At 43.2% G+C, this 57,289-nt stretch carries 62 protein-coding genes and 1 tRNA gene (1 of these 63 cut by a window edge); 54 read left to right on the top strand and 9 right to left on the bottom strand.

What is annotated here, in order from left to right; translation table 11 throughout:
• Positions 1-456: 456 nt before the first annotated feature.
• The 3 genes from V7L12_RS17260 to V7L12_RS17270 form a co-directional block, all read right to left on the bottom strand.
• Positions 457-927, bottom strand: coding sequence for a DUF29 domain-containing protein (locus V7L12_RS17260; RefSeq protein ID WP_335086001.1), 471 nt, complete (start codon positions 925-927; stop codon positions 457-459).
• Between the two features lie 175 nt (positions 928-1,102).
• Positions 1,103-2,386 carry a DHH family phosphoesterase gene (locus V7L12_RS17265; RefSeq protein ID WP_335086003.1) on the bottom strand — a complete coding sequence of 428 codons (1,284 nt, stop codon included), beginning with the start codon at positions 2,384-2,386 and terminating at the stop codon, positions 1,103-1,105.
• Positions 2,387-3,053: 667 nt separating this feature from the next.
• Positions 3,054-3,551 (bottom strand): HNH endonuclease, encoded by a 498-nt coding sequence (locus tag V7L12_RS17270; protein WP_094349059.1) that lies wholly within the window; start codon positions 3,549-3,551, stop codon positions 3,054-3,056.
• A gap of 410 nt (positions 3,552-3,961) precedes the next feature.
• Here V7L12_RS17270 and alr point away from each other — a divergent pair, with 410 nt between their 5' ends.
• The 7 genes from alr to V7L12_RS17305 all read left to right on the top strand — a co-directional run bounded on the left by alr (position 3,962) and on the right by V7L12_RS17305 (position 14,203).
• A complete protein-coding gene (gene alr / locus V7L12_RS17275; RefSeq protein ID WP_335086005.1) occupies positions 3,962-5,149 on the top strand; it encodes an alanine racemase in 1,188 nt (395 codons plus the stop codon).
• A gap of 143 nt (positions 5,150-5,292) precedes the next feature.
• Positions 5,293-5,374: transfer RNA gene (locus V7L12_RS17280), tRNA-Leu, on the top strand.
• A gap of 649 nt (positions 5,375-6,023) precedes the next feature.
• Positions 6,024-7,091, top strand: coding sequence for a response regulator (locus V7L12_RS17285; RefSeq protein WP_335086007.1), 1,068 nt, complete (start codon positions 6,024-6,026; stop codon positions 7,089-7,091).
• A 62-nt stretch (positions 7,092-7,153) separates the two neighbouring features.
• Positions 7,154-7,531, top strand: a complete 378-nt coding sequence (locus V7L12_RS17290; protein ID WP_069071198.1) for a response regulator transcription factor — start codon at positions 7,154-7,156, stop codon at positions 7,529-7,531.
• A gap of 4 nt (positions 7,532-7,535) precedes the next feature.
• Positions 7,536-8,033 carry a chemotaxis protein CheW gene (locus V7L12_RS17295; protein WP_335086009.1) on the top strand — a complete coding sequence of 166 codons (498 nt, stop codon included), beginning with the start codon at positions 7,536-7,538 and terminating at the stop codon, positions 8,031-8,033.
• Between the two features lie 62 nt (positions 8,034-8,095).
• A complete protein-coding gene (locus tag V7L12_RS17300; protein WP_335086011.1) occupies positions 8,096-10,906 on the top strand; it encodes a methyl-accepting chemotaxis protein in 2,811 nt (936 codons plus the stop codon).
• 252 nt (positions 10,907-11,158) lie between these two features.
• Entirely contained in the window at positions 11,159-14,203 is a 3,045-nt protein-coding gene (locus tag V7L12_RS17305; protein ID WP_335086013.1) for a hybrid sensor histidine kinase/response regulator, read from the top strand.
• Positions 14,204-14,575: 372 nt separating this feature from the next.
• Here the strand turns inward: V7L12_RS17305 and V7L12_RS17310 are convergent, their stop codons facing one another.
• The gene (locus tag V7L12_RS17310) at positions 14,576-15,952 is read right to left on the bottom strand and encodes a dihydrolipoyl dehydrogenase family protein (protein WP_335086015.1); all 1,377 of its coding nucleotides are present in this window, start codon (positions 15,950-15,952) and stop codon (positions 14,576-14,578) included.
• Positions 15,953-16,223: 271 nt separating this feature from the next.
• On the opposite strand from V7L12_RS17310, the gene V7L12_RS17315 reads away from it, so the two are divergent.
• From V7L12_RS17315 to V7L12_RS17325, 3 genes are all read left to right on the top strand, one after another.
• Positions 16,224-16,682, top strand: a complete 459-nt coding sequence (locus V7L12_RS17315) for a hypothetical protein (protein WP_335086017.1) — start codon at positions 16,224-16,226, stop codon at positions 16,680-16,682.
• Between the two features lie 126 nt (positions 16,683-16,808).
• Positions 16,809-19,460 carry an NACHT domain-containing protein gene (locus tag V7L12_RS17320; RefSeq protein ID WP_335086018.1) on the top strand — a complete coding sequence of 884 codons (2,652 nt, stop codon included), beginning with the start codon at positions 16,809-16,811 and terminating at the stop codon, positions 19,458-19,460.
• Entirely contained in the window at positions 19,423-19,731 is a 309-nt protein-coding gene (locus tag V7L12_RS17325) for a hypothetical protein (RefSeq protein ID WP_335086020.1), read from the top strand. The genes V7L12_RS17320 and V7L12_RS17325 overlap by 38 nt, the downstream gene beginning before the upstream one ends.
• Positions 19,732-19,915: 184 nt before the next feature.
• Here the strand turns inward: V7L12_RS17325 and V7L12_RS17330 are convergent, their stop codons facing one another.
• Positions 19,916-21,037 carry a carboxylate-amine ligase gene (locus V7L12_RS17330; protein WP_335086022.1) on the bottom strand — a complete coding sequence of 374 codons (1,122 nt, stop codon included), beginning with the start codon at positions 21,035-21,037 and terminating at the stop codon, positions 19,916-19,918.
• A 137-nt stretch (positions 21,038-21,174) separates the two neighbouring features.
• On the opposite strand from V7L12_RS17330, the gene V7L12_RS17335 reads away from it, so the two are divergent.
• Positions 21,175-22,380: a PEP-CTERM sorting domain-containing protein gene (locus tag V7L12_RS17335; protein ID WP_335086024.1), complete on the top strand. Its 1,206-nt coding sequence runs from the start codon at positions 21,175-21,177 to the stop codon at positions 22,378-22,380.
• A gap of 133 nt (positions 22,381-22,513) precedes the next feature.
• On the opposite strand, the gene V7L12_RS17340 is transcribed toward V7L12_RS17335, so the two are convergent.
• Positions 22,514-22,798, bottom strand: coding sequence for a DUF427 domain-containing protein (locus V7L12_RS17340; protein ID WP_335086026.1), 285 nt, complete (start codon positions 22,796-22,798; stop codon positions 22,514-22,516).
• A 571-nt stretch (positions 22,799-23,369) separates the two neighbouring features.
• Between V7L12_RS17340 and V7L12_RS17345 the strand changes: the two genes are divergently transcribed.
• From V7L12_RS17345 to V7L12_RS17385, 9 genes are all read left to right on the top strand, one after another.
• Positions 23,370-23,594 (top strand): hypothetical protein, encoded by a 225-nt coding sequence (locus V7L12_RS17345; protein ID WP_335086027.1) that lies wholly within the window; start codon positions 23,370-23,372, stop codon positions 23,592-23,594.
• 283 nt (positions 23,595-23,877) lie between these two features.
• Positions 23,878-24,279, top strand: a complete 402-nt coding sequence (locus V7L12_RS17350; protein ID WP_335086029.1) for a hypothetical protein — start codon at positions 23,878-23,880, stop codon at positions 24,277-24,279.
• A 322-nt stretch (positions 24,280-24,601) separates the two neighbouring features.
• A complete protein-coding gene (locus V7L12_RS17355; protein ID WP_335086031.1) occupies positions 24,602-25,831 on the top strand; it encodes a damage-control phosphatase ARMT1 family protein in 1,230 nt (409 codons plus the stop codon).
• Positions 25,832-25,957: 126 nt separating this feature from the next.
• Positions 25,958-26,173 (top strand): hypothetical protein, encoded by a 216-nt coding sequence (locus V7L12_RS17360; RefSeq protein WP_334818677.1) that lies wholly within the window; start codon positions 25,958-25,960, stop codon positions 26,171-26,173.
• Between the two features lie 7 nt (positions 26,174-26,180).
• Positions 26,181-26,606, top strand: coding sequence for a type II toxin-antitoxin system VapC family toxin (locus V7L12_RS17365; protein ID WP_335086033.1), 426 nt, complete (start codon positions 26,181-26,183; stop codon positions 26,604-26,606).
• Positions 26,607-26,867: 261 nt separating this feature from the next.
• Positions 26,868-28,454, top strand: a complete 1,587-nt coding sequence (locus tag V7L12_RS17370; RefSeq protein WP_335086035.1) for a metallophosphoesterase family protein — start codon at positions 26,868-26,870, stop codon at positions 28,452-28,454.
• 370 nt (positions 28,455-28,824) lie between these two features.
• Positions 28,825-29,583 (top strand): YebC/PmpR family DNA-binding transcriptional regulator, encoded by a 759-nt coding sequence (locus V7L12_RS17375; protein ID WP_335086037.1) that lies wholly within the window; start codon positions 28,825-28,827, stop codon positions 29,581-29,583.
• A 495-nt stretch (positions 29,584-30,078) separates the two neighbouring features.
• Entirely contained in the window at positions 30,079-30,255 is a 177-nt protein-coding gene (locus tag V7L12_RS17380; protein WP_335086039.1) for a hypothetical protein, read from the top strand.
• Between the two features lie 247 nt (positions 30,256-30,502).
• Positions 30,503-30,904 carry a nuclear transport factor 2 family protein gene (locus tag V7L12_RS17385; RefSeq protein ID WP_335086041.1) on the top strand — a complete coding sequence of 134 codons (402 nt, stop codon included), beginning with the start codon at positions 30,503-30,505 and terminating at the stop codon, positions 30,902-30,904.
• 84 nt (positions 30,905-30,988) lie between these two features.
• Here V7L12_RS17385 and V7L12_RS17390 read toward each other — a convergent pair whose 3' ends face one another.
• Positions 30,989-31,303, bottom strand: a complete 315-nt coding sequence (locus tag V7L12_RS17390; RefSeq protein WP_194041514.1) for an RNA recognition motif domain-containing protein — start codon at positions 31,301-31,303, stop codon at positions 30,989-30,991.
• A gap of 263 nt (positions 31,304-31,566) precedes the next feature.
• A complete protein-coding gene (locus tag V7L12_RS17395) occupies positions 31,567-32,106 on the bottom strand; it encodes a phycobiliprotein lyase (RefSeq protein WP_335086043.1) in 540 nt (179 codons plus the stop codon).
• Positions 32,107-32,631: 525 nt separating this feature from the next.
• Between V7L12_RS17395 and V7L12_RS17400 the strand changes: the two genes are divergently transcribed.
• The 3 genes from V7L12_RS17400 to V7L12_RS17410 all read left to right on the top strand — a co-directional run bounded on the left by V7L12_RS17400 (position 32,632) and on the right by V7L12_RS17410 (position 38,407).
• The gene (locus V7L12_RS17400; RefSeq protein WP_335086045.1) at positions 32,632-34,080 is read left to right on the top strand and encodes an efflux RND transporter periplasmic adaptor subunit; all 1,449 of its coding nucleotides are present in this window, start codon (positions 32,632-32,634) and stop codon (positions 34,078-34,080) included.
• A 75-nt stretch (positions 34,081-34,155) separates the two neighbouring features.
• Entirely contained in the window at positions 34,156-37,470 is a 3,315-nt protein-coding gene (locus tag V7L12_RS17405) for an efflux RND transporter permease subunit (protein WP_335086047.1), read from the top strand.
• 463 nt (positions 37,471-37,933) lie between these two features.
• On the top strand, positions 37,934-38,407 hold the full coding sequence (locus V7L12_RS17410) for a GNAT family N-acetyltransferase (protein ID WP_335086049.1): 474 nt from the start codon (positions 37,934-37,936) through the stop codon (positions 38,405-38,407).
• A gap of 35 nt (positions 38,408-38,442) precedes the next feature.
• On the opposite strand, the gene V7L12_RS17415 is transcribed toward V7L12_RS17410, so the two are convergent.
• On the bottom strand, positions 38,443-38,919 hold the full coding sequence (locus V7L12_RS17415) for an NAD(P)H-quinone oxidoreductase subunit N (RefSeq protein ID WP_292774912.1): 477 nt from the start codon (positions 38,917-38,919) through the stop codon (positions 38,443-38,445).
• A gap of 937 nt (positions 38,920-39,856) precedes the next feature.
• On the opposite strand from V7L12_RS17415, the gene rplC reads away from it, so the two are divergent.
• The 31 genes from rplC to prfA all read left to right on the top strand — a co-directional run.
• Positions 39,857-40,489 (top strand): 50S ribosomal protein L3, encoded by a 633-nt coding sequence (gene rplC, locus V7L12_RS17420; protein WP_335086053.1) that lies wholly within the window; start codon positions 39,857-39,859, stop codon positions 40,487-40,489.
• Between the two features lie 134 nt (positions 40,490-40,623).
• Complete coding sequence (gene rplD / locus V7L12_RS17425; RefSeq protein ID WP_335086072.1) at positions 40,624-41,262, top strand: 50S ribosomal protein L4; 639 nt, start codon at positions 40,624-40,626, stop codon at positions 41,260-41,262.
• The gene (locus V7L12_RS17430; protein ID WP_094349089.1) at positions 41,255-41,569 is read left to right on the top strand and encodes a 50S ribosomal protein L23; all 315 of its coding nucleotides are present in this window, start codon (positions 41,255-41,257) and stop codon (positions 41,567-41,569) included. The genes rplD and V7L12_RS17430 overlap by 8 nt, the downstream gene beginning before the upstream one ends.
• A gap of 98 nt (positions 41,570-41,667) precedes the next feature.
• The gene (gene rplB, locus V7L12_RS17435; protein ID WP_094349090.1) at positions 41,668-42,531 is read left to right on the top strand and encodes a 50S ribosomal protein L2; all 864 of its coding nucleotides are present in this window, start codon (positions 41,668-41,670) and stop codon (positions 42,529-42,531) included.
• A 100-nt stretch (positions 42,532-42,631) separates the two neighbouring features.
• Complete coding sequence (gene rpsS, locus V7L12_RS17440) at positions 42,632-42,910, top strand: 30S ribosomal protein S19 (RefSeq protein WP_012410721.1); 279 nt, start codon at positions 42,632-42,634, stop codon at positions 42,908-42,910.
• Between the two features lie 81 nt (positions 42,911-42,991).
• Complete coding sequence (rplV, locus tag V7L12_RS17445; protein WP_335086055.1) at positions 42,992-43,348, top strand: 50S ribosomal protein L22; 357 nt, start codon at positions 42,992-42,994, stop codon at positions 43,346-43,348.
• Between the two features lie 53 nt (positions 43,349-43,401).
• Positions 43,402-44,184: a 30S ribosomal protein S3 gene (gene rpsC / locus V7L12_RS17450; protein ID WP_335086057.1), complete on the top strand. Its 783-nt coding sequence runs from the start codon at positions 43,402-43,404 to the stop codon at positions 44,182-44,184.
• 131 nt (positions 44,185-44,315) lie between these two features.
• On the top strand, positions 44,316-44,741 hold the full coding sequence (gene rplP / locus V7L12_RS17455; protein WP_012410718.1) for a 50S ribosomal protein L16: 426 nt from the start codon (positions 44,316-44,318) through the stop codon (positions 44,739-44,741).
• A 3-nt stretch (positions 44,742-44,744) separates the two neighbouring features.
• On the top strand, positions 44,745-44,972 hold the full coding sequence (rpmC, locus tag V7L12_RS17460) for a 50S ribosomal protein L29 (RefSeq protein WP_179068334.1): 228 nt from the start codon (positions 44,745-44,747) through the stop codon (positions 44,970-44,972).
• Positions 44,973-44,978: 6 nt separating this feature from the next.
• Positions 44,979-45,227: a 30S ribosomal protein S17 gene (gene rpsQ / locus V7L12_RS17465; RefSeq protein WP_094349093.1), complete on the top strand. Its 249-nt coding sequence runs from the start codon at positions 44,979-44,981 to the stop codon at positions 45,225-45,227.
• Between the two features lie 46 nt (positions 45,228-45,273).
• Positions 45,274-45,642, top strand: coding sequence for a 50S ribosomal protein L14 (gene rplN, locus V7L12_RS17470; RefSeq protein WP_069070772.1), 369 nt, complete (start codon positions 45,274-45,276; stop codon positions 45,640-45,642).
• Positions 45,642-45,995, top strand: a complete 354-nt coding sequence (rplX, locus tag V7L12_RS17475) for a 50S ribosomal protein L24 (protein ID WP_069070771.1) — start codon at positions 45,642-45,644, stop codon at positions 45,993-45,995. The genes rplN and rplX overlap by 1 nt, the downstream gene beginning before the upstream one ends.
• A gap of 96 nt (positions 45,996-46,091) precedes the next feature.
• Positions 46,092-46,640 (top strand): 50S ribosomal protein L5, encoded by a 549-nt coding sequence (gene rplE / locus V7L12_RS17480; protein ID WP_292774910.1) that lies wholly within the window; start codon positions 46,092-46,094, stop codon positions 46,638-46,640.
• 20 nt (positions 46,641-46,660) lie between these two features.
• On the top strand, positions 46,661-47,062 hold the full coding sequence (gene rpsH, locus V7L12_RS17485; protein WP_094349096.1) for a 30S ribosomal protein S8: 402 nt from the start codon (positions 46,661-46,663) through the stop codon (positions 47,060-47,062).
• 86 nt (positions 47,063-47,148) lie between these two features.
• Positions 47,149-47,697, top strand: a complete 549-nt coding sequence (gene rplF, locus V7L12_RS17490; protein ID WP_012410711.1) for a 50S ribosomal protein L6 — start codon at positions 47,149-47,151, stop codon at positions 47,695-47,697.
• A gap of 2 nt (positions 47,698-47,699) precedes the next feature.
• Positions 47,700-48,062: a 50S ribosomal protein L18 gene (gene rplR / locus V7L12_RS17495; protein ID WP_334922542.1), complete on the top strand. Its 363-nt coding sequence runs from the start codon at positions 47,700-47,702 to the stop codon at positions 48,060-48,062.
• A gap of 93 nt (positions 48,063-48,155) precedes the next feature.
• Positions 48,156-48,683 (top strand): 30S ribosomal protein S5, encoded by a 528-nt coding sequence (gene rpsE / locus V7L12_RS17500; protein ID WP_334730166.1) that lies wholly within the window; start codon positions 48,156-48,158, stop codon positions 48,681-48,683.
• Between the two features lie 103 nt (positions 48,684-48,786).
• Entirely contained in the window at positions 48,787-49,230 is a 444-nt protein-coding gene (gene rplO / locus V7L12_RS17505; RefSeq protein WP_334818714.1) for a 50S ribosomal protein L15, read from the top strand.
• Between the two features lie 74 nt (positions 49,231-49,304).
• A complete protein-coding gene (secY, locus tag V7L12_RS17510; protein ID WP_099101133.1) occupies positions 49,305-50,615 on the top strand; it encodes a preprotein translocase subunit SecY in 1,311 nt (436 codons plus the stop codon).
• Between the two features lie 2 nt (positions 50,616-50,617).
• Positions 50,618-51,172, top strand: coding sequence for an adenylate kinase (locus tag V7L12_RS17515; RefSeq protein ID WP_335086060.1), 555 nt, complete (start codon positions 50,618-50,620; stop codon positions 51,170-51,172).
• Positions 51,173-51,334: 162 nt separating this feature from the next.
• Complete coding sequence (infA, locus tag V7L12_RS17520) at positions 51,335-51,559, top strand: translation initiation factor IF-1 (protein ID WP_006276978.1); 225 nt, start codon at positions 51,335-51,337, stop codon at positions 51,557-51,559.
• 117 nt (positions 51,560-51,676) lie between these two features.
• Entirely contained in the window at positions 51,677-51,790 is a 114-nt protein-coding gene (gene rpmJ / locus V7L12_RS17525; protein ID WP_015129703.1) for a 50S ribosomal protein L36, read from the top strand.
• Between the two features lie 119 nt (positions 51,791-51,909).
• On the top strand, positions 51,910-52,290 hold the full coding sequence (gene rpsM, locus V7L12_RS17530; protein WP_104906411.1) for a 30S ribosomal protein S13: 381 nt from the start codon (positions 51,910-51,912) through the stop codon (positions 52,288-52,290).
• 51 nt (positions 52,291-52,341) lie between these two features.
• Positions 52,342-52,737, top strand: a complete 396-nt coding sequence (gene rpsK, locus V7L12_RS17535; protein ID WP_069070761.1) for a 30S ribosomal protein S11 — start codon at positions 52,342-52,344, stop codon at positions 52,735-52,737.
• A 310-nt stretch (positions 52,738-53,047) separates the two neighbouring features.
• Complete coding sequence (locus V7L12_RS17540; protein ID WP_335086062.1) at positions 53,048-53,995, top strand: DNA-directed RNA polymerase subunit alpha; 948 nt, start codon at positions 53,048-53,050, stop codon at positions 53,993-53,995.
• 31 nt (positions 53,996-54,026) lie between these two features.
• Complete coding sequence (gene rplQ / locus V7L12_RS17545) at positions 54,027-54,377, top strand: 50S ribosomal protein L17 (protein WP_094349105.1); 351 nt, start codon at positions 54,027-54,029, stop codon at positions 54,375-54,377.
• A 118-nt stretch (positions 54,378-54,495) separates the two neighbouring features.
• Positions 54,496-55,344 (top strand): tRNA pseudouridine(38-40) synthase TruA, encoded by an 849-nt coding sequence (gene truA / locus V7L12_RS17550; RefSeq protein ID WP_335086064.1) that lies wholly within the window; start codon positions 54,496-54,498, stop codon positions 55,342-55,344.
• A gap of 211 nt (positions 55,345-55,555) precedes the next feature.
• Complete coding sequence (gene rplM / locus V7L12_RS17555) at positions 55,556-56,017, top strand: 50S ribosomal protein L13 (RefSeq protein WP_114081992.1); 462 nt, start codon at positions 55,556-55,558, stop codon at positions 56,015-56,017.
• Positions 56,017-56,433 (top strand): 30S ribosomal protein S9, encoded by a 417-nt coding sequence (rpsI, locus tag V7L12_RS17560; protein WP_190935522.1) that lies wholly within the window; start codon positions 56,017-56,019, stop codon positions 56,431-56,433. The genes rplM and rpsI overlap by 1 nt, the downstream gene beginning before the upstream one ends.
• Before the next feature lie 147 nt (positions 56,434-56,580).
• Positions 56,581-56,823, top strand: a complete 243-nt coding sequence (gene rpmE / locus V7L12_RS17565; protein ID WP_069070756.1) for a 50S ribosomal protein L31 — start codon at positions 56,581-56,583, stop codon at positions 56,821-56,823.
• A 103-nt stretch (positions 56,824-56,926) separates the two neighbouring features.
• Positions 56,927-57,289: the beginning of a peptide chain release factor 1 gene (gene prfA, locus V7L12_RS17570; protein WP_335086067.1), read on the top strand. The gene runs 735 nt beyond the window's last position; only the first 363 of its 1,098 coding nucleotides appear in the window; its start codon is at positions 56,927-56,929; its stop codon lies beyond the right edge, outside the window.

Here is a 57,289-nt window from a genome sequence, read left to right on the forward strand (position 1 = left end):
TAAGTTACAATGATGTTTAAGCTTGTAAGAATAAAATTGTATTATGAAAATTTTCCACCAAACCACTCTTATATTTATTGCCCTTTATTAAGAATGTATCTCACGAATTTTTCTATCCCAAATCTGTTTTTTGAAGATGAATGTAATTTTTTACTCCTTTTTCATTAATCAACTTCCGTAATAACCGATTGTGACAGTTAAGGGTGCGGAATGTGGGTTAAAATATTGAGTAAATTTTTTAAAAATCTCAATAATTTCGGTATCATTCATTTTTTTAAATTTAAAGTTTAGTTCTTGATAAGTCTTCATTTATTTAGTCGAAAAACACCTAAATTACTTAACAAAAATTTATATATAATATCTACGTCAAACTATTAAATATCTAACTTAACCTAAAACAATGAGCGTTTTGCACAATGCGATTTTTCAGCGATCGCTCACAAGATAAGATTACGATTATTCCTCAGCGTTAGGATAAAAGTCTAAGTCTAAAATCTCATCGACAGAAAAAAGACAGACGATCGCAAAGTTATCCTCTGATAAACTTGTTTCCACCATTGCCTCTCGCCGCGCTCTTTGATAGGTAGTATTTATCCACTCGGCATCATTTAAAAAACGCCTCAAGCTAGGACTTTCTTGCAGCAATTCATCTATATTCAGTCGCTCACGGGTAATGGTCACTTGCCAACTGTGACTACGACGTTCTGGTTGATACTTCCACTTCAACAAATGCGATAAGACTAACCGCAACGCACTTTGCAACGCCCGTTGTTGACTCTTACCCAAGTCCACCACTTCCTCAATTAAGTGTTCTAAATCCAGTGTGTCCCAGTGGTGCAATCGCAAAAGCTCTGCTGTCTGCTCTACCCAAGCATAAAAATCTTGCTCATACAGAGTTTGTAAGATTTGGAGTTTTATAGACTTCATGGCGCTCCTTCTTCACAAATAAATAGGTAGGCGCAAGTTAACTTTGATTTAGTTCAGCATTCGTCATAAAACCCAAATTCCCGACTTTTATCAAAAATCGGGAAGGGATGCTATCTGAACAAACACTTTGACTGCTGCATTGGTTAGGAGTTTTCCGCATCTCCTTGAGTTCCATTTACTCCGATTGAATCGGGTTATCTCTAGGATTAACTAACCTCAGCAGTTTTTGCTTAATTTGAGCATCGAATACTTCCCATTTCATTTTCGCATAAGCGGAATTTTCGTTGCTGCCAGACAAGAAGCCCATTGGAATTTCAAAGCCGCCTGCGCTTGTCCTTCCACCGCCGAAAAAGCGCCCTGCACTATCTTGTCCAAAGGCTTCTTTGATGAATTCATCGGGGTCAAGGGTGAGTTTGCTGGTTCTCAGGGAGCCAATGACTATTTCTAATTCTTCGTCTTCATCGTGAACAATGCCGTAAACTACGGCGGTGTGGACGTTTTCTTCGGTGACGAGAAAATCAGCCGCTTGGGGGATGGCGTCACGGTCTTCGTAGCGTAAGTAACCAACACCAGCAATGGAAAAGTTATTTTGGACGATGCGATTTTTGAGCGATCGCTCGATCACATCCATTACCCGTTTGGAACGATTCGCCTGTAAAATGGCATTCAGCAGTTGGGCATCATAAAATCGGCTTAAATACGCCGCTGCCATAAAGTCTTCTTCTTGCGCTTGCATGAGCCGATTTGTATCCGATCGCAAGCCATGCATCAAGGCAGTAGCGCATTTAACGTGTTGATTTATGCTGCTATCTAATGCTAATAATCCTGTTTGGAGGTATTGAGTAAAAATTGTTGCCGTCGCTCTTACATAAGGACGGATATCCTCAAACTCTGATTGCAGATCGCCTTGGATACTGTGATGGTCGACGAGTACCACTAGGGGAATTCCAGCCTGCTGCACCGCTGACAGTAGTTGTGAAGTGGTTCCCTGATTATCAATTAATACAAAACCTTGATAAGATGACAAATCTTTTGTTTTCAAGGTTTGTGTTGTCCAGCGTTGGATAGGTAAATTAGTCAACCTTACCAAGGCAATATTTTCTTGATGGCTCAATGCGCCAGCATAAATGATTTCACACTTGATATCATATTGCTGGGCAATTAACTGGTAAGCCCAGGCGCAGGAAAGGGCATCAGGGTCAGGAAAATCTTGCAGAATTACCAGTTGGCGATCGTGTCGGTGTGCCAAAAGGGTTTTTTGCAGTTCTTCTGACTTTTGTTGTGCCAGAGAATTACTACGCTGACTAAGATATATAGCCCCATCACCTACCGATGGCGGTAATGACGGACTTTTAAATGCAACTTCCACTGGCGCTTTCTCGATTTCAGGTTCCTCTGGGTTTGGCTCTGTGGTCAATGACAAACTCTCAAACTGAGTAACGGGAGAATTAAAGTACATAACGAACTTTTTTAAAGTGTGAGGCTCCTTTAATTCAGAAATACTACGAGCAGCAATTCACTGAATTTAGCCACATTAATTACGATCTTCGCAAAAATCTCAAGACATTGCACTATACATCTAAGTATATTTCTTGTCAGTAACAGCGCTTAACAATCAACTAACTTCCACTAAAGGGCATACAGCAAGGAAGTTTAGGATATCGGGCTGTATCTGGCAGCATAAATATGTTTTAGGAGTTTTTTTCTCTTTCGTAAATTGAATCGGGGTGATTTTTATCTAACTTAGGGTCTACCCTCTATCTTATACTTTAGGATTAGTCCTTGCTCTTTGAAATATTCTTATACTTAATATTCTCATTATTGTGACTATTGAGCAATTAACAATTATTTTTGATGAAAAACCCGTGTTTCGTATCCTCTTTGAAAATTCTGAGAATCTAGAGTAAAGTCCAATGGAAAAGGCAAAAGACAGTGGGGATAAAGAGCAAAGGGGAAACTCTATATACATACAACAAATTTGAAAGCTTGATAGCTGATGCAATTGCCTTCATTGCCAGCTATATAGCCACAAATTTTTTAACACTCCATAACTACTAAAAGTTATTGGCTATGTCTTAAAGAAAGAGGATATTTCTTCTTTTGCCTTTGCTCCTCTAATTTTTTGCTCAAAGACCTATAACATACTTTTGCCACTCTGTATGTAGTCCACTCTTAAGATGTTTGCTGACCTCGAAATAAAGACTACTATAAGGTTGGCGCGGAGGATGACGTAAAGGCATGTGAGCTTCGTGAGGAGTCCGACTGCCTTTTTTGACATTGCAACGGACACAAGCGGTAACAATATTCTCCCAAGTATCGCCCCCACCGCGCGATCGCGGTATTACATGGTCTAGCGTCAACTCATCTCCTGTGTAACCACAGTATTGACAGGCATGACCATCACGGTGCAATATATTTCGGCGAGTTAGAGGGATTTCTTTATAAGGAACGCGTACATAATGACGCAACCGGATCACGGTCGGCAACGGGAAATCCGTGTACAGAAATTTACCGTTGTGTTCCACGCGTTCTGCTTTGCCCTTGATTAAAAGAACTACAGCACGACGCCAACTCGTTATATTGAGAGGTTCGTAAGAGGCGTTTAAGACTAAAACCTTCCCCATTATTTGCGCTCAGGGTATGAGTTTTACAATATATTAACACAAATACACCCTGCTAGGGAGGTGAGAAAAAATTATACTTTCGGGAGAATTTGGAAATTGAGTTAGGAGTTAGGAGTTATGAGTTAAGAGTTAAGAAGTAAAATTTGTAGCTTTATGAGAAGGCTTACGTAGATTGACACAATCGCGCAGCGTCTCGTAGAGAAGAATGGAGTGAAAAGTTGAGCCGTAAGATTTACTTCTAACTCCTAACTTCTCACTTATAACTCTTAACTTTTACTTTAGCGCCGCAACATCTTGTATCAGTTCCAATCTGAAGGTTAAACTTCCTATTTAATCTGATCTCGCTTTTAGGAGCGTGTATAGATAGATAACTTGAAAGTTTAGCCGTGGCGGGATAGGAGTCAGTACAAATGTTAAGTCGCAAACAAATCCCTGGTGTAGTTCCTAATCAACAGTGCGACACCTACGCTTGGTTTTCGCAACGAGCCTGGGTCGAAATTGATTTAGAGGCGTTGTCGTACAATGTAAAGCAGTTGGTGCAGTTTTTATCGCCGCGTACCCAGTTGATGGCAGTAGTAAAAGCTGATGCCTATGGACATGGAGCGGTAACAGTCGCTCAAATTGCCATCCAATCGGGAGCTAGTTGCCTGGGAGTGGCTACAGTTCCAGAAGCTATTCAATTGAGAGAAGGCGGGATTCAAGCGCCCATTTTGATTTTAGGGGCAACTCATACACTAGAGCAGATTCACGCGATCGCCCAATGGAAACTTCAGCCGACACTCTGTAGCCCTAAACAAGCTTTAGTATTTTCTGATACCCTAGAATCGATGAATCATGGTTCTCCAGTGCCCGTACACATTAAATTAGACACGGGAATGTCTAGGTTGGGAACTAATTGGCAGCAAGCTGGCGAATTTGTGCAATTAGTGCAGCGCTTACCACATCTTGACATTGCCAGTATTTACTCTCATTTGGCAACAGCAGACAATCCCGATACCACGGCAATGGAAGAACAGCATAAACGATTTGAGGATGCGATCGCTCAAATCAAAGCAATGGGAATTCAAGTACCCTGTTTGCACTTGGCAAACTCAGCTGCTGCACTCACAAATCCAGCACTGCACTACGACATGGTACGTGTAGGTTTAGCTGTTTACGGACTATATCCAGCACCGCATTTACAAAATGCGATCAATCTCAAGCCCGTTTTGCAACTTAAAGCACGAGTCACCCAAGTTAAAACAATTGCCGCAGGAACTGCTGTTAGCTACGGGCATCAATTTATTGCCCCACACGAACTTCGCCTCGCAGTTGTGGGAATTGGCTATGCTGACGGTGTTCCTCGCAGTCTTTCCAACAAAATGCAGGCGTTAATTCGCGGTCAGCGGGTGTCGCAAATCGGGACAATTACAATGGATCAATTGATGCTGGATGTGAGTACCATACCCAATATCCAAGAAGGAGAAGTAGTCACCTTATTAGGAGAACAGGGAAAAGAACAAATTTCAGCGGACGACTGGGCAAAACAATTAAACACTATTTCTTGGGAAATTCTCTGTGGATTCAAGCATCGTCTGCCTCGTGTTGCAGTCATGTAATTGGGCATGGGGCATGGAGAAGAGACAAGGGAGGCAGGGAAGGGGGGGAAGACAAGGGAGAGATTGATCGATAACTTCCCCTTGTCCTCCTTATTCCCTATTCCCAAAAATAATTTATTATGCTATGATAGTAAACTGATGATGCGGATGTGGCGAAATTGGCAGACGCGCTAGATTTAGGTTCTAGTTCCGAAAGGAGTGAAGGTTCAAGTCCTTTCATCCGCACTTTTGATAAATTAAATTGCCTTGTCTAGGCTGGTACTTAGTACTTGAGTGAAAACTTCAAGGATAGTTACCAGCCTATTTAAATATCGCTTATATAAAAATCGGCGGTAAAACACTCTGCAAAAGGGAAGTTTTGCAGAATGTTTAATCTACGTTTTTAAATTTAAATAACAAAAAATACATTTATTAAAAGTAGTAAATAAGTATTATTACTGAGACTAATTTGAAGTTACCCGATGCAAAGTGGCTTCATTCAGTTCTTATTTGTTTAAAAAATAGATTTTACTTAAGTGTAAATACAGAAGTTCAAAGATATTACCATCAACAAAATCAGTATTATTTCTCTGGTCAGATTGGGGTTACTCAATGGAAAGTGGCTTCATCTAGTCTTGACATTTTTATGTCTTATTTCTCGAAAGATGTTTATAAATCTCAGTAACACTAAGTAGATTAATCACAATTTACGAATTTACTAAGATTTGCTCATCTTAAAATACGCTACTTTCGTTGAGTTTCAGCACAAACCTAGATGTAAACTGATGTACTTTAAAATACAAAAGTTTAATGCTTTTTACTTGATTTTAATTGTGGAATAACTCTACACGAATTTAGCTTACACGTATCGAATTTTAGCTGAAGTAAAAGCAAAATGAGCACAACTCCTATAGGTAGCTACAGGTTGTTCCAGAAACTACATCCGCTATCTCTGTTGGCACAATTAACTAGTCGGCGTGCTACGGGTTGCTTAAGTGTATTTACCGGGATAGTTTCTTGGTCAATTTATCTAGAGGACGGTAAACTTACTTATGCCTCCTATTCAGATAAACTATTTGAGCGCCTTGACAGTCACTTACGGCGCTTGAGTCAGCAAATTCCTGCTCTCAATAGCGCCACTCGTGTACAGATGCGGCTGATGTTTGAGACGAAGAATGAACATCAATCAATACCAAATGCGGATTACCAAGCTATTTGTTGGTTAGTAAATCAGGACTATATTACCTCTGTACAAGCAGGAAACCTGATAGACGAATTGGCAAAAGAAGTAATGGAATCATTTCTGTGTTTAAAAGAAGGTAGCTATGAATTCAGTTCAGAAAGCTCTTTGGATGAATTACCAAAGTTCTGTCGCCTGGATTTACGGTTACTTGTTGAACACTGTCAAAAGCAGTTACGAAATCGGCAAAATATTCAGTCATCAATTCCGGCTGGTGGGAGTTCCCAAGTTTTTTCTACAACACAATCGTCTCAAGTTCAGCCACAGCTGCAAATAAAGATTGGACAAAAATTGCCAATACCAATCAATTTTGATATTCCTGAAAATAATAAAACTACTCAGCCACCTGTTGGCAAAAAACTATATACAATTGCCTGCATTGATGATAGCCAAACTGTTTTGAATTCCATCAAGCACTTTTTGGATGAAAACACATTTTCAGTTTTGATGATCAACGATCCGGTAAAAGCTTTAATGCAAATTCTACGGAGTAAGCCCGATCTAATTTTGCTAGATGTTGAAATGCCAAGTTTAGATGGCTATGAACTATGTTCCTTATTACGTAAACATTCAACTTTTAAAAATACACCGATTGTTATGGTGACTGGGAGAACGGGATTTATCGACAGGGCAAAGGCTAAAATGGTCAGATCGTCAGGATATTTGACTAAGCCTTTTACACAATCAGAATTGCTAAAAATGGTTTTTAAGTATCTTGGTTGATTGAAATAAGGCAAATAAAAATAACAAAATATGTTTAATTTATTTTTTTAGGAGATTTAATAGTGAGCCTGACTTTGCTTGGCACAATTTTGATTGTAGAAGATTCTCCCAGCGAATTGGAATTAATGAGCCATTATCTCAAAGAGAGTGGTTACAACGTAATTAAAGCAAGTGGTGCAAAAGAGGGTTTAGAAAAAGCTGTGTTAGAAAAACCAGATGCGATCGTTACTGATGTAGTAATGCCAGAAATGAGTGGATTTGAATTGTGTCGTTCTCTGAGAAGAAATCCGATTACTGCAAAAGTGCCGATTGTGGTTTGTAGTTCCAAAAATCAAGAAATTGACCGTTTGTGGGCGATGAGACAAGGTGCAGATGCCTATATAACTAAACCTTACACCCGCGAACATCTCCTACGTACTATTAAATCAGTGGTAATTTGAATCAATGACTAGTACAAACATTACTCTTTCTTCAAAACCAATCCCAAATAATTTAGCAGATGGTTATCTGAAGTTTCAGCTTAATCAACAAACAACTGCTGTTTTATCAATGACGCATACGCAAGAAGCAATTCTTGTGCCTGTTGAATCTATTACGTCAATACCCAATATGCCGTCCTGCATATTAGGATTAATGAATTGGCGGAGTCGGATAATTTGGGTAGTTGATTTACCAAGAATGCTCAATTTAGAATACCTAGATTATCGACTGCGCCAGTACAATGTAATCGTTATCCAAGTGGAATCATTAGTGTTGGGCTTAGTTGTACAAGAAATAAAAGGTACAACTAAGTTCATCGTTGATGATATTCATTCTCCTATCGGACAAGTGGCATCCAGTTTAGTTCCTTATTTATGTGGGTGCGTTGTGCAACAGAAAGAAATATTACTGGTATTAGATGCACAGGCAATTGTGCAGTCTTCTATTCTCCGCAGTGATTAGGGTTTACTACTAAAAAAAAGATTTTTAGTGTTCTTATTCACATACTTAGGAGAACTACTTTTATGTTTAATAAAACCAACACGAATCAAGGTAATAGCCCTCAAAATCGAACATCACTGATCTCATCTCAAAAAGCCATTGGGACTGTAGTAAAACTACCAACTAAGCTGACTACTGAAAGTGCTAATAATTCTTCTTTGAATCAGGGGATTGCCTCTTTTACAAGGCTGGGATTGGTTAAGAAAGCGACTATTTTAGCGATCGCAATCGGTACAATACCAGTTTTGGGCATCGGTGCGATCGCTTTTAGTTTTGCTAACAAATCTATTACTAAGCAAATTACTCAATCTCAACAAGCTGAAGCTACTGGCTTAAGTGATAAAGTTAACCGCTTTATGTTGGGACGCTACGGTGATATTCAGGTAATATCAAACTTGCTATTTTTGACAAATTCTCAAGCTAGTATTAGTACTCAAGAAAAGCAAGCAGTCTTAGATCGGGTTGTCGAAGCCTACAAAGCTTATGACAGCATTGCTGTTTTTGATCGCCAAGGTAACTTGATTGTCCAGTCCACAGGTGAACCCCTGGAGAATCAAAAAGACCGTACCTATTTTCAAGACGCTTTACAAAAAGATACTCCTGTCATCAGCAAACCGGAAACAGCAAAAAATACTGGTGTAGTGAGTATTTATCTAGCCGCACCTGTAAAAGAGACAAGCACGGGTCAAACTATTGGCGTGGTACAAGCACGTATGCCCGTAAAATCTTTAGGGGAAGTCATCAAAAACTACGTAGCCAACGGACAACAATACCATTTGCTCGATGCTTCGGGAACAGTTTTCTTGAGTCCCCAAAAGGAATTATTGGGGAAAGAGGCCAAAGGAGAGTATTCTAATTTACCTAAGCTGCTAGCAGCTAAAAAGGTAGATAGTTTTATAGAAGTTCCCAAAACTCACAAAAAACAAGAACTAGTTAGCTACGTACCAGCTAGTACTATAGATGGCTTACCTGATTTAAACTGGCAGGTACTTTTATCCACAGATACCGCAATTGTATTTGAGCCGCAAAGACAATTGTTGTGGACTATAGCCATCGGCACAGCACTGACAGCATTGATTGTGGGTGCGATCGCATCTCGATTAGCTAAACTGACTACACAGCCAATTCTCAATGCAACTGCGGCATTAGCAAAGTTAGGTCAAGGTAAATTTAATACCCGTCTGGAAATTGAAAGAGAAGACGAATTAGGGGTATTGAGTGCAAATATCAACCTGATGGCTGAACAATTACAGGTCTTAGTTAAGGAACAGCAACAGGAACTGGACGTTGAAGGGGCAAAATTACTAGCAGATATTACCCTACGGATTCGGAGAATTCTCAAAACTGAAGATATTTATCACGCAGCAGTCAAAGAAGTTCAGCGAATCCTCAAAACAGACCGAGTAATCATTTATAGTCTGAATCCAGGTACTTTGGCTGGCGTTGTCGTTGCGGAATCGGTAACTGGTAATTGGCCGGAAATGCTGGGAGTGCAAATTGATGACCCTTATTTTCGGGAACATTATCTAAAAAGCGATCGCAATGGAGAGGTGCAAGCAGTTGCCAATATTCATCAAGACCAAAGCCTGAAAAATGCCGACGGTTACATCCAACTGTTGGAAAAATTTGCTGTCAAAGGTCATTTAATCGTACCGATTCTTGCCCAAGAAAAACTTTTAGGCTTATTAATTGCTCATCATTGCGAAACTCCTCGTGTTTGGCAACAAGCGGAAATTGACTTGTTTCAACAAATAGCAACTCAAGTCGGCTATGCCTTAGAACAAGCCAAGTTATTAGAAGAAATAGAAAAAGTCAGAAATGTAACTGTAAGTGGGTCAGACGAAACACTGCAACAACAACTTTTACAACTACTCAACGACGTAGAAGGTGCAGCTAGAGGCGACTTGACAGTGCGTGCAGATGTAACCGCTGGGGAAATCGGCACTGTTGCCGACTTTTTCAACTCGATTGTGGAAAGCCTCCGGGATATTGTTACCCAAGTTAAACAAGCTGCCATCCATGTAAATAGTGCCATTGGCTCTAACGAAGGAGCCATCCACCACCTAGCAGAGGAAGCGCTAACCCAAGCTGCCGAAATCACCCGCACCCTTGATGCTGTTGATCAAATGACCCAATCCATGCAAGCCGTAGCCGAAAGTGCCGAAAAAGCTGCCTTCATTGCTAACCATGCTGCTCACACCGCCACCAATAGTGGACACGCGATGGATTTGACAGTACAAAATATCCTCTCTTTGCGGGAAACTGTGGGTGAAACTGCTAAGAAAGTGAAACGTTTGGGAGAGTCTTCGCAACAAATTTCTCGTGTGGTGTCCTTGATTAACCAAATCGCGATTCAAACCAACTTGCTTGCTATCAACGCCGGCATTGAAGCAGCACGTGCGGGTGAAGAAGGTCAAGGTTTTGCCGTAGTGGCTGAAGAAGTCGGTGAACTAGCAGTTAGGAGTGCCGCCGCAACCCAAGAAATTGAACAAATTGTTGAAAATATCCAACGAGAAACCAGTGAAGTGGTGCAAGCAATGGAAATAGGCACTACCCAAGTGGTAGAAGGTACTCGAATTGTGGAGGAGGCGAAACAAAGTCTGAGTGAAATTTTAGATGTATCGTGTCAAATTGACTCCTTAGTACAGTCAATTTCCACTGCAACTGCATCTCAGGTTGAAACATCACAAAGTGTTAGCCAATTGATGAAAGATATCGCTGCTATATCACAACGCACCAGCGATTCTTCTCGGCAAGTTTCCCAATCTCTGCAACAAACTGTGGAGATTTCTCAGCAGTTGCAAGAGACTGTCGAGGCTTTCAAAGTTAGTTAAGTTTGTCATTTGTCATTTGTCCTTTGTCCTTTGCGATTTGCGATTTGCTAGTGACATGACGAATGACTTTTGTTATTTGTCTGTTGTCATTTGTTCTTTGTCCTTTTACTAATGACCAATGACCAATGACTAATGACTAATGACTAATGACCCTTCGGGTGACGCTCGTGCCTCGCTAACGCCAGTTGCTCATGGGGGAAACCCCCAAGACCGCACTGGCTCACCAATGAGCAATGACTAAGGACAAAAACCATGCTACAAGACAAAGAATTAGAAATCCAGATGCAGTTTCTGGAAGAAGCAACAGATTACTTAAATACCTTAGAAGGCGTATTGCTAGAAATCGATACTAGTAACCGCATCGATTTGGATAAAATCAATGCTGCACTCCGGGCCACTCATTCTATTAAAGGTGGCGCAGGGATGATGGGATTTAAATCGCTAAGTGATTTATCTCACCGTCTGGAAGATTCCTTTAAAGTTTTAAAAACTAAAAAAAATTCTTTAGAAATTGATACTCAATTGCAAAGTTTATTGCTATCTGGAGTTGACTGGCTGCGTCAAATTGTAGAATTGCTTGCAGAAGGGAATGTTGTTGAAGATCAATGGTTAGCAACTTTTTGTTATCCCATCTTTGATGAGTTGCACGATCGCTTGGGCGACCCCACCCCAGAAGATGCCTCAACCATGCTATCCCCAGAGGACGGGCAAGACGTTATCCCTTTGCTATTTGCCACAGAAGTAGAAGAGTGTTTGCAGCGTCTAGAATCTATATTGGCAGATACCAAACAGCCCGGATTGCATGAAGAAATTGCGATTCTGGCAGCTGAATTAGGTGGTTTAGGGGAAATGCTCCAGTTGCCAGCTTTTAGCAAGCTTTGTGAGTCGGTAACGCAGCATTTGGAAACTGTTAGTAGCAATCGCATTCCCGAAATTGCCCAGTTAGCATTGCAAGCATGGCGACGATCGCAAGCTTTGGTGCTGACAAATCAGTTAGATAACTTGCCTACAGAAATTGACTTGGGTAGTTATACGCAATCCCAGCTACTATTACCAGCAGAAGTAATACCACAGCTTTTCCCCACAGATGTCCTCGACACAGAAGTAGTATCAACAGCTGTTTGGCAAGCAGAGATAACTCCAGAAACTTGGACTAAAGATGAAGCGTTGGCGCAGCCCACCGCAGGTATCGCAGCCAATTTTACATTTGTAGATGCAGAATTTGCCGACGACGTAAATGTTGTCAATGTCACTGAACACAATACAATATTTGCTAAAGAAGAAAATCCTCCAGATGCCAAATTTAGCGAAGGTAAAGGAGAGGCAGTTGCCGTTGGTAAAGAACGAGAAATTCATGAAAATAGCGTCCGAGTTCCCAGCAAACAGCTAGAGCAAATTAATGATTTATTTGGCGAACTGATTGTTCAGCGGAATGGGTTAAACTCACAACTAGAAAGATTACGCAAACTCGTTCGTAACCTCAACCAGCGAGTCCAAGTTCTCGACCGCGAAAACCAGGAATTACGTATAGTCTCCGACAAAATTTCTACTCAAGCTACCATGTCTAATGGGGCACAGCTACAAGCTGAAAATGTCCACCAAGTACAAGGTACAAACACAGAATTTGATGCCTTAGAAATGGATCGCTATAACGAATTAAACCTGCGATCGCAGGAAGTTATGGAAACCATTGTTCAGGTACAGGAAGTCACAACAGATGTGCAACTCAGTGTAGATGATACAGACCATATTGCTCGTAAACTCAACAAAACATCGAAACAATTACAGACAAAGCTAAATCACATCCGAATGCGACCGTTGTCTGATTTAGTAGAACGTTTTCCGAGAGCTTTACGCGATTTAAATGTCGAGTATGGGAAAAATGCCCAGTTAAAAATTGAAGGTGGCAACACTTTAATTGAACGCAGTATTTTAGAAGCTTTAAACGAACCTTTGATGCACCTATTAAGGAACGCTTTCGATCATGGTATCGAAGACTCTGCGACGCGTCGCCTTTTGGGTAAACCAGAACAAGGATTAATTGAAATTACAGCTACTCACCGCAGTAATCGTACTCTCATTACTATCCGTGATGATGGTTGGGGCATTTCTCTGGAGAAAATTCGCACCCGCGCCCTAGCTATGGGATTGGATGCTTCTTTACTCGCTAATGCTAGTGATGAAGAACTATTATCACTAATTTTTGAACCAGGTTTTACTACTTCCGAACAAGTCACAGCATTATCTGGTCGCGGTGTCGGTATGGATGTGGTTCGCAACAATCTCAAACTAATTCGAGGAGATGTGAAAGTTGATACGGAACCAGGAGTTGGTACTACCTTTACCTTATCAGTGCCATTTACACTTTCCGTTGCCCGAGTTCTGCTGGTAGAAATCAATAAAATTCTATTAGCATTTCCCACAGATGTCATTTCAGAAATATCTTTACTCCAAGACGAGCGAGTTTTTGAAATGGCTGGTAGCGAAGTTTTAAATTGGCAAGGAACCATGCTGCCACTGATTCGCTTAATTCGTTATTTAGAGTTTAATTGCCTACGCTACGATAGCCCAGAGTTGGAAATTCCGGCAGCCATTAGTACTAACAGTGTGTTAGTAGTCAAAGGTAATAATCAACCAGTAGCAATCCAAATAGATCGTTGCTGGGGTGAACAAGAAGTTGCTATTCGCCAAGTCGAGGGAAATATACCTTTACCTGAAGGCTTTAGCAACTGCACAATTCTCGGTGATGGTCGAGTCGTGCCACTAGTTAATGTTAATGAGTTGCTGTATTGGATTGCTACGAATCAGCGGACTCCTAGAGGCACTCAATTACCATCAGCAAGGTTAAAAACACCGTTTCTAATTTTTGATGAAGACAAAATATCAGCAGCATCTATTAAGCACAAAGGCACAATTTTAATCGTAGATGATTCGATTAATGTTCGCCGGTTTTTAGCCCTGACCCTTGAAAAAGGAGGGTATCAAGTAGAGCAAGCTAAAGATGGTCAAGATGCCTTAGAAAAACTTCATAGTGGATTGAAAGTTGAGGCAGTAATTTGCGATATTGAAATGCCTCGCCTTGATGGTTATGGCTTTTTAGGTAAGGTAAATTCAGACGTTGATACAAAAAATATTCCAGTTGCGATGCTGACTTCTCGTAGTAGCAATAAACATCGGCAACTGGCAATGCAATTGGGGGCACGGGCTTACTTTTCTAAACCTTATAACGAGCAAGAATTATTACAAACGCTGGAGGAAATAATTCATCCTGTTGCAGAAAAGGCAGCTTCTAATTAAAAATTGATAATTCATAATTAAGTTTCAAATATTTTCGTAGGGCGCGTTACGCCAAAGGTTAACGCACCGCTTGTTTTGACTTCCAGCCTTGGCGACTAGAAGTCGCGGCTACACAGACAAAACCCAATACGCTTGGGTTAAGACTCAAACTCTTTCTAAATGTCAATTTTTTGAACGTAGACGCAAAGCGGTGAAGCAGCGCGGTCTTCTCCCAAAGGGAGAGGCTAGCGCCTTCGCGGAGCGTCTCGTAGAGAAGGGGGTTTCCCCCATAAGCGACTGTTGTTAGCGTAGCGTTAGCGAGGTACGAGCGTCACCCGAAGGGCTTGCCGCAGGCTACCGCAAAGGATGCAAAGGACAATCAATAAAACCTCTTCACATATTCGGACACTCTGGCATGTTATCTCCAAGCAGCAACCGTGCCAGACTGGGTAAAGCTTCACCATAGGTGGGATGGATGTGAACTGATCGCTCTAACAACTGCCAAGTTGCTCCTGCTTCCATCAGGGATAAAAATACATGCACCAGTTCAGCAGTTTCGTACCCCACCAGAGTTGCTCCCAGGATTTTGTCTGTGTCGCTGTCGATCACCATGCGATAAAATCCGAGGTCATGCCCCCACTCGATCGCACGCGCAATTTGGCTCATGGGTAACGTGACAGCACGCGCGTTGATGCCTTGTTTGTGAGCCTGTTCTAACGTCATACCCACTCGCCCCACCTGGGGTTCTGTGTAAACCGCATAGCCAAGGACACGATCGCTCCGTGTCCGGTTTTCTCCACACAAAATTGCTTTTAAGCGGCGATAGTCCTCCCAGGAGACGTGCGTAAAGGCAGGCTGTTTGGCAGCATCCCCGATTGCATAAACTCCAGAACAGGTAGTATGGAACTGCTCATCAATTTTGATAAACCCTCGATCGTCTAGCTCAATTTTGCTGGCGGCTGCATTTAATCGGCTTGTATTGGGTTTGCGTCCAGTCACAACCAGCAACGCTTCTCCCTGGAGTTGTTCGCCACTGCTCAGGGTCAGGCTAAACACATTACTCTCGTGGGCGACGTGATTCACATTAACTCCAAAGTGCAGCCCAATGCCATCCTGTTTTAATGCTTCTGCTAAGACCTTGCTGACATCAGCCTCTTCCCGATCGAGGACGCGATCGCCCCGCACAATTAAGTGGGTCTGACTGCCCAAACGCGCTAATCCTTGTCCCAATTCCAAGCCAATATAGCCGCCTCCAATCACCAATAAACGGGCTGGTAAGGTGTTCAAGTCAAAGAAGTTGCGGTTGGTCAGGTAGGGAGTTCCTGCAAGTCCGGGAATGTCAGGAATCAGCGATGACGTGCCTGTGTTAATGATTACCAGAGGAGCCTGAAGGGTAACATCCCCACCTTTGACCGTCCGTTCACCCACAAAAGAAGCTTCGGCACAAATGACTTTGACACCCGCAGTCTCCAATCGCTTGCGAATCCCCTGATTAAAGCTGCTGCGGATTCCCCGAACTCGCTCCATGACTGCGGGAAAATCCACTTCAACCTGCGTGTGGATGCCTAACTTATTGCCCTGGCGCGCCCGCCCTGCTGCATGAGCCGCTGCTAAGAACGCTTTGGACGGAGTGCAGCCATAGTTGATGCAACTGCCGCCTAAAGCATCCCGCTCAAACAAGACAACCTTACGCCCCTCATTGGCAAAATCAGCCGCCAGTGGAATGCCTCCTTGACCACTGCCGATCACAATGACATCTGCTGTTTCCATCAGTGCTAAACTCCTTATAAATTCTGACTTCTGACTCCTGGGTGCTGAATTCTTACGAGTTGATGATAGTCTGATTGATCATTCGAGGATTTCTTGGGTTCCAATTAGGTGTTCTTATTCTTCAACGCTGATTCTAGTCAAACCACTCAAATTATTTGAGTTAAAATTCAACTTATCAGGTTGTGCGTGGTATTCGTGATATTCTCTGTGAAAAATTGCAAAAGGTATTGAGCCGAGAAATTTCTATATCAATTCAATTTGTAGTGAATTTATGGTAACTGTGACACTGACGGCTGTTGCTACTGCGATCGCTACTACGCTTTGGACTAAAGCACAGGAGAAAATTGGCGAAAACATTGGTGATGCTACATGGACGCTAGGTGGTAAGTTAATCGGATTACTCCGCCAGAAGAATAAATCGCCATTACTCACCAGTGCTGTAGAGGGAAATGAACCGCAGCGTTTAGATTATGGTCAAGCAGTGCTGGAACTCAAAGCAGCAGCAGAACAAGATCCAGAAATTGCTCAAGCTGTTGTAGAAGTGGAAGCAGCAGTTAACAATGACCAGTCTGAGAGTGCTAAGGAAATTCAAAAATTAGCAGATGAAATCAAGTCACAGCCCTCAATTATTAACAAGTTTGCAAAATTAGCAGAGGAAATAAAAGCTGAGAAAGGTGCAATGGTTGCCCAACAAATCAATATTGAGCAACAGACCAATACTTACAACTGACTGAAGTCGTCTCAAGGGGAGGATGGGACAAAGTTAACTCCCGATGACTGGCGCGAAATCTGCTGTGAAATAGCAGAACGGCGAAAGCTGACTACAAATCCTCTGACATCAACTGAAGGAGTCGCCTTGCAAGTTGATGATGTTTACGTACCACTGGGATTAGTTGAGCGCAAAAAACCATCCAAGCCTCAGGGTGATATTTCTCCAGAACAGGGGTCAGAACTGTACAAGGAGACAGAAATCACCAAAACATTTGAGCATGATGCTTTTCTTGAACAAGTTCTCAAACAGAAGAATACGCCTAAAAGTCAAGGTAAGCGAATTGCGATTATTGGCGAACCAGGCGCGGGAAAGACAACACTATTACAGCAGATTGCTGATTGGGTATCTCGTGATATTCACCAGTCCATTGTCATTTGGGTATCTTTAGCAGATTTGCGACACAAGGAATTAAAATCTTATCTGTTCGAGAGTTGGTTAACTCAGGTTGCCGAAAAAACAGGTAAAGCTGAACCCACTGAGCAACTGAAGAATGATTTTGTTGCTCTGTTTAATCAAAATAATGTCTGGTTGCTGCTAGATGGGTTAGATGAAATGTCCGCATCTTCAGGTAATCCTCTCACAGAAATTGCACGACAATTCCGTGAAGCAGGGTTAATTTCTCAAGCGCGAATTGTGCTGACTTGTCGGGTTAATCTGTGGGATGGCAATATGAATGCACTTGATGATTTTGATACCTATCGCACTTTAGATTTTTCTTATCCAGAACAAGTAGAGACATTTATTGATAAATGGTTCAATAAAATTGAAATTCCCGAAACAGGGAAGCGGTTATGCTTGACGTTGAAAGAATCAGATAATAAACGAATTCAGGATTTAATAAAAAATCCTCTGCGGTTAACGCTGCTATGCTTGAATGGGCAATGGGGAGAAGGGAAGTTACCGGATACTCAAGCTGGACTCTATAAGCAATTTGTTGATGATTTCTACAAGTGGAAGCAAGACGAATTTGCTACAACATCTGATGATCAGCGTCAGGAACTCAATGTCAAACTAGGGGAGTTAGCTAAAAAGGCAATAGACGAAAAAGCAACCCGTTTTCGCTTGCGGGAGGATTTAGTTAATTCTGTCTTTAAGGAAGAGAAAGATAAGGTGCTGCTGAAATTGGCACTAAATCGCGGCTGGCTGAATTGTATAGGTAAAGATGAACAGAGAAAACCTGTTTACGCTTTCTTTCATGCTTCATTTCAAGAGTACTTTGCTGCTATAGCAATTGATGACTGGCATTTTTTTCTTAACCACGTTCCTAAAAATCCCAGTCAAGGAACTTATCGCATCTTTGAACCGCAATGGAAGCAAACAATATTACTTTGGTTAGGGCGACCAGAAGAAAGGCTAAAACAGCAAAAGCAACAGTTTATCAATTCTTTAGTCAACTTTAAAGATGGATGTTCTCTAAGAATTTATGAAGATCGCGCCTATTTTCTAGCAGCCGCAGGAATTGCCGAGTATAGAGATGATTTTACAACTGATGAAAAAATAGTAGCGCAAATTGTCAAGTGTGGCTTCAGCATCAAAAAACTGAAGTGGGTAAAGTTTGTTGATCAAATTGCAAAGGAAGCTAAGTCAGTACTGCAACAGACAGACCGTACAAAAGCGATTGCCGCCTTAGTGGAACTGCTGCAATCAACTACTGTGGATAACTCCACCCGTTGGCAGGCAGCATATAGTTTAGGGAAAATCGACCCTGGCAATGAAATTGCGATCGCCGCCTTGGTGCAACTGGTGCAATTAACAACTGTGGATGACAACAACCGTTGGCGGACAGCATATAGTTTAGGGGAAATCGGCACTGGCAATGAATTTGCGATCGCCGCCTTAGTGGAACTGCTGCAATCAACTACTGTGGATGACTTTACCCGTTGGCTGGCAGCATATAGTTTAGGGAAAATCGACCCTGGCAATGAAATTGCGATCGCCGCCTTGGTGGAACTGCTGCAATTAACAACTGTGGATGACGACAACCGTTGGCGGCCAGCATATAGTTTAGGGGAAATCGGCACTGGCAATGAATTTGCGATCGCCGCCTTAGTGGAACTGCTGCAATCAACTACTGTGGATGACTTTACCCGTTGGCTGGCAGCATATAGTTTAGGGAAAATCGACCCTGGCAATGAAATTGCGATCGCCGCCTTGGTGGAACTGCTGCAATCAAAGGATGTGAAAGACCGCACCCGTAGGCCGGCAGCATATAGTTTAGGGAAAATCGGCACTGGCAATGAAATTGCGATCGCAGCCTTGGTGCGACTGTTGCAATCAAAGGATGTGGATGATAACACCCGTTGGCAGGCAGCATCTAGCTTAGGGGAAATCGGCACTAGCAATAAAATTGCGATCGCTGCTTTGGTGCAACTGCTGCAATCAAAGGATGTGAAAGACCGCATCCGTACGCAGGCAGCATCAAGCTTAGGGAAAATCGATCCTGGCAATGAAATTGCGATTGCTGCCTTGGTGCAACTGCTGCAATCAAAGGATGTGAATAACTACACCCGTTGTCTGGCAGCATCAAGCTTAGGGGATATTCTACAGAATAATAAACATCGCTTTGAGGTAGTCAACACTTTAAGTAGTTATTGGCAATCAAAAAATAATGAATACAACGATTTAGCCTGGAAGTGCGCCCAGAATATGCCTTACCCCGATTTCTATCGAGCTTGGCATCAGAATAATCTTGTTACTCGTGCGATGCGAAGCTTGGCGAAAATCCTCTTTACATGAATTTGAGCAATTTTGTAGCAGCAACGTTACAAATGAAGTTCCCGTAGTAACAACAGCTTGTCCATTTGTTACTAACACAGAAGCGGACGTTAAGAATAAAGTTATTGTCGTTACCACAGCTTGTCCGTTTGTTACCAACACAACCTGTTTGGTTACGAATGCTTATCCATTTGTGGCAAACGCTTATGCGATCGTTAACAACACAACCTGTTTGGTTACGAATGCTTATCCATTTGTGGCAAACGCTTATGCGATCGTTACCACAACTTAAGCAAAACTTATCAATACAAGTTTTATACTATTAACAGCACAACTTCAGATTCACGAGAATAAAAGCAATTGAAGTCAAAGGAACTGTGAACAAATTGGGTCAAATTTCTTTAGACTAGTGATTAGCCGCATTTTATCTCAAACATCATTTTGTGTGGATGGCTAGGACTGCAATATCCAAATCTTTATACTAAAGCTATCCCTTTTGCTGTTTCTTGGACGATTAAATCGACGACATCTGAAAAACGCCCCGTTTGTTTGTAAATTTCGCGTTGTCGTGTTGCACCATTTCCAAACTCCATCGTTCTATGTACAAGAGACGAGACTTCATCCCATTCTCCGTACTCCTCAAGCGATGGACGCACGAAACTGAGAAAGCTCTCAACCATCTCCCGTGCCGGAACAGCTTTTATAGCGCTAATGTCAATTAAATCCTCATCTAATCCATAACGTGCGGCACGCCAGTGAGCAGCACGTATAAGTTCGTGACGCACTGGGTGAAACGGTTTATCAGTTATGACTTCTTCGTAGCAAGTTCGCACCAAAGCACGTACAAGCCCTGCTACCATTACTGCTTCGTCTACTGTCTGGCAGACATCCGTGACTCGAAACTCTATTGTTGGAAAGCGCTCAGACAAACGCACATCCCAATAAATCTTCGTCGCCTCCGCGACACTTTTTGTCTCTACTAAAATTTGTACAAGCGCTTCGTAATCGGTTAAGGACTCGAAAATCAGTGGTATTCCAGATATAGGCCATCGGCTCCAAATTTCGGTACGATAGCTTGCATACCCTGTATCCGTACCTAACCAAAAAGGTGAAGATGCTGCCAGTGCCAAAAGTGGGGAAAGCCATACACGAGTCCGGTTCATCACCTGGATGGCAGTAGAGCGATCGCTAATTCCCACATGCACATGACAGCCAAAGATGACTAGTTCACGGGTGAGTTGTTGATAATCTCGCATCAAATCTTGATAACGTTCTTTGGGCGTGATCTGCTGTTCATCCCAATGTGAGAACGGGTGCGTCCCAGCAGCAGCAATTTGCTTACCGTCCTTAGCCGCCGCCGCAATCACTTCGTAGCGCAAACGAACAAGCTCAGAGCGTACATCTGCAAGTGTTCTACAGATGGGCGTACCAATTTCTATCTGCGATTGCTGGGCTTCTGGCTGCACCTCTGAACCAATTGCTTTCTGGGCTTTTGGAAGAATATGCTCCACACGCGAACTTAGTTCTCGCGTCGTGGGATCGATAATTTGATATTCTTCTTCGACACCAATAGTAAATTCTTCAGTCTGGGATGGCATAAATTTGGATGGTCAAGCGTTTGTTTAATCAATCAACACCAGCACCCCTAGATTATACTTATATTTTATTTTGTTAGACGTTATAAACTTGAACATCATTCAATATACTTGCTTGCTCTAAATCTGAGGAGTTTTAAGTGATAAAAAACAATAGAAAAAAGGCTGTTGCTCAAGCTATTTCCACAGCTGTTGCTCTGGGCTGGGTGATAATGCAAGTGGAATCAGCCCAAGCTGCTACTTTGACGGTTAACAATCTTGATGATAGTGGCTTTGGCTCATTGCGAGATGCTATCAACACTGCAACTAGCAATGACGTGGTAGAGTTCCTATTGGGTAGTAATCCCAGTACAATTACCCTGACAAGTGGGGCACTTGCGATGCCTGCGGCGGGCTACGCCTACGCTAAAAATCTCACTATTAATGGCCCAGGTGCTAACTTACTTACCATCAGTAGCAATAATCAATTCCCCGTGTTTAACATTAGCGCCGCCGATGTTACACTTTCTGGGCTAGCGATCGCTGGTAATATCAATGCTTACAATTCTAAGAACCTAACCTTTACCAATAGCACTGTTAGCGGCGACAATTTTAAGATAGATAGTAACTTAAGACTTATCAATACCACTATCAGCAGCAATAATAATATTGAGATTAATGCTAGTGATGTGGTGACGCTCACCGATCATAGTCACTTAGTTAGCAGCAACAATACTGAGATTAATACTAGTAAACTGATTGTCCAAGATTATAGTAGCATCGGGACTTCTAACGGCATCATCATCAACAGCGGCACTTTAAATATCTCTACTGCTAATCTTGGTTTAAATAATAACGTGGAAATTAAGGCTGGTAATATTAATTCAGGATCAGCAGGCAACATAACTATCAACTCTGGTACTTTGATATTGAAACCTGGTGCTATTATATCGAAACCAGTACCCGAACCAAGTGCGATCGCTGCTGGTAGCAATCATTCAGGAGTAGGAGGTAACATAACTATTACAACCAATACTCTTACAGTGAGACCCGATGCTTTGATATTGAAACCAGTACCCCAACCAAGCGCGATCGCTTCTGGTAGCAATCATTCAGGAGCAGGAGGTAACATAACTCTTACAATCCCTGACCTTGTTATATTGAAACCAGTACGCAAACCAAGTGCGATCGCTGATGATAGCAATAATTCAGGACTAGGAGGTAACATAACTATCTCAGCCCCTAATGGTTTTATCATATCGAAACCAGTACCCGAACCAAGTGCGATCGCTGGTACTATACTTGCTGGTAGTCTGGCTTGGCTGGCGAAGAGAAAGCAAGCAGCATTTCGCAAGCCGAAGGTATAATTACGTATTCAAATAAATTCGTAAATAAAATAGTTTAAATACTTAGCCCGCGTGCGCGGGCTAAGTATTTTATGGGCAATTAGTCGAATGTAATATCAATTACCTGCAACTAAAATACTTCCAGGAACCTTTATTAAGCCTCGACTTTTACACCCTTCCAGAAGGCGACATAACCTTCAATATTCTTAGCCTTCTCCTTGCTGCTGGGATAATACCAAGCAGCATCTTTGTTGACTTGCCCATCAACTTCTATACTGTAGTAGCTAGCGACACCTTTCCAAGGACAAGTAGTGTGAGTGTTGGTTTCAGTAAAGTACTGTTTGTTAATGGTGTCAACAGGGAAATAATGGTTGCCCTCCACAACTACGGTATTATCACTCTCGGCTAAAACAGCTCCATTCCAAATTGCTTTTGGCATAAATGACTTTGTAAATAAACTATACATATAACATTTTGACACTATCAGCTTATTTGTAGTGAATTTATGGAACCCGTGACGCTGCCAAAATAGTCCATAAGTCACGAAGAGGCAATGAGTTGGAAGATTTCCCTCCAGATATTAATTGCAATCACTTTTATTTATCAATTTGAAAATCAAAAGCATTTGCTTCCATCATCAAGATTTTCTAACATATTGGTATGCAAAGTTAATTAGCCAAAACAAAGTTAGATTTCGGTTGATAGCCTTAAGCAAAAAATCTTTAGAGATGTGAATAGGCGATGCCTGCGGCGAGCTACGCTAATGCATCTTCTAGAAATACTTGTCGGCTAAGGATTTTATTTAGCATATCTTTGCCTCTTTCAAGTTATTACTTAACTTTCTCCTAATTCCCCATTTTTCCAATTTGGGTAAATTTAACTCACCAGTTCGGGTAATTAACAAATCAACCCATCTGGTAAACTTCCGAAAAAAGATTGAGATGAATCAAACAGTGAACTCTATTACTAGAGAATACTGATTGCACTTTGTTCTAGTTGAGGATAACTCTATGAAATTCACAAACTCGCTAACTTCTGCACATATTATTGCTTGGATTAATTCTATGCTTAAAATCACTTGCTTTCATTCATCCAAGAATCACAATAGCCCATCAATAAACACAGCCGTCAACTTTGACACTTTCCCTAGCTATTCCACTAATGCCAATCACCTGAAATCCTTTGATACTGCTTTTATTGCCTATAAGATGATGGGTTTTGGGAATTTTGAATGATCTAAGTTAGTTCTGTGCTTTTAAGGTGTAGCTTAGATCATTTTATCAATTACAACTTTGTCACAGTTCATAATAAATTTATTTTCACAATACTTCATTATTAACATGTATTAATTCTATTAATATCTTGTTTTTTCAAGATTTTTGAAAATCATTTGGCTCCAAAATGTGTGTGAGTAATGAATCAACAAATATGATGGACTAATGGCAAGAGTTTGAGATTGATGAAAATTAAGACTCTATTACTAAAAAATACTAATTTATCTCTACTGAGGATAAAAACATGAAACTCACAACCTTGTTTAATTCTGCACTTATCATTACTTCTATTGCTTTTATCCCTGGAATTGCTGGCGCTCAAACAGCTAATACTAACAATAGTGGTAGACAAATAAATACAGATGTCAACTCTAATACTTTACGTAAAAATCCCACAGATGCCAAATATCTGCAACCCTTTAATCTTGCCTTTCTAGCTTATCAAGGTTATTTAAAAGACCAGGGTATTCCTAGTGGGGGCACTTTGTTATTCAAATATCAAACCGGATACTTGACTGCGAAAGATGTGGTTCAAGCTGCTATCAGGGCTAATAAGTTACCAGCGCAAGTTTTGAACGATCGAAGTTACGTCAACGCAGTCGAGTTACAGATGAGATCCTTTGGCGATACTAATGATTCACTCTAGACAATTTAGGAGTACTGGAATCAATCTCCGCATCTCCCTATAATTTTAGTATTTCTCTAATAAAAGCTTTACTTCTACATCAAATTCCCAATCTTTCATGGCTTCCACAACAACGAAAAGCACCACTCCCAATACTGTTTGGTTAAAACAAGAGACGCGATGAATCGCCGTCTCTACAATAATCAGTCTTTTTTTCTGACTTTCTTAAATGCTTTGTTTGCAGCATTGGTGGATTTATCCCACTTTTGAGTTAATTAGGTTTGAAATCAAGTCGCATACAGGGTTAGAATAACTAAAAAGATCAGGAAAATCAAAGTTTGTAGTGAATATACCCCACATCCCCAGATTACCCATACCACCGTCTCTTTTGGGGTCAGAAGTCGGTTCTTTTACTGAGTTTACAGTTACTCAACGAATGCCTGCGATCGCTCGCAAAGTTATCGCTGAAAATAATTTTTCGTCTGAAATTAATACCAGCTTAGAAAACCTGGCTACAGAATTGCCAGCAGGATATGTGCAACCTCTTTTAAATAAGACTGCTGTAGATTTTTTAGCCTGGAATACATATTTAGAATTCTACAAAGGTCAGCGTTGGGTTGATGTTCCTTGGTTTTTTGCTGAAACTTATTTTTTTCGGTTAATTCTAGAAATTACTAATTATTTTCGCCCTGGTGCCTGGCAAGGTGTCGATCCATTTGAGTTACAAAAGTCTCAAAGTTTAGAAGCATCTCTGGATTCGATTATTCTACTGTGCGGTCAGGCTAACAATTGGTTAGATAATTCACAACTGAAGGGAGAATCAAATCAAACAGCTTTAATAGCACTGTTATATTTTGCTTTGTGGGGAAATCGAGTTGACTTAAGTTTATGGTCAGCGTCTGAGAGCGATCGCAGTCGTTTTGATATTCAAACCCAACTAGCTCACATCATAGTAAATAATGCCTCCCAAGTCACGGAATTGTTAATCAACTCTCAAGGAGGACGGATTGATTTTGTTGTAGACAATGCTGGTTTTGAACTTGTTTGTGATTTATGTTTAGTTGATTTTTTGTTAAGTAGCGGACTAGCTGATCGGGTTTACCTACACTTAAAGCCACATCCAACTTTTGTATCTGATGCCATGATTAAGGATGTACATTACACAACAAGTTTTTTAGCTGCTAGTGGAAATCAACAAGTTACATCCTTTACTAAAAGATTGGAGGACAATATTGCATCAGGGCGTTTAGTACTATCTGAAGATTACTTTTGGACATCGCCTTTAGCTTTTTGGGAAATACCCAACTACCTCAAAAATGAGTTAGCGAATGCGAGTTTGGTTATAGTCAAAGGAGATGCCAATTATCGCAGATTATTAGGCGATTGCCACTGGGAACTTACCACCGACATTGCAGATATAGTCTGCTACCTACCCGTGCCAATGGTAGCTCTACGCACCCTAAAGTCAGAAGTAGCAGTTGGTTTAAAACCAGAAGTTATTGAGAAAGTAGCAAAATCTGACTCTTCTTGGTTAACAAATGGACAGTGGGGTGTAATTCAGTTGGTGGTTTAGGCAATTTTGAAACATCGAGATAATTTGTAAAATAAGTATACGTATCTTCACTACTTATCGGGTCGTCTACCCTATCGGTATCACCACAACCAGCTTAGGATAGACTAGAAGAACTTTCTAAGGAAAATGATACAAAAAATCACAGCTGTGTTTAATGGCAAAGTGTTCTATCCAGCTGAAGCGATCGCACTGCCAATTAATACCCGCGTGCGAATCAGTATTGAAATTTTACCGCCAAGCGAACATGAAACGGTATCATTTCTGCAAACGGCGCGATCGCTCAACCTCGAAGGGCCACCTGACTGGTCTGCCAATATAGATAAATATTTATACAGTAAGTAAACTTTTCATGCATTCTGAAGTCTTTCTTGATACATCATTTGCCATTGCCTTATCTGCACCGAGCGATCGCTTGCATGACCGAGCTTTACATTTGGCTAAAATGTTACAAGCAGCAGAAACTCGTTTGGTGACGACACAGGCGGTGATGTTGGAAATTGGCAATGCCTTATCCCAACAACCTTATCGTCAGGCGGCAATCATATTATTAAATTCTCTAGTAGCAGACTCCAAAGTAGAAATTGTCCCCCTTTCCCAAGAACTCTACGAACGTGCTTTCCAGCTATATCGCGAACGAACAGAGAAAGAATGGGGGTTTGTCAATTGCGTATCTTTTATTGTGATGCAATATAGCGGAATCACTGAAGCACTGACTGCCGATGAGCATTTTCAACAAGCAGGCTTTCGAGCATTACTGCGAGAAAATTTGCCGTAAGGATTTGGGAATTGGGCATGAGACATTAGACTTCTTGCATGAATCCTTGCCCTCACCCTAAATCCCTCTCCCAAGCTTGGGAGAGGGACTTTGAAATTGTCTCCCCTTCTCCCAATTTTGGGAGAAGGGGTTGGGGGATGAGGGCTAGTTTTGCATTCGTGCAAGAGGTCTATTAGCAAATGACAAATGACAAATGACAATTAAATCCTTATTATTTCGTTACAATCGGCGTGTGCATTAGGCATTCAAGAGTTATCAGCCATGAAATTGATTTCCGATCCACCGATTCCTGTGAAAATTCAAAAGATGAAGGAACGGGTGCGGTGGATGCATCCAAGTTTTGTGCAACGGGGAATTGACCAAACTAGTATAGTTATTGACGATCGCAGGCAGGATAATCCAGAATTTTCCTTTATGGTTATTGGTGATTCCGGCACTAAATCCCATTCTCGACACCACCCCCAACGAAAAGTTGCCGAACTGATGCTGACTCACCGCGATGATTGCAGCTTTGTGTTGCACACTGGCGATGTAATCTATGTGGTGGGTTCCCAAGAATATTATTCAACAAACTTTATTGAGCCTTACCGGGAATTTCTTGTCGGTGGTGACAACCCGAAAGGCATTCCTTATGACCGCATGGTGTTTAATCTACCGTTCTTGCCAGTACTTGGTAATCATGATTACTACGATGTACCGTTGATGTACCGTTTATTGACTGGCACAACATCGTCACTGCGTCGCCTGTTCCGCTATAAAGATATCGAGATTGGCTGGCATGGCTCGTATCAAGGTAATGCTTATGCACGGGCATTTATGGACTACACTCAAGTGATGTCTCCACAAGAGTTAGAAGGTCATTTAGATCGGCACTACACTGCAAAGACCGACACAGGGCGCTGTTTGCGTTATGAACCTGGACAGTTTACCCGTTTACCCAATCGTTATTACACCTTTCGTTACGGTGGGATTGACTTTTTTGCACTGGATTCTAATACCTTTAATACGCCCTCACCTTTACCTGCAACTCAAGAGGGAGAAATTTACCGCCGGGAATTACAAAAGCGTCGCCATGAGATCGATCGAGAAGAATTGCAGATTTTGAAAATATACGATGCCTACGGCGGCAAGCTACGCCTCAACCCAGATAAACCCACCGAAGCGGAACAACTTGATGACCTTAGTGCCAAATTAGACCAAATAAACGAAATCAAAATTGACATTGAAAAACAACTAGCATCTCATCAAATGCCTGCGATCGACTTTGAACAACTTGAATGGTTGCGAAGCAGACTAATTGAATCTTGGAACACCACCGAAGTGCGCGGACGTGTAATCTTTTTCCACCATCCCCCCTACGTTACAGAAGCTACCAAGTGGAATCAGGCACAAACCTTGGCGGTTCGCCACCGCTTGCGCTGGGTGTTTGAACAAGTGGCAGAAACTCTTGGTTCCCTAATTAAAGAACGTCCCATAGTCGATTTGATTTTAAATGGTCACGCTCACTGTTTAGAGCATCTTTGCACAACTGATACCGGATTTGCAGACTCGCAGATTAACTGCATTATCTCTGGTGGTAGCGGTCATCGTCCCCGCTATCAACGGCGAGAAGGGACTGAATTGATGGAAACTTTTGCTGAGATTGCAGGTAAACCCACTCGGAAAGTTGCGGATTCAATGCTATTTGTGGGTCGTCATAACTACAATTTCCAGAACCGACTGCCTTATTCATGTGTGCGGATTGATGTTCTCGATGGTATGCCGCCCAAGTTTATCATCAGACCGTTGATTACTGAACGGCTTGAACAAGAGTGGCATAACACGGAACTTGAACCTTTTGTGATCTAAACGGGATGCGAAGTAATTGAACTACACCATTCCTGATCTCATATCATGTCCGCTTGATTACTTATCAAACCCGAATCACCCCACCCCGCCAAAGCTACACTTTGTCTCCCCTCCCCGCTTGCGGGGAGGGGATTAAGGGGAGCCAGCGCGGTCTTGGGGGTTTCCCCCATGAGCGACTGGCGTGTGGGGTGCAATGACTGTGGGAATCATAACTAATTATGCGGACATGATATCACTTGAAAATCAAATCTCAGTGCTGCTAGCTTGCTTTGAGTGATTATCTTGGCGAACTTTTACCAAATACACCTTTGCATTCAGACAAAAGCTAGGTATATCCTAATCTTGAATAGAATTATGATAATCTCAAATTATGGCAGGACATAGTAAATGGGCAAATATTAAGCGCCAAAAAGCGGTAGTAGATGCAAAAAGGGGAAAAACCTTTACTCAGTTATCCAGGGCGATTATCGTTGCGGCTAGAAGCGGCGTACCAGATCCGGCGCTGAATTTTCAACTTCGCACGGCAATTGACAAGGCAAAGGCAGCGAGTATCCCCAATGATAATATTGAACGAGCGATCGCTAAAGGTGCAGGCACTTTTGGCGGCGATAATGCTACCTTTGAAGCGATTCGCTACGAAGGCTATGGCCCTTGTGGTGTAGCGATTTTAATCGAAGCCCTCACAGATAATCGCAATCGCACTGCTGCTGACTTGCGTGTAGCTTTTAGTAAAAATGGTGGCAATCTTGGTGAAACAGGTTGCGTTAGCTGGATGTTTGAACAAAAAGGCGTTTGTGTAGTGCCGGGTGTACTTGACGAAGAACAGCTTTTAGAAGCATCCCTCGAAGGCGGTGCCGAGTCTTATGAGATGACTGAAGATGAAATGGCTGAGGTATTTACTGATATTGGAAATTTAGAAAACCTTAGTCAGACGCTCAAAAATCAAGGCTTTAAGGTAGCTGATGCCGAATTGCGCTGGATTCCTAGTAATAGTGTAGAAGTTACCGATCCCGATCAGGCGCGATCGCTTTTCAAGTTAATTGATACTCTAGAAGGCTTGGATGACGTGCAAAATGTCACAGCTAACTTTGACGTAGCAGAAGAATTGATGGATCTCAGCATTTCCTAATCAAAATTAACCCAGGTATCATAGCCAAATTACAGTTATTTGGATGATGTCCAAATTGTTACATTTAAGAATGAAATGCCAGCAAGTATTTTTTAGCTAAGTATTCCACGTAAGCTCCAATACGATTCGGTTAAGGTTTTTTGATGAAAATTCTAGATCGCAAAGATGCGATAACCATTAGACTTCTTGCATGAATCAATGAGCTTTCACCCTAAATCCCTCTCCCAAGCTTGGGAGAGGGACTTTGAATTTGGCTCCCCTTCTGCCAAAATTGGGAGAAGGGGTTGGGGGATGAGGGCGAATTTTGCATTTGTGCAAGAGGTCTATTGTATAGATGGCGATTCATCGCGTCTCTTGCCTTAACCGAACAGTATTGACGTAAGTCCTATATTTGACGAATGTAAAAATAGACATGAAAGATTCATCTCAATTACAAACTTATGACATACGTCTATTGGATAGTTAAATTGTTGATTACCTGATGAGGATTTTCCAGTGAATAAGTTCGCTAAAGCTTTACTTTTGGCTCTAATTTTTGCTGCACCCTTAACCGCTTTTGCATCTCAAGCTCAAGCTAAAACTATCCATCATACTAGAGTAAAATCTGCTAAAGTTCATCACATTAAACATCACAGGCATCATCCTAAAAACCTAGTTCATAAACATTTATAAATAGTTACTATTAGTCATAAAAGTTTCTAGTAGCTCTGTAATCAAGTTTAGTGTTGGTTTCTCTGAAAAGATAACTGTATTATTTAACCCCGCTGGAATCCCTACCAATCAGCGGGTTTTTTTAATTAACTTGCTCAAGGGTGCGATCGCATAAAAATCAAAGTTCAAAGCGATCGCAAAATATAATTAGTAGCGATCAATCGCCTAATCATACCTGCCACTATCCAATTTAGTCTTCAAAACATATATGAAAGCAGACTATTTAGAAGAATCACTTTTTCGTGAGTTGGAGGAGCGTTTGCTTCAACCCGATGTACGAAAGTCAGCTAAAGATATCATAGATTTACTTGCTGACGAGTTCATTGAATTCGTCAGATCAGGGCGTGTTTTTAATAAACAGCAAATTATCGAGAGCTTGCAGAATGAACCCATCCAACCCCTGACTCAAAGATTGATAACAGAATTCAAAACGTTAGTTTTAGCAACAGGGGTTATTTTAGTAACTTCTCGTATAGTCAGACATATATCTGGCGAACAACCTGTTCATTCGTTGCGAAGTTCCATCTGGAAATTAAACAATGAGCGATGGAAAATGATCTTTCATCAGGGCACTCTGGTTAGAGAATCATCAGTGCGGTATGATAAGTAATTGCCTAAGATTATTTAGAATCAAAATTTTGCATAAAAAAGACTCAAGCATTCCTGCCTGAGCCTTTTCTAAATTCAATTAAGCTTAGTAGCGGTTGTTGCTACGGTTGTAACCGCCGCCACCACCACGGTTCCCAAAGGAACCACCACTTCTGTCTTCTTTGGGCTTGGCTTTATTTACTTTGAGGTCACGACCAAGCCATTCAGCACCATCAAGAGCTTCAATGGCTTTTGCTTCTTCATCTTCTGAACTCATTTCTACGAAAGCAAAGCCGCGTAAACGACCTGTTTCACGGTCTGTGGGTAGTTGAACACGCTTTACAGCACCATATTCTGCAAATACAGCACTCAGCGCATCTTGTGTAACATCATAAGAGAGGTTACCTACGTAAATTGACATCAAATGTCTCCAAAATCATAAGTTTGTAGAGATTTAGATTTCGGAGAGAAGTCTGTAATACCAAAAGGGAAAAGCCTGTCAATACTAAAAACAAACACTGTCACCGAATTAATTCTCATTTCACTTCCCATGATGACATAACAACTAACTTTCTAGAAAAAGTTTGAAAAACTGTTATAAAAAGTTATATAAGCGGTTAATAGCTAGATGCTGGCTAGTCTCAAAACGGGTGAGGCTCTAGTGAACCGCACCCACGAGATCAACTAATCCACTCTCTTTTCTAAATATTGACCAATCATTAACTGCTCACCAGCACGGGAGATAATGGTTTGTCTGGTACGGTATTTGCTGCCAATTAACTTTAACTCTTCTTCAAAGACTGAACCGTTGTACTCAGTTCGCAAACACATTGTTTTAGGGTTGGAGAAATAATACTGAGCGGTGACTGGTTTGGATATGGCAAAACCGCGATCGCGATACAAAATGTTTCCCATAGCCCCAAATATCGTTGAACCTTGCGACTCTTTCTTGGGATTTAGTACATCTGTACTTTCCCATGTCACTGCTGCACCACAGATCAAACTACCTGTATCAGGCAAATCGTGCATCTGAGCTAGGTTTTGCAATTCATCACAGCCTTGGTTGAGAAAATTGATCGTAACTATACTTTCTATCTCCTTGGTTTCTCCCTTGGGTAGGGTGTAGTAGCGCCGTTGCGATCGCCAGTTACCCGCTGATTCCTGGAAAAATTCGGAAATCTGGGCTTCGTCAGCGGTTTGTGCAATTTTTAGCAATAATGTCACTTTTAACTTTCCTGACCTAATATTGGTGGCTGTAATATGTATCGCCCTTTTCTTCGCTGTCTATACGACCGCTTGATTGAAATATCACAACGCCAAAAAAAGCAATTTATGTTTACTATTCTTAATATATTGGATTGAGCGTAAAAATTACCAGGCATTTTCCTATAGCAAGCCTAGCAATGTCAGCCTAAGTATAGTTATTTAATACTGCCTATTTTAGAAGTAGGGGCGTAAAACTCCCGTATCTTCAGTAAATACAAGTCTTCTACTAAGGGCAGATTGCAAGAAATTTAAAAATATTTATACTGAGCTAAGAATTGCATCCGCAGCTAAAAAGCTGCCGACTCAATGTAAAGAGTTAAAGTGGTGAGAAATTTTCGGAATAAAAAGTAATTTTTGATACAAAATTCTGCAAGAAGATAGCTAATTGACTCTCGCCGCTTTTCACTATTCATAATGTCTCAAAATTACTTGGTAATGCACGGCTGTTTAACCCAAAAAGCTCCCCAAATACAAGAAAAATAAATGATTTTGGACAGAAATAAGCCGCACAAGCAGGCGAAAATCTCACCTTTCGCAGCCGCTAACCAGGTAATTAATACCCAGTTAGATTCAATTGTGAAGACTGATATGGTTGTTGCAGATACAAAGAGTAGCGTTAACACAAAGGTGTCTTCCCCTTTTGCATCCATATTATTGATTCCCTTTTTGCTGGGCATAGGACTGCTGACAGCGAATTGTGGAGCGCTACCCAAGGAAGAAGCGGCTGATGCACAATCTCAGAGTCCTGGTAGTGGACAACGTGTTAGTGCAACGGCTGTAGATGTGGCGATCGCTCGAACTGATACGCTGCAAACACAACCAGAATACACAGGTAATACAACACCCTTCCGAATTGTGTCACTGCGATCGCAGGTAGAAGCCCGGCTCTTGGCTTTGAACCTTGATGTCGGCGATGCAGTAAAACTTGGGCAAAACGTCGGACAGTTAGATGATGCCATCCTTTCGACCGAATTAAAGCAAGCAGAAGCAGAGCTAGCAGCCCTCAAATCAGAAGTAGCCAGGGCAACAAATCAGGTAAGCAATGCCCGTGCAGACGTTGAACGGGCGCGGCTAGAAGTAGTACAAGCTCAAGCAGACTCAGAACGGCAGCAGAGGTTGTTCAAAGCTGGAGCGATCGCTGAACAAACTGCCCAGCAAGCACGTACCCAGGCAAAAACAGCCGCCCAGGCACTCCGGGCAGCCCAAGAACAAGTTCGGACAGAACAGCAAGCCGTTGCTGCTGCTCAAGGTAGAGTACTTGCTCAACAGGCATTGGTTGCTCAAACCAAAGAACGCAGGTCTTACGCTCGGCTGGTATCCCCCATCACTGGCGTAGTCACAGAAAAGGTGACAGAACCAGGCAATCTGCTGCAAGCAGGTAGCGAAGTCTTGAAAATTGGCGACTTTAATCGTGTCAAAGTTGTCGTCCAAGTTTCCGAATTAGAACTGTCACAAATTCAAGTTGGGCAGTCTGTACAAGTGCGTTTAGATGCCTTCCCCAAAGAAGCATTAATTGGCAGAGTTACGCGCATTTCCCCCGCAGCCGATGCCACAGCTCGCTTGATACCTGTAGAAGTAGTGATTCCCAACACTCAAGGTAAGATTGGCAGCGGACTACTGGCGCGAGTCAACTTTGAAAACCAGACTCAACAGCGGGTAGTAGTGCCGCAAACAGCTATTCAAAAACAAGCAGAGGCAGCAAAGGGAGCAGGAAAAGAGCAAGAAAACCCATCGGGGACGCTATTTGTGGTGAAAGACACAGAAGGCAAGACGAAAGTAGCGACGCGTGCAGTCACTTTAGGAAAAAGGGCTGATGGCAAGGTGGAAATTTTATCCGGTTTGCAAGCGGGAGAACGCTATGTTGTTCGTAGTGGTAAGCCGTTAAAAGAAGGTGACACTGTAAGTCTTTCAATTCTTTCAGAAAAGCAATAGTCGGGTGAGCGATAACCACCATACCAAAGAAAAAAGTACTCAGTAGTCAGCACTTAGCACTTATCACTTAGTATCATGCAACAGACAAACAATAATAATGGCAATGGCGGATTTAGCCTTAGTGCGATCGCTATCCGCCAACACATTGGCACACTCATGCTCACTGTGGCAGTAATTGTCATTGGGGTATTTTTTCTCACAACGATCCAAGTCGATTTGCTACCGTCAATTACTTATCCCCGAATTGGCGTTCGGCTAGAAGCCCCTGGTATTTCACCAGAAGTAGCAGTAGATGAAATCACCAGACCTTTAGAAGAAGCTTTATCAGCAACCGAGAATGTAGTGCAAGTTTTCTCCCGCACCCGTGAAGGACAGGTAAGCCTCGATTTATACTTCCAACCAGGGGGCGATATTGACCAAGCCCTAAACGATGCAACTGCTGCTTTTAACCGAAATCGAGGACAATTACCAGATACGATAGAGGAGCCGCGCTTATTCAAAGTCGATCCTTCTCAATTGCCGGTTTATGAATTGGCGCTGACCTCTGCTTCATTGCCAGGTAAAGAGTTACGCGTATTTGCTGATGAAGAGTTAACGCGTGAACTCAGTGTCGTGCCGGGAGTCGCTTCCGTTGATGTATCTGGTGGCGCAGAGGAAGAAGTACGAGTGCTTGTTGACTTAAACCGATTGCAAGCTTTGGGTGTCGGGTTAAATGATGTTTTAAATGAATTAACAGCCCGTAACCAAGATACTTCTGGTGGTCGGATTCTGGGGCAAAATTCTGAGCCATTGACTCGCACTGTCGGACGCTTCCAAAATGCCAAGGAAATTGAAAACCTTTCCTTGGAAGTTTCTTCTCCTGCTAGTGCTAATACCAGTAATAGCAGTAATACCACTACCACTACTACCACTACCCCTGCACCTTCCCGCCGTGTTTATTTGCGAGATTTTGCTAAGGTAATTGACGATACAGAAGAACAGCGAGTATTTGTTTATCTGAATCGTCAGCCTGCGGTGAAATTTTCAGTCCAAAAGCAGCCTGAAGCCAACACGATCACAGTTGTAGATGCTGTGAAGCGGCGAATTGAACAATTACGACAATCAGGTTTAATTCCAGCAGACATGACTTTGAGTCCCACCACAGATGAATCTGTCTTCATCCGTAATTCTTTAAATGATGTCATCTTTTCGGGGATTTCTGGGGCATTGTTAGCAGCAGCAGCAGTGTTGTTATTTTTGGGATCGTTCAGGCAAACATTCATTATTAGTTTGACGATTCCGCTGTGTACTCTGGCGGCGATCGCTTTAATGAGAATATTTGGCTTAACCTTGAATGTTTTTAGTTTGGCAGGTCTGACACTAGGAGTCGGTCAAGCAATTGATACATCAGTTGTGATCTTGGAGAACATTTCTGAAAAAGCAGGTATGACTCCCAATCAGAGGGAGATGGAGGCAGGGGAGCAGGGGAGCAGAGGAGCAGAGGGGAAGGGGAGAAATTCCAAATTCTTTATTGACAGTGCGATCGCAGCTTCCCAAGAAGTAGAATCTGCTTTAGTTGCTGCTACAGGTGCCAACTTAGTTTCTGTAGTGCCATTCCTCTTAATTGGCGGCTTTATTGCACTGCTATTTAATGAACTGATTCTGACAATTAGCTTCGCAGTCGCAGCATCCCTTGTCGTCGCCATCACAATAGTGCCGATGCTGTCTTCTCGACTCTTGGGAATTCGCTGGTCTAGTAGGATCAGCGAATTTTGGCTGCTTAGACAATTTAATCACCGATTTGAAGATGCGACGCGGGGATACGGTAACTTCTTAACCAAGGTCTTACGCTATCGCTTTTTCGTAGTAACTGCTGCTTTAGTAATTTTAGGCGGCAGTAGCTTCTTCATGTTTGGTCAAATTCCCCAAGAAATTTTACCCCGCATTAGTACTGGTCAAGCTAACTTGAGAGCGCAGTTTCCTCCCGGTACACCTTTAGTAACTTCTCAAAAAGTTATGCAAATTGTCGATGACATTTTGCTCAAACAACCAGAAACCGAGTCTGCTTTCACAACAGTGGGTGGTAATTTATTTGGCAGCAGTACTACAGAAAATCCTTTACGTGCCAGTAGTACCATCAATCTTAAACCAGGCACAGATGTCGAAGCTTTCGTCAAAAAAGTAACTCAGGAATTTAATAAACTCAACTTAGCAGGAATTCTGCTACGCCTCAATCCTGGTCAGGTGCGGGGTTTAATCTTGAGTAATTCTCCAGTGCAAGGGTCAGAAGTTGACGTGGTTCTGCAAGGTGAGAACGAAGAAAATTTAACGCAAGCAGGCGCTCAAGTACTGCAAGCATTACAAGAAAGGGCAAAATTAGCGACATTCCGACCAGATGCCGACCCCCGACAACCGGAAATCCAAATTCGCTCCGACTGGGAACGGGTTTCAGCTTTAGGGTTGAGCGCCGGGCAAATTGGTGCAACAGTTCAAACAGCAATTGAAGGTTCAGTTCCCACGCAAATTCAACGCGGTAATCGTTTAGTTGACGTGCGGGTGCAGCTAAATAAAGAAGCGATTCAACGTCCTTCTCAGTTAGAGCAATTACCGCTATTTACAGAAAACAATCAACTAATCCGCCTTTCAGATGTGGCGAAGATTCAAGAAGGTCAAGCGCCTGGTGAGGTGCAACGGATTAATCAGCGCCAAGCTTTTATTGTCGCAGGAAATCTCAGTGAGGGAGCTAGTCTTGGTGAAGCGATCGCAGAAGTAAACGAGGTACTCAAAGATGTAGACTTACCTGATGGCGTTTCAATTGTGCCTAGTTCTGCCCAAGAAACTAATCAGCAACTTCAGGATGCTTTAAAAACTTTGGGGGCGTTGGCGGTGTTCTTAATCTTTGTAGTCATGGCGGTGCAATACAATTCGCTGATTGACCCATTGGTAATTATCTTCACCGTACCACTAGCATTAGCTGGGGGAATTTTTGGACTTTACATTACCCAAACGGCAATTGGTGCAACTGTAATTGTTGGTGTTGTGCTGCTGGTGGGAATTGTGGTGAACGCAGGGATTCTAATGGTAGAACTAGCAAACCAAATTCGGGATGAAGAAGGTTGTACTCGCCAAATTGCGATCATGAAAGCTGCTCCTCAACGCTTACGCCCAATTATCATGACCACAGTCACCACTATCTTGGGATTGTTTCCTTTGGCATTAGGTATTGGCGAAGGTTCTGAGTTTTTGCAGCCTTTAGGGATTGTAGTTTTCTTTGGGATGGCGATCGCAACGATGCTGACACTATTTATCATCCCCTGTTTTTATATTCTGTTGCACGATTTGCTTGGTGGAAATTGGGCAAAGCCAGTGTTAACCCGATTGCGTGGAGTTACGAAAAAACTTATCAGCTAATCAACATTTAAGTTGCACATAGAGCAATATCGATTTTGCTGGTGATTGCGATTGCTGTTTGTTTCTGGAGTGGTTATAAATAGACAACCGTTTGCCATAGTCTCTAAACCTTATAACCATTTCAGATATCCACTTAGACATCACCCTTGCTCTAACCAAGCCAGCTTTTCCCCAATGCTAAAAACAAAGTTTTCCAAAGTTTATGATGCTCAGGGTCAACAAAACGATACTCTTGCCGGAGTAAGTGAATAAAAACTATAGCGGTTTGCAGTTGAGTCCAATACAGACCTAACCCCCAACCCCTTCCCTGCTAGGGAAGGGGAGTAAGATTCAAAGCCTCTCTCCTCTTAGGAGAGAGGAATGGAAGTGAGGTTGAAACTGTACTGCACTCAAACGAGAACCGCCATATATATCTCACTTCTAGGCATTCTTTCTTGTTTGTGCTTTTTGTGCTTGAAAGCTTATGCTGATCCGCCCCGCCACAATAACCGACGTACCCGCAGTTTTACCAATGGTTGCCAAAATTTGTGCTTTGCATGAGTCTTGGGATTCCGCCAAGTATGGTTTTCTACCGCATCCAGAACAGCGTTATGAGCAATGGTTGACGCGTTTGGCAAATAGCGATCGCAGTATATTTCTAGTATCCGAAAATGAAGGGCAAATTGTAGGGTTTCTGGTGGCAACAGTTGAGCGAGAAATACCAATTTATCGGTTACAGGAATTTGCTTTTATTCATGATATCTGGGTCAAGCCGGAATATCGCCAAAACGGAATTGCGCGGCAGATGATGATGCTAAGTGTTGAACGCTTTCATCAGATGGGCGTCAAGCAAATTCGTCTAGATACAGCAATTGCTAACGAGGCTTCACGGCGGTTATTTGCATCTTGTGGTTTTCGATTCAGCATTATTGAAATGCTGATTGAATTGAGTCATTAGTCATAAGCTTATGACTAATGACTAATGACAAAGGACTAACTAGCTAACAGAGTTTTTTCTAGAGAAGTCCAACGGAAAGAGCGATCGCCACCCCTCTCAATGATTACTCTCACTCGTGGTTCTAGTTGAGGCAAATTCGTCAAATACTCAAGTTCCTCATTGGAAAGAATATGCCCTTCAATAATCCACAAGACCAGCCCCTTGGATTTTGGTGGTAACTGTTCTAAATGAGAATTGAGAATTGGTGGAAGATAGTACACTTGACCTACTGCCGCCCCGCTACCAGTACTTTTTTTCCCAAGATGAGGAGGTCTGACTCCATGAATTCTTGTGAGATAGGCAGCTACATCACCCAGTCCTTTAGCAGTAATGTGAAGGGTAGTATAGCCAGCTGCCCGTAGTCGGCGCTGATATCGACCTTCATAACCCCCTTCCAGAGGTACATACACTCCCAGAGCGCCAAATTTTTCCAGATCGCGGATTAAACCGTTGCCAGTGGTAATTAGTGCCATAGATTTTCGTCTTATCCCACTTAGATATCTCTATTATTTACCCTGAACCGATAGATTAAAAGCATTTTTTTGGGTATTGGGCATTGGGCATTGGGCATAGTTATTCTCCCTTGTCCCCCTGCTTCCCCCACTCCCTAAAAATAGCTCTATAAATTACTGGACAAACATAAATAAATAATTTATATTATTAGATTGTGACCAAACACGCAAATTAGGTTGACTTTTTACTGTCATTCTGAAGTAGTGTTAGCATCAAAAACTGATGACTTAATCCAAATTGGATAATCTAACTCAGATTGATCGTAGACTGTTAAACTAAGAAAGCTTTCAGGTCAACATTAGAGCTTATGGAAGAATAACCAAAGTTAATCCTAAGCTCCAAGGTACGTTTACTCCTGTGCCTCTAAAAAAGCAGGCAAAAGCTTAAACAATAGTTTAAGGTGTTTAAGGAAGTAAAAACTGAGCAGCAATGTTGGTTTCATGGCATTACGTGAGTCTCAGTTAACGGATACTGGGCGGTAATAACCGCTTAAGTCCAACTGCAACACGGCAGTAGCCAATCTCCGGGAAGCCGCCCTTCGGGCGTGTACAAATCGGAAAACCCGCCGACAGCGCTGCCTCCAGAAAGTGCCAGAGCAATTGCTTGGACGAAAGCATTGCTGCACACAGCTTAAAGCTGTAGCGCCTTGCATTGATTCCAGAAGTTACTCCTTCCCAACGGGAAGAAACTTGTGGCTGTTCTGGTGATCTAATGAGTGAAGCTAAACAGATTCACCAAGCAGTACGGACACGGTTTGTTGTGTCCGAAAGCATTTGGAGCGGTTTATTGAAACCATTCCAAATTTCGCAGGCTAACCCAGCCTAAACTGATGCGTACAAAGCGTGTCCTCTAGAGTCCAATTCCAAGGTCAGCAAGTAGAAAGGAGAACCAGTTACTGTGTCTGTAGGTATTCTCGGCACCAAGCTGGGCATGACCCAAATATTTGACGAAGCAGGAGTATCTATTCCTGTAACTGTCATTCAAGCAGGGCCATGCACCGTTACACAAGTTAAAACGAAAGAAACCGACGGTTACTTTGCCATTCAAGTTGGTTATGGCGAAGTCAAACCCAAGGCACTAAACAGACCTCTACTGGGTCATTTGGCTAAATCATCTGCCCCAGCATTGCGTCACTTAAATGAATATCATACCGATAGCTCTAGTGATTATGCTTTAGGTCAAGAGATTAAAGCAGATATTTTTAGCGCTGGTCAAATTGTTGATGTCGTCGGTACAAGCATCGGTCGCGGCTTTGCGGGAAACCAAAAGCGCAACAACTTTGGTCGCGGGCCAATGTCACACGGTTCCAAAAACCACAGAGCACCGGGTTCTATTGGTGCTGGTACAACACCAGGTCGTGTCTATCCAGGTAAGCGGATGGCAGGTCGTTTAGGTGGAAAACGTATTACAATCCGCAAGCTGACGATAGTGCGAGTTGACCCAGAACGCAACTTATTGCTAATTAAAGGAGCCATCCCTGGTAAAGCAGGCGCTCTAGTAAGTGTTGTGCCTGCAAAAATAGTGGGATAGTCAAAAGTCATTAGTCAGTAGTCAGTAGTCATTGGCTAAGGACAAAAGACAAATGACAAATGACGCCACGTGCTTTACTTGGGGAAACCCCAAAACCGCAGTGGCTCACAAAGGACAAAGGACAGATAACAAAGATGGTTGAAAGCGTAGTTAAAAATTGGCAAGGAGAACAGGTCGGCGAGACGACCTTCGAGTTGCGCGTTGCCAAGGAAGAAACAGCGTCTCATATTGTGCACCGCGCCTTAGTACGGCAATTGACCAATGCTCGTCAAGGAAATGCCAGTACAAAAACTCGTTCGGAAGTCAGAGGTGGTGGCCGTAAACCTTGGCGGCAAAAAGGTACTGGTCGCGCTCGTGCAGGGTCTATTCGTTCACCATTGTGGCGTGGTGGTGGTGTGATCTTTGGGCCAAAGCCTAGAGATTTCGACCTGAAGTTGAACCGCAAAGAGCGACGTTTAGCACTGCGGACAGCATTTGTCGGTCGTATTGACGACTTGATCGTAGTAGAAGAATTTAGCACCGAGCTATCTCGCCCGAAGACTAAAGAATTAGTGGCAGCGCTTGCCCGTTGGGGAATAGTACCAGAAAGCAAGGCACTGTTAATTTTGTCTGAAATTGCGGATACAGATAACGTTTATTTATCAGCCCGCAACATTGAAAATTTAAAACTAATTGCAGCCGACCAGCTAAATGTTTTTGATTTACTGCACGCTGACAAAATTGTAGTTACGGCATCAGCCCTAGAAAAAATTCAGGAGGTCTACAGTGCCTAGCTTTGACCCCCGCGACCTTGCCGACTTAGTACGTCGCCCAATCGTCACCGAGAAAGCGACCATTTTGATGGAGCAAAACAAGTACACCTTTGAAGTAATTCCAAAGGCCTCTAAGCCAGAAATCAAGGCTGCGATCGAAGACTTGTTTCAGGTCAAGGTTGTAAAAGTCAACACCATCTTACCACCGCGCAAAAAGCGGCGCGTTGGTAAATTTATTGGTTATAAACCCCAATATAAGCGAGCGATCGTCACCGTCGCACCTGGGGATGAAGACAAGATTAGACAAGTTCTATTCCCAGAAGTCTAAAAAGTTGTGAGTTAGGAGTTAGGAGTTAAGAGTTACTGAACTCAAAACTCAACACTCAGCACTCAGCACTCAGCACTCAGCACTCAGCATTTAAAAATATGGGTACTCGTTCTTATCGCCCTTATACCCCCAGCACTCGCCAAGTTACAATCTCTGACTTTGCGGAAATTACCAGAACCGAGCCAGAAAAATCCCTAACAACCTCGAAGCATCGCGCCAAAGGTCGGAATAATCACGGACGGATTACTAGTCGTCGCCGGGGTGGCGGACATAAACAACTTTATCGGATCATCGATTTTAAAAGGGATAAACATAATATTCCTGCCAAAGTCGCAGCAATTGAATACGATCCTAACCGCAACGCCAGAATTGCCCTTTTGTATTACCAAGATGGCGAAAAACGGTACATCCTTCACCCCAACGGGTTGAAAGTTGGAACAATAATTGTATCTGGGCCTGATTCTCCCTTTGAAGATGGTAATGCTTTACCGCTCTGGAAGATTCCCTTAGGTACTAGTGTTCACAACGTAGAATTCACACCTGGTAAAGGTGGTCAAATTGTCCGTGCTGCTGGTGCTAGCGCCCAAGTTGTGGCAAAAGAAGGTAATTACGTAACTCTCAAGTTGCCTTCAGGAGAAGTCCGCTTGATTCGACGCGAGTGCTACGCCACTATTGGGCAAGTAGGCAACACCGATGCAAGAAACCTGAGTGCAGGTAAAGCCGGACGAAATCGCTGGAAAGGTCGCCGTCCTAAGGTTAGAGGTAGCGTCATGAACCCAGTGGATCACCCACATGGTGGTGGTGAAGGTAGAGCGCCTATCGGTAGATCGGGGCCTGTTACACCTTGGGGTAAACCCACATTGGGTGCGAAGACACGCAATCGCAAGAAACTTAGCAGCAAGTTGATTGTACGTCGTCGTCGTAAGTCTTCTAAACGCGGTCGCGGTGGTCGTGAATCTTAAAGAGTTAGAAGTTATGAGTTATGAGTTGAATCTAACTTATAAACTCCTCACTCCTAACTCCTCACTACTAATTCCTAAATCCTAAATCCAAAATTGAACTATGGGTCGTTCTCTAAAAAAAGGTCCTTTCGTTGCGGATCATCTCCTAAAGAAAATTGAAAAGCTCAACGACAACAACAGAAAAGAAGTTATTAAAACTTGGTCACGAGCTTCGACAATTTTGCCTCTAATGGTAGGGCATACCATAGCTGTTCACAACGGACGCCAACACGTTCCCGTTTTTGTAAATGAACAGATGGTAGGACATAAGTTGGGTGAATTTGCCCCGACACGCACCTACAGGGGTCATGGAAAAAGCGACAAAAAAGCAGGTAGGTAGTTATTAGTCATGAAGTCATTAGTCATTAGCTAAAGACAAGTGACAAATGACCAGTGACAAATGACAAAATTGGAGAAAATTATGGCTAATAGTACTACTGAAGTAAAAGCGATCGCTCGTTTTATCCGCATCTCGGCCTATAAAGTGCGTCGGGTACTCGATCAAATCCGCGGGCGGTCTTACCGAGAAGCGTTAATCATCCTGGAATTCATGCCCTATCGCGCTACTGAACCCATCTTGAAGGTTCTCAGAAGCGCTGCTGCCAATGCCGAACACAACGCTGGGTTAGATCGGACTCAACTAGTGATTACTCAGGCTTATGCCGATCAAGGGCCGCCGTTGAAGCGCTTCCAACCAAGAGCGCAAGGTCGAGCTTACCAAATTCGCAAGCCGACGTGTCATATTACTGTGGCTGTTGCAGCCGCCCCAGAAAAATAAGCGCGTTTACACGAATAAATTGCGTAAAGTAAGAAATTTTAGAGGAAGCATTCGTGGGACAGAAGATTCATCCAGTTGGTTTTCGCCTGGGTATTACACATGAACATCAATCCCGTTGGTTTGCTGTTCCTGATCGCTATCCAGAACTACTACAAGAAGATTACAAACTCCGTCAATACATAGAACAAAAGCTGGGTAGACAGGCTCAAAACAACGCCGGAATTTCCGAAGTGCGGATTGAGCGCAAAGCCGACCAAATCGACTTAGAAGTGCGCACAGCTAGACCTGGGGTAGTTGTGGGTCGTGGTGGACAAGGTATTGAATCCTTACGTACCGGACTCCAAGGATTGTTGGGTAGTAATCGTCAAATTCGGATCAATGTAGTTGAAGTTCAACGGGTTGATGCTGATGCCTACCTAATTGCCGAATACATTGCTCAACAATTAGAACGTCGGGTTTCCTTTCGGCGGGTAGTGCGGCAATCGATTCAACGTGCCCAACGCGCTGGTGTCCAAGGTATTAAAATCCAAGTTAGCGGTCGCCTCAACGGTGCGGAGATTGCCCGGACAGAGTGGACTCGTGAAGGTAGAGTACCTTTACATACCTTACGGGCTGACATTGACTACTCTTATTGCACGGCAAAAACTGTTTACGGCATTTTAGGTATCAAAGTATGGGTGTTTAAGGGAGAAATTATTCCTGGACAGGAAGAAACACCCCTACCACCAGCAAGCCGCGAACGCGAACGCGATCCCCGCGAACGCGAACGTGAACCCCGTCGCCGTCAACAACAACGTCGTCGCCAGCAATTTGAAGACCGCTCGAATGAAGGATAAATCGTCATTAGTCATTAGTCATTAGTAAATGGCAGATGACAAATGACATAGACGCGCCAGCGGCTACTCTTCGAGTTCTCCAACGGAGTACCCGCAGGGTAGGACAAATGACAAATGACAAGTAACAAACCATGTTAAGCCCTAGAAGAACTAAATTCCGCAAACAACAGCGCGGACGGATGGAAGGACTAGCCACGCGTGGTAGCACCCTCAACTTTGGTGATTTTGCACTCCAAGCGCAAGAACCTGCTTGGATTACCTCCCGGCAAATCGAGGCTTCTCGTCGGGCGATGACCCGTTATATTCGTCGCGGTGGACAAATCTGGATTCGGATTTTCCCTGATAAACCTGTAACCATGCGTCCTGCTGAAACCCGGATGGGTTCCGGTAAAGGTAATCCAGAGTTTTGGGTAGCTGTAGTCAAGCCAGGACGAATTTTGTTTGAAATCGGTGGGGTTTCTGAAGAAATCGCCCGTGAAGCTATGCGTTTGGCTTCATTTAAACTGCCCATCAAAACTAAGTTTATTGTGCGCTCTCAACCACAGGAGCAGGAGTAGCTTATGCCTCTTCCCAAGATTTCAGAAGCTAGAGAATTAAGTGACGAGAAGCTCTCTGATGAAATTGTCGCGATCAAAAGACAACTATTTCAGTTGCGCTTGCAAAAAGCCACCAGACAACTAGAAAAGCCCCACCAGTTCCGACAATTGCGCCACCGCCTAGCCCAATTGCTGACGCTAGAAACAGAACGCAAACGGGCAGCAAGTCAATCGGCTAAAGAAAAAAAGTAGGAGATTATGGCAGTTAAAGAACGAGTTGGCTTGGTAGTGAGCGATAAAATGCAAAAAACTGTGGTAGTAGCCATAGAAAACCGTGCTCCTCACCCCAAGTACGGCAAGATTGTGGTTAACACCCAACGATATAAAGTTCACGACGAAGAAAATCAGTGTAAAGTAGGCGATCGCGTTCGCATTCAGGAAACTAGACCCCTGAGTAAAACCAAGCGCTGGAAAATCACAGAAGTCCTGAACGTCAAGCCTACTTAAACCTCATCGTTGTTAGTTTCTAACAACATTACAAGGGAGAATAATTGTGATTCAACCCCAGACTTACCTGAATGTCGCAGATAATAGCGGCGCCCGTAAACTAATGTGCATCCGCATCTTAGGTGGAGGCAACCGCCGTTATGGTTTTATCGGCGATAAAATTATCGCCGTTGTCAAAGATGCTACACCCAACATGGCTGTAAAAAAGTCTGATGTCGTGGAAGCAGTAATTGTCCGCACTCGTAAAGCCGTATCTCGTGACAGTGGCATGAGTATTCGCTTTGATGATAACGCCGCTGTAATCATCAACAAAGACGGTAATCCCAGAGGTACACGGGTTTTTGGCCCAGTTGCACGGGAACTACGCGATAAAAACTTTACCAAAATTGTTTCTCTGGCTCCGGAGGTGCTTTAATGGCAACCAAACAGGGTACGCCCAAAGTATTCCACAAAATGCACGTCAAAACTGGCGACACCGTACAAGTGATTGCTGGCAAAGACAAAGGAAAAGTTGGCGAAATTACTCAGGCACTTCCCCAACTGAGTAAAGTTATCGTCAAAGGTGTCAACATTAAAACCAAGCACGTCAAACCCCAGCAAGAAGGGGAATCAGGGCGAATTATTACCCAAGAATTCCCGATTCATAGCTCCAACGTCATGCTTTATTCCACTAAGCAAAACGTTGCCAGTCGTGTTGGTTACACTTTTACCTCAGAAGGCAAAAAGGTCAGAAAACTCAAGAAAACTGGCGAAATTCTCGATAAATAAGAATTAGTCAACTTGAGATTTTAGATTTTAAATTTAATCTAAAATCAAAAATTAAAGCTTCCCTGACCAAGCCCAGGGATATCAGGACAAAAAACTATGCCGACAACAAGACTCAAAACCTTATATCAAGAGACAATCGTCCCCAAACTGATCAATCAGTTTCAATATACCAACGTTCATCAAGTACCAAAGTTGGTAAAGGTTACGATTAACCGAGGTTTGGGTGAAGCAGCTCAAAATGCGAAGTCACTAGAGGCATCTATCAACGAGATTGCCGTGGTAACAGGTCAAAAACCAGTGGTGACACGGGCGAAAAAGGCGATCGCTGGCTTTAAGATTCGTCAAGGGATGCCTGTGGGGATCATGGTGACACTCAGAGCCGAACGGATGTATGCCTTTTTCGATCGGTTAGTTAGCCTGTCACTACCCAGAATTCGAGATTTTCGCGGCGTTAGCCCTAAAAGCTTTGACGGACGCGGTAACTACACTCTGGGTGTGAGAGAACAGCTAATTTTTCCAGAAGTCGAATACGACAGCATCGATCAAGTGCGTGGGATGGATATTTCCATCATCACCACAGCAAAAAACGACGAAGAGGGACGCGCCTTACTTAAAGAATTAGGAATGCCCTTTCGCGATCAATAAGTTCATCTATAGAGGGAACGATGGCGGCTAACGACACAATTGCAGATATGCTGACGCGCATCCGCAATGCCAACCTGGCGCGGCATCAAACTACACAAGTGCCAGCGACAAAATTGACCCGGAGCATTGCCAAAGTGCTACGGGAGGAAGGCTTTATTGCTGAAATCGAAGAAGCAGAAGAAGGGGTAAAACGCAATCTGGTGATTTCCCTGAAATACAAGGGGAAAAACCGTCAGCCTCTGATCACCGCCTTAAAACGGGTCAGTAAGCCTGGCTTGCGTGTTTATTCAAATCGAAAAGAATTACCAAGGGTACTAGGCGGCATTGGCATTGCCATTATTTCTACATCCAGTGGCATTATGACTGACCGCGAAGCGCGGCGTCAGAACTTGGGTGGCGAAGTACTTTGTTACGTTTGGTAGTCATTGGTCATTAGTCATTTGTCACTTGTCATTAGTGAAAGACAAAGGACAAAAGGCAAAGGACAAATAACAAAGGACAAAAAGTCATGTCTCGTATTGGTAAACGTCCAATTACTATTCCCGCCAAAGTTCAAGTGGCGATCAATGGTACGAATATTGTGGTGAAAGGGCCGAAAGGAGAACTTTCTCGCACTCTCAGAGATAATGTCTCACTCTCTCAAGAGGGGGAAATATTACACGTAAATCGTCGGGATGAAACTCGGACATCGAAGCAATTGCACGGCTTGAGCCGCACTTTAGTTGCCAACATGGTCGAGGGAGTTTCCCAAGGTTTTCAGCGCCGTTTGGAAATTCAAGGTGTTGGTTACAGAGCACAACTTCAAGGGCGTAACCTAGTTTTAAATATGGGTTATAGCCATCAAGTGCAAATTGAACCACCAGATGGAATTCAGTTTGCCGTAGAAGGTACCACTAACGTCATTGTCAGCGGCTATGACAAAGAAATTGTCGGTAACACAGCCGCCAAAATTCGTGCCGTTCGTCCACCAGAACCTTACAAAGGTAAAGGCATTCGCTATGCCGGTGAAGTGGTCAGACGGAAGGCTGGTAAGACTGGTAAGGGTGGTAAGAAGTAGAAATGAAACTTACTCGTAGAGAATCAAAAAACCGTCGTCATCGACGCGTTCGTGGCAAAGTGATTGGCTCCCCAGAACGTCCGCGTTTAGCGGTATTTCGTTCTAATGAGCATATTTATGCCCAGCTAATTGATGATACTCAGCATCAAACCATCGTGTCCGCATCGACTGTAGAACCAGAGTTGAAATCTAGTTTAGCGTCATGTGCAAACCGCGACGCATCGGTGCAAGTTGGTAAATTGATCGCAGTGCGATCGCTAGAAAAAGGCATCACCAAAGTAGTCTTCGATCGCGGTGGTAACTTATATCATGGTCGTGTCAAAGCACTAGCTGATGCAGCACGCGAAGCTGGTTTAGATTTCTAAAGTCATTGGTCATTAGTCATTAGTTATTGGACAAATGACAAAGGACAAATGACAAATGACAACTGACAAATGACGTTCACCAGAGCATAAATTATGGCAACAGAGCGTAAAAGTAGAACAAAGCGTGCCAAAAAAGAAGAAACCACTTGGCAAGAGCGGGTTATCCAAATCCGACGCGTAAGTAAAGTGGTCAAAGGTGGTAAGAAACTCAGCTTCCGAGCGATCGTTGTCGTTGGTAACGAACGTGGTCAAGTTGGTGTCGGAGTAGGCAAAGCCTCAGATGTAATTGGCGCCGTCAAAAAAGGCGTAGCCGACGGCAAAAAACACCTCATTGATGTCCCAATCACCAAATCCAACTCCATCCCCCATCCCATTGATGGTGTCGGTGGCGGTGCAAAAGTGATTATGCGTCCAGCCTCACCTGGTACTGGGGTAATTGCTGGTGGTGCAGTGCGAACTGTGTTGGAATTAGCCGGAGTTCGTAACGTTTTAGCCAAGCAACTAGGCTCCAACAATCCGCTCAATAATGCTAGAGCCGCAGTTAATGCCTTATCTACACTGCGTACCCTTTCTGAAGTCGCCGAAGATCGCGGTATTCCTATTCAAAATCTCTACATCTAATTTAGTCATTAGTCATTGGTCATGAGTCATTAGTGAATAACAAAGGACAAATGACAAATGACAAACGACGAATGACAAACGACAAATGAGAACTTGATAACTTATGAGACTCCATGATGTTAAGCCGCAAAAAGGCTCAAAGAAACGGAAAAAGCGTGTAGCTAGAGGTATTTCTGCCGGTCAAGGCGCTAGTGCTGGTCTAGGTATGCGGGGTCAAAAATCTCGTTCTGGTAGTGGTACCCGACCAGGTTTTGAAGGTGGTCAACAGCCATTGTACCGCCGCTTACCTAAGCTGAAGGGCTTTCCGATTGTTAATCAGAAGATTTACACTACGATTAATGTAGAGAAGCTAGCCTCCCTTCCCGCGAATACGGAAGTAACTTTGACCTCCTTGAAAGCCGCAGGTATCCTGACTGCTGTCAAAGGGCCATTGAAAGTTTTAGGTAACGGGGAATTGAGCATCCCGCTCAAAGTACAAGCGGCAGCTTTTACAAGTTCAGCTCGTAGCAAAATTGAGGCAGCTGGTGGTAGTTGTGAAGTCTTATGAGTGAGCCGGAACAGCGCACTTAAATGCAAGCCAACTCGCTGCCAGTGCTTGGTCCACTATAAAGGTAGCACTCTATGATCAGTCGAGATAAAGCTCCAACGGCTCAAGAAACTTTTATGCAGATGGCGCAGGCAGCTGGCCTCAGAGGTAGGCTGCTTGTCACCGTCGGTATTTTAATTTTGGTTCGCCTGGGTATTTTCTTACCCGTCCCAGGGATTGATAGACCGAGATTTGCCGAAGCCATATCGGGCAGTAATTCCATATTCGGCTTATTGGATATATTTTCCGGGCGAGGACTTTCGACTTTGGGAGTCTTTGCTTTAGGGATTTTGCCCTTCATTAATGCGTCTATTATCATCCAATTACTCACGGCTGCAATTCCAACTTTAGAAAATTTACAGAAAAATGAAGGGGAAGCCGGTCGGCGAAAAATATCGCAAATTACCCGCTATGTCACTGTAGGTTGGGCAATTCTTCAAAGTACAGCTTTTTCGGCATTATTCCTCCAGCAATTCGCCTTAAAACCAGGACCCATATTTGTCGCTGAAACTGCGATCGCTCTGACTGCTGGTTCAATGTTCGTCATGTGGGCATCAGAACTAATTACAGAACGGGGCATTGGGAACGGAGCATCATTACTGATTTTTGTCAACATTGTCGCGTCATTACCAAAAGCTTTGGGTGATACCATCGACTTGGTACAAGTCGGCGGTCGGGAAGCAGTGGGTCGGGTAATCGTGCTAATCTTAGTTTTCCTAGCAACAATTGTTGGTATTGTGATTGTGCAGGAAGGAATGCGCCGCATCCCAATTATTTCGGCTCGTCGCCAAGTAGGTCGGCGAGTTTTGGCAGAGCAGCGTAGTTATCTGCCACTGCGGCTAAATCAAGGCGGCGTGATGCCAATTATTTTTGCTGCTGCTATCCTCAGTTTGCCACTGCTAATCGCCAATTTTACTAAAAATGCCGATTTAGCGAATATAGTTAACACTTATTTGAGTCCAAGCGGTTCTAGCTCCTGGGTCTATGCCTTGGTCTACATGATTTCCATTGTTTTCTTCAGCTACTTCTATTCTTCGTTGATTCTCAACCCAGTAGATGTGGCGCAGAACTTGAAGAAAATGGGTTCTAGTATTCCTGGAATTCGTCCTGGCAAGGCAACTAGCGAATATATCGAACGCGTGTCCAACCGACTCACTTTTTTGGGTGCGATCTTTTTGGGCTTCGTTGCTATTATCCCTACCGCCGTGGAAAGCGCTTTGAATGTAAAAACTTTCCGGGGAATAGGTGCAACCTCTTTGTTAATTTTAGTTGGTGTGGCAATTGAGACAGCCAAACAAGTCCAAACTTATGTCATCTCTCAGCGCTATGAAGGAATGGTGAAATAATAGTGACGAGATTAATCTTCTTGGGGCCACCTGGAGCGGGTAAAGGAACACAAGCTCATACCTTGGCTGAACACTTGAATATTCTCCATATTTCTACTGGTGAAATATTAAGACAAGCCATGAAAGAGCAAACTCCTTTAGGAATTAAGGCTCAAAGTTATGTTGATAGTGGCGAGTTAGTGCCAGACCAGCTAGTGGAGGACTTGGTACAGGAGCGCCTCAATCAGCCAGATGCCAAAAATGGTTGGATTCTGGATGGTTTTCCCCGGAAAGTGACCCAAGCAGCTTTTCTGGAGAAGTTACTAAAAGCAATACATCAAGGTGGCGAAAGGGTAGTCAATTTAGATGCACCAGATGAAATTGTGATCGCACGTTTGCTAGCTAGAGGACGAAAAGATGATACCGAAGAGGTAATTCGTCGTCGTTTAGAAGTATATCGCGCTGAAACTGCACCTCTAATTGATTATTATGGCGATCGCAAAAAACTCCTAACAGTCAATGGCAATCAGTCCCAAGAAGATGTCACTGGTGAACTACAAAAGGTAATCGCTTCGTGAAAAGGAGGGGAATAGGGAGTAGAGAATTCCCTACTCCCAAGAAAAAGATCAATTTTAGCTAAGATATATTAAGAAACTGTTGATATATTTCTTAAAATGTGTTTCTTTGCAGATGAAGCGCTGCAACTGAACACGAAATTGTTGAGTTGAGGAAAAAACAAATTGTCTAAGCAAGATTTGATTGAAATGGAAGGCACGGTTACAGAGTCCTTGCCCAATGCGATGTTTCGCGTTGACTTGGACAATGGTTTTAACGTGCTTGCACACATTTCCGGCAAGATTCGCCGAAATTATATCAAGATTTTGCCCGGCGATCGCGTCAAGGTGGAGTTAACCCCCTACGACTTGACCAAAGGCAGAATTACCTATCGACTACGAAAGAAGTAAGTATATGTAGAGAATTTTACCATAAAACCATTTTTTTGACTGTTTACTAGTCATTTAACTGGATTAATTTCCCTAGAAATGCTATAATTTTATATTTGGAGTCAAAAAATAAAAGGCATGAAAGTTAGAGCCTCAGTCAAGAAAATTTGTGAAAAGTGTAACGTGATCAAACGTCGTGGTCGCGTTATGGTGATTTGCGTGAACCCCAAGCACAAACAACGTCAAGGATAACGCTCTTACCAACAGAGCTAGTTAGTTGTAACACGCATATCATCATTAAAACGAAAAGACGCGATTAATCACGTTTTTCCAACCAACAGTAATTGCGACAACAATAGGGAGAGTTCATTGTGGCACGTATTGCCGGAGTAGACCTTCCACGCGATAAGCGCGTCGAGATCGGTCTGACTTACATTTACGGAATTGGTTTATCACGCTCTCAAGAAATTATAGCGGCAACTGGTGTGAACCCAGATACCCGCGTTAAAGACTTAAGTGATGCCGATGTAACAGCCCTACGAGGCGAAATAGAAACCAACTATCAAGTTGAAGGCGACTTGCGGCGCTTGGAGTCTTTGAACATCAAGCGCTTAGTTGACATTGGTACCTACAGAGGCCGTCGTCATCGCATGGGCTTACCAGTCAGAGGACAAAGAACTCGCACCAATGCCAGAACCCGTCGAGGCAGAAGGCAGACAGTGGCTGGGAAGAAGAAGGCTCCAGGGAAATAATTTTGCAATTGCTAATCCGAGCAAGTTTTACCTTAAATCAATTAAACAAGTATGGCGAGACAACCAACTAAAAAAACCGGGAGCAAGAAGCAGAAACGGAATGTACCCAGTGGAATGGCCTACATCCAGTCTACTTTCAACAATAGCATTGTCACCATTACCGATCAAAATGGAGATGTCATCTCTTGGGCCAGTGCTGGTTCTAGCGGTTTTAAGGGAGCAAAAAAGGGAACTCCCTTTGCAGCGCAAACCGCAGCTGAAAGTGCAGCTCGCCGAGCTATCGATCAAGGAATGCGCCAAATTGAGGTAATGGTCAGTGGACCAGGAGCAGGTAGAGAAACCGCTATCCGGGCACTCCAAGGAGCAGGACTGGAAATTACACTGATTCGGGATATTACCCCGATTCCTCACAATGGTTGTCGTCCACCCAAGCGCCGTCGAGTTTAAATACCAAGACTTGGGCAGTGAGGACGAAAAGTTACAGCCAGCAATGACCGCTTGAGCGTCTAACGTGCAAACTGTCATTGGGTGAAAGCTTGGGCGACCAGAAGCGTGTCAGATTTTCCCGCCGGGAAAGCTGTTAAGCTTCGGGCTACCCAAAATATTATTAGCGCCTGCAAGCTCAATAGAAGTGTCAAACTATACCGTAATTTTATACTACTAGTTTGATATATCTATAATCTACAGGACATAAATTCAATTCTGGAGGCAATTGATTTGTCTGCTAGCAGCACCTTAGAAAAAGGGAGGCTCATCCGTGGCGCAGTTTCAAATTGAATGTGTAGAGTCGAATACCGAAGAAAGTCGGAACCATTACAGTAAATTTGTTTTGGAACCTCTAGAACGCGGTCAAGGAACAACTGTTGGCAACGCACTGCGGCGGGTTTTACTGTCTAATCTAGAAGGTACAGCAGTTACAGCAGTGCGGATTGCAGGCGTTTCACATGAGTTCGCCACAGTTCCGGGTGTGCGGGAAGATGTGCTGGAAATCCTCATGAAAATGAAGGAAGTTATCCTCAAAAACTATTCTTCGCAGCCTCAGATTGGGAGATTACTCGTTAGCGGCCCAACAACAATCACTGCGGCGCATTTTGATTTGCCCAGTGAAGTAGAAGTCATCGATCCTACCCAGTATGTAGCCACCATCGCTGAGGGTGGAAAGCTGGAAATGGAATTTCGGATCGAGAAAGGTAAAGGCTATCGCACTGTAGAGCGAGGACGTGAGGAAGCCACATCGTTGGATTTTCTTCAAATCGACTCGATATTTATGCCGGTGCGAAAAGTCAACTACAGTGTTGAAGAATCTCGTGGGGAGGGCTTGATTCCAAAAGACCGACTACTGTTGGAAGTTTGGACAAATGGCAGTATTTCCCCTCAAGAAGCACTATCTTCTGCTGCGGCGATCTTGGTAGATTTATTCAACCCGTTGAAAGACATCTCCCTAGAACCAACAGACACAGGTTCGGATATTCCAGACGACCCAACTGCCCAGATACCCATCGAAGAGTTGCAACTTTCTGTGCGGGCATATAACTGTCTCAAACGGGCACAAGTTAATTCTGTGGCAGATTTGTTGGATTATACCCAAGAAGACCTCTTAGAAATTAAGAACTTTGGGCAGAAGTCAGCAGAAGAAGTAGTGGAAGCTTTGCAGCGACGCTTGGGCATCACCCTGCCAATGGAAAGAGGCTCTAAACACCCTTAATAAAACAGTTCATAATTCATAGTGCATAATTATGCGTCACCGTTGTCGCGTCAAAAAACTCAGTAAACCAGCCGATCAACGCCGTGCTTTACTGCGATCGCTCGCCACCGAGCTGATCCGTCATGGTAAGATCACCACCACTTTAATTAGAGCGAAAGTTCTCCGAAGTGAAGTGGAAAAAATGATTACCCTAGCCAAAAATGGCTCCTTATCAGCACGTCGGGAAGCTCTTGGCTATATCTTCGACAAACAACTGGTTCACGCTTTATTTGAGCAAGCTCCAACTCGATATGGCGATCGTCAGGGCGGTTATACCCGCATCCTGCGTACCGTACCGCGTCGGGGTGATAATGCAAAAATGGCAATAATTGAATTGGTTTAAGTCATTTAGTCATTGGTCATTAGTCATTGGTCATTAGTGAATAACAAAGGACAACTGACAAAAGACAAATGACATAGACGCCCTTTGGCGGCTTCCCGTAGGGTAGGACAAAATCTGTATGTTAGAAAGCCACCAGCCTACACCAACTCATCGAGTAGCCTTGGTAATCCAATACCTGGGCACTCATTTTCATGGCTGGCAACGGCAAAAACAACACCGGACAGTCCAAGAAGAGATTGAAATTGCGATCGCGACTATTCTTGGGCATCATGTAACATTACACGGTGCTGGGCGAACCGATTCTGGAGTTCACGCTGCTGCTCAAGTAGCCCATTTTGAAGCAACAGGTTTAATTCCGCCTCACAAGTGGGCAACAATCCTCAACAGCTACCTGCCGCCAGATATATTAATCAGGGCTTCAGCTAGTGTCGATAACCGTTGGCACGCTCGCTTTAGTGCAGCCTATCGACGGTATCGCTACACAATATATACTGAAGATCGGCTTAACTTGTTTGTAAGACCCTTCAGTTGGCATTATTATTATGCACCCCTGGATGAATCTTTAATCCAAGCTGCCTTGAAACCTCTCTTGGGAAAGCATCACTTAGCTGCTTTTCACCGTGCAGGCTCAAAGCGATCGCATTCCTGGGTAGAGGTGCAAGCAGCAGAGTGTCGTCGCAGTGGGCCATTTATCCATATTGAAATACAGGCAGATGGATTTTTGTATGGCATGGTACGGCTGTTGGTAGGGATGCTGGTAGAAGTAGGTTCTGGACAACGAACACTTTCTAGCTTCACCGAACTCTGGAAAGAAGAACGTCGGGAAGAAGTGAAATATGCGGCACCGCCTCAAGGCTTGTGCTTGTTGCGAGTCGGCTATCCCGATTTTCCCTTTCCAAAAGAGATTTGGTACGACACCTTGCCAAAGTTTGTCACTAGTCAAGAGTCATTAGTCATTGGTTCTTAGTCATTGGTCATTAGTGAATAACAAAGGACAACTGACAAAGGACAAATAACAAAAGACAAATGACTAATGAGAAATTACCCTCCGGGTGACGCTCGTGCCTCGCTAACGCTGCGCTAACGCCAGTTGCTCATGGGGAAAACCCCCTTGGCGCTAGCCTCTCCCTTTGGGAGAAGACCGCACTGGCTCAAAAATGACAAAGGACAAATGACAAATGACAACAGTTAAAACATACCTTCCTTCTCAAGCAACCCTTGAGCGTGAGTGGTACATAGTAGATGCCACCGATAAACGCCTCGGTCGTCTTGCCAGCGAAATCGCCCAGGTATTGAGAGGCAAAAAGAAACCCGAATATACACCCCATCTAGATACAGGTGACTTCGTAATCGTCATTAATGCCGAGAAAGTAGCAGTCACAGGCAAAAAGCGCACTCAAAAGCTTTACCGCCGTCATTCTGGTCGCCCTGGTGGCATGAAAACGGAAACTTTCGCTAAACTGCAAGACCGCATACCAGAGCGAATTTTAGAACAAGCTGTTAAAGGTATGCTACCTAAAAATAGCCTGGGTAAGCAGTTGTTCACCAAGCTGAAGGTTTACGCTGGGCCTACGCATCCCCACGATGCTCAAAAACCTAAAGAACTAAAAGTTAATACAATTCCTGGAGAAGAAAATTAATGGTAGTAGCAGATGCTAATAGCGGTCGCGCCGTATACTGGGGTACTGGTCGTCGTAAGAACGCAGTAGCACGGGTACGCTTGGTTCCAGGCACCGGTCAACTGATTGTCAACGGTAAAGATGGAAACTTGTATTTCCAATTTAACCCCAACTATCTAGGAGTGATCAAAGCACCCCTGGAAACTTTGGGATTAGAAAACGAATATGACATTTTGGTGAAAGCAGAAGGCGGCGGCTTGACCGGACAGGCTGATTCTGTTCGTTTGGGAGTTGCTCGTGCTTTGTGCCAACTCGACCCAGACAACCGCCCACCTTTGAAAACCGAAGGTTATTTGACTCGCGATCCCAGAGCAAAAGAGCGGAAGAAATATGGTTTACATAAAGCTCGGAAAGCTCCTCAGTACTCTAAGCGTTAGGGAATTGGGCATTGGTGAAGAAGGTGATAGGTTACAGGGGACAGGTGATAGTTTTCTGTTACCTGTAACCTGTTCCCTTCTCCCTTCTTCTAGCTTCAATTGAACGCTGAAAGTTATAATTTATATAGATTCATCACAAAAAGAACAATGGCTAAAGCTGATATTCACCCCAAGTGGTATCCAGATGCTAAAGTTTACTGCAACGGTCAAGTTGTTATGACCATTGGCTCTACAAAGCCAGAATTGCACGTAGATGTTTGGTCTGGAAATCACCCTTTTTACACCGGTACTCAGAAGATTATTGACACTGAGGGTCGAGTAGAGCGCTTCCTCCGTAAGTACGGCATGAGCAGCACTCAAACATCTGGCGACGAACAAGACAAAAAGTAGCGAGTTGGCTCTGCTGTTAACGACGGCCCTGCATCAGCTGGGTCGATTTTTATTTATATGCTCGAGCCAATTTGTTATTTTTTAAGGAGCGATCGCACTCGTCATGGCTGAATCATATTTACTGGACAAACTCAAATCCGTTGAACAAACCTTTAATGAGTTAACACGTCGTCTTGGCGACCCGGATACCGCTAGCAATCCTGATGAGTATCAAGAAATTGCTAAGTCTCGTTCTTCTTTGGAAGAGGTAGTGGATACTTATGAAATTTGGAAAACAGCCCAAGAAGACTTGATTGGAGCGCGTCAGGTTCACAAAGAATCTGCCAGTGACCCAGAGTTTCAAGAAATGGCAGCACTGGAAGTAAAGGAACTTGAAGAAAAAATAGAAAATTTAGAGTCTCGCTTGAAAGTCTTACTGCTACCACGCGACCCCAATGATGAAAAGAATATCATGTTGGAAATTCGC

This window comes from Nostoc sp. (assembly GCF_036918245.1).
Lineage (GTDB): Bacteria > Cyanobacteriota > Cyanobacteriia > Cyanobacteriales > Nostocaceae > Nostoc.

Excerpts from the sequence above, each read along its gene's own strand:
- rplP (WP_012410718.1), top strand. The coding sequence starts at position 44,316 with ATGTTAAGCCCTAGAAGAACTAAATTCCGCAAACAACAGCGCGGACGG.
- rpmE (WP_069070756.1), top strand. The coding sequence starts at position 56,581 with ATGGCTAAAGCTGATATTCACCCCAAGTGGTATCCAGATGCTAAAGTT.
- rpmJ (WP_015129703.1), top strand. The coding sequence starts at position 51,677 with ATGAAAGTTAGAGCCTCAGTCAAGAAAATTTGTGAAAAGTGTAACGTG.
- rplX (WP_069070771.1), top strand. The coding sequence starts at position 45,642 with ATGGCAACCAAACAGGGTACGCCCAAAGTATTCCACAAAATGCACGTC.
- V7L12_RS17285 (WP_335086007.1), top strand. The coding sequence starts at position 6,024 with ATGAGCACAACTCCTATAGGTAGCTACAGGTTGTTCCAGAAACTACAT.
- V7L12_RS17360 (WP_334818677.1), top strand. The coding sequence starts at position 25,958 with ATGATACAAAAAATCACAGCTGTGTTTAATGGCAAAGTGTTCTATCCA.
- V7L12_RS17375 (WP_335086037.1), top strand. The coding sequence starts at position 28,825 with ATGGCAGGACATAGTAAATGGGCAAATATTAAGCGCCAAAAAGCGGTA.
- V7L12_RS17340 (WP_335086026.1), bottom strand. The coding sequence starts at position 22,798 with ATGCCAAAAGCAATTTGGAATGGAGCTGTTTTAGCCGAGAGTGATAAT.
- V7L12_RS17385 (WP_335086041.1), top strand. The coding sequence starts at position 30,503 with ATGAAAGCAGACTATTTAGAAGAATCACTTTTTCGTGAGTTGGAGGAG.
- rplQ (WP_094349105.1), top strand. The coding sequence starts at position 54,027 with ATGCGTCACCGTTGTCGCGTCAAAAAACTCAGTAAACCAGCCGATCAA.
- rpsK (WP_069070761.1), top strand. The coding sequence starts at position 52,342 with ATGGCGAGACAACCAACTAAAAAAACCGGGAGCAAGAAGCAGAAACGG.
- V7L12_RS17295 (WP_335086009.1), top strand. The coding sequence starts at position 7,536 with ATGACTAGTACAAACATTACTCTTTCTTCAAAACCAATCCCAAATAAT.
- rpsQ (WP_094349093.1), top strand. The coding sequence starts at position 44,979 with ATGGCAGTTAAAGAACGAGTTGGCTTGGTAGTGAGCGATAAAATGCAA.
- V7L12_RS17270 (WP_094349059.1), bottom strand. The coding sequence starts at position 3,551 with ATGGGGAAGGTTTTAGTCTTAAACGCCTCTTACGAACCTCTCAATATA.
- truA (WP_335086064.1), top strand. The coding sequence starts at position 54,496 with ATGTTAGAAAGCCACCAGCCTACACCAACTCATCGAGTAGCCTTGGTA.
- rpsS (WP_012410721.1), top strand. The coding sequence starts at position 42,632 with ATGGGTCGTTCTCTAAAAAAAGGTCCTTTCGTTGCGGATCATCTCCTA.
- V7L12_RS17365 (WP_335086033.1), top strand. The coding sequence starts at position 26,181 with ATGCATTCTGAAGTCTTTCTTGATACATCATTTGCCATTGCCTTATCT.
- V7L12_RS17330 (WP_335086022.1), bottom strand. The coding sequence starts at position 21,037 with ATGCCATCCCAGACTGAAGAATTTACTATTGGTGTCGAAGAAGAATAT.
- rpsH (WP_094349096.1), top strand. The coding sequence starts at position 46,661 with ATGGCGGCTAACGACACAATTGCAGATATGCTGACGCGCATCCGCAAT.
- V7L12_RS17345 (WP_335086027.1), top strand. The coding sequence starts at position 23,370 with ATGAAATTCACAAACTCGCTAACTTCTGCACATATTATTGCTTGGATT.
- V7L12_RS17305 (WP_335086013.1), top strand. The coding sequence starts at position 11,159 with ATGCTACAAGACAAAGAATTAGAAATCCAGATGCAGTTTCTGGAAGAA.
- V7L12_RS17390 (WP_194041514.1), bottom strand. The coding sequence starts at position 31,303 with ATGTCAATTTACGTAGGTAACCTCTCTTATGATGTTACACAAGATGCG.
- V7L12_RS17410 (WP_335086049.1), top strand. The coding sequence starts at position 37,934 with ATGCTGATCCGCCCCGCCACAATAACCGACGTACCCGCAGTTTTACCA.
- rplF (WP_012410711.1), top strand. The coding sequence starts at position 47,149 with ATGTCTCGTATTGGTAAACGTCCAATTACTATTCCCGCCAAAGTTCAA.
- rpmC (WP_179068334.1), top strand. The coding sequence starts at position 44,745 with ATGCCTCTTCCCAAGATTTCAGAAGCTAGAGAATTAAGTGACGAGAAG.
- V7L12_RS17315 (WP_335086017.1), top strand. The coding sequence starts at position 16,224 with ATGGTAACTGTGACACTGACGGCTGTTGCTACTGCGATCGCTACTACG.
- V7L12_RS17265 (WP_335086003.1), bottom strand. The coding sequence starts at position 2,386 with ATGTACTTTAATTCTCCCGTTACTCAGTTTGAGAGTTTGTCATTGACC.
- rplM (WP_114081992.1), top strand. The coding sequence starts at position 55,556 with ATGACAACAGTTAAAACATACCTTCCTTCTCAAGCAACCCTTGAGCGT.
- rplD (WP_335086072.1), top strand. The coding sequence starts at position 40,624 with ATGGTTGAAAGCGTAGTTAAAAATTGGCAAGGAGAACAGGTCGGCGAG.
- alr (WP_335086005.1), top strand. The coding sequence starts at position 3,962 with ATGTTAAGTCGCAAACAAATCCCTGGTGTAGTTCCTAATCAACAGTGC.
- V7L12_RS17350 (WP_335086029.1), top strand. The coding sequence starts at position 23,878 with ATGAAACTCACAACCTTGTTTAATTCTGCACTTATCATTACTTCTATT.
- V7L12_RS17310 (WP_335086015.1), bottom strand. The coding sequence starts at position 15,952 with ATGGAAACAGCAGATGTCATTGTGATCGGCAGTGGTCAAGGAGGCATT.
- rpsE (WP_334730166.1), top strand. The coding sequence starts at position 48,156 with ATGGCAACAGAGCGTAAAAGTAGAACAAAGCGTGCCAAAAAAGAAGAA.
- V7L12_RS17400 (WP_335086045.1), top strand. The coding sequence starts at position 32,632 with ATGATTTTGGACAGAAATAAGCCGCACAAGCAGGCGAAAATCTCACCT.
- V7L12_RS17415 (WP_292774912.1), bottom strand. The coding sequence starts at position 38,919 with ATGGCACTAATTACCACTGGCAACGGTTTAATCCGCGATCTGGAAAAA.
- V7L12_RS17405 (WP_335086047.1), top strand. The coding sequence starts at position 34,156 with ATGCAACAGACAAACAATAATAATGGCAATGGCGGATTTAGCCTTAGT.
- V7L12_RS17300 (WP_335086011.1), top strand. The coding sequence starts at position 8,096 with ATGTTTAATAAAACCAACACGAATCAAGGTAATAGCCCTCAAAATCGA.
- secY (WP_099101133.1), top strand. The coding sequence starts at position 49,305 with ATGATCAGTCGAGATAAAGCTCCAACGGCTCAAGAAACTTTTATGCAG.
- rplR (WP_334922542.1), top strand. The coding sequence starts at position 47,700 with ATGAAACTTACTCGTAGAGAATCAAAAAACCGTCGTCATCGACGCGTT.
- V7L12_RS17370 (WP_335086035.1), top strand. The coding sequence starts at position 26,868 with ATGAAATTGATTTCCGATCCACCGATTCCTGTGAAAATTCAAAAGATG.
- rpsI (WP_190935522.1), top strand. The coding sequence starts at position 56,017 with ATGGTAGTAGCAGATGCTAATAGCGGTCGCGCCGTATACTGGGGTACT.
- rplE (WP_292774910.1), top strand. The coding sequence starts at position 46,092 with ATGCCGACAACAAGACTCAAAACCTTATATCAAGAGACAATCGTCCCC.
- rplO (WP_334818714.1), top strand. The coding sequence starts at position 48,787 with ATGAGACTCCATGATGTTAAGCCGCAAAAAGGCTCAAAGAAACGGAAA.
- rplB (WP_094349090.1), top strand. The coding sequence starts at position 41,668 with ATGGGTACTCGTTCTTATCGCCCTTATACCCCCAGCACTCGCCAAGTT.
- rplV (WP_335086055.1), top strand. The coding sequence starts at position 42,992 with ATGGCTAATAGTACTACTGAAGTAAAAGCGATCGCTCGTTTTATCCGC.
- V7L12_RS17260 (WP_335086001.1), bottom strand. The coding sequence starts at position 927 with ATGAAGTCTATAAAACTCCAAATCTTACAAACTCTGTATGAGCAAGAT.